Here is a 55157-nt window from a genome sequence, read left to right as displayed (position 1 = left end):
GGCGCCGCCGCTAGACGTTGCGGCGGTACTGGCCCCCGACCTCGAAGAACGCCTCCGTGATCTGCCCCAGCGAGCACACCCGCGCGGCGTCCATCAACACTCCGAACAGGTTGCCGCCGCGGGTGGCCGCTTCGCGCAACGCCTTCAGCGCCTGCTGGGCCTCCTCGTGGTGGCGGTGCTGGAAGTCCGCCAGCCGCTCCAGCTGGGACTGCTTCTCCGCCTCCGTCGCCCGGGCCAGCTCGACCTCGACGTCGTCCTCGCCCGCGCGCGGGTTGCGGAACGTGTTGACGCCGATGATCGGCAGCGAGCCGTCGTGCTTCTTGCGCTCGTACAGGATCGACTCGTCCTGGATCTTGCCGCGCTGGTAGCCCGTCTCCATCGCGCCCAGCACGCCGCCGCGCTCGGAAATGCGGTCGAACTCGGCCAGCACGGCCTCCTCGACCAGGTCCGTCAGCTCGTCGATGACGAACGAGCCCTGCAGCGGGTTCTCGTTCTTCGACAGGCCCCACTCCTTGTTGATGATCATCTGGATGGCCATCGCGCGGCGTACCGACGACTCCGACGGCGTCGTGATCGCCTCGTCGAACGCGTTGGTGTGCAAGGAGTTCGCGTTGTCGTACAGCGCGCAGAGCGCCTGCAGCGTCGTCCGGATGTCGTTGAAGCTCATCTCCTGCGCGTGCAACGACCGGCCGGACGTCTGCACGTGGTACTTCAGCTTCTGCGACCGCTCGTTCGCGCCGTAGCGTTCGCGCATGGCCACGGCCCAGATCCGCCGCGCCACCCGGCCGAGCACCGAGTACTCCGCGTCCATGCCGTTGGAGAAGAAGAACGACAGGTTCGGCGCGAAGTCGTCGATGTCCATGCCGCGCGCGAGGTACGACTCGACGTAGGTGAAGCCGTTGGACAGCGTGAACGCCAGCTGCGAGATCGGGTTCGCCCCGGCCTCGGCGATGTGGTAACCCGAAATGGACACCGAGTAGAAGTTGCGGACCCCGTGCTCGATGAACCACTCCTGGATGTCGGCCATCATCCGGAGGCTGAACTCGGTGGAGAAGATGCAGGTGTTCTGGCCCTGGTCCTCCTTGAGGATGTCGGCCTGCACCGTGCCGCGGACGTTGCGCAGCACCCACTCGCGCAGCTCGGCGGCTTCGGCGTCGGACGGCTCGCGGCCGTGCTCCTCGCGGAACGCCGTCAGCTTCTGGTCGATCGCCGTGTTGAGGAAGAACGCGAGGATCGTCGGCGCCGGGCCGTTGATGGTCATCGACACCGACGTGTTGGGCGCGGTCAGGTCGAAGCCGTCGTAGAGGACCTTCATGTCGTCGAGCGTCGCGATGGACACGCCCGAAGTGCCGACCTTGCCGTAGATGTCGGGGCGTGTGTCGGGGTCGTGGCCGTAGAGCGTCACGGAGTCGAACGCCGTCGAGAGCCGCTTCGCCTCGGAGTCGGCCGAGAGCAGCTTGAACCGCCGGTTGGTGCGGAACGGGTCGCCCTCGCCGGCGAACATCCGCGCCGGGTCCTCCCCCTCGCGCTTGAACGGGAAGACGCCCGCGGTGTAGGGGAAGTAGCCCGGCAGGTTCTCCCGGCGCAGGAACGAAAGCAGCTCGCCGGACTCGGCGTACCGCGGCAGGGCGACGCGCGGGATGCGGTTGCCGGACAGCGTGTCGCGCCACAGCTGCGTGCGCAGCTCCTTGTCGCGAACCTTCACGACGAGCTCGTCCTGACGGTACTCCTCGGCCAGCGAGCGGAACCGTTCGAGGAGCTTGGCCGACTCGCCGTCCACATCGGACTCGGCGGCCGCGAGCAGTCCGTCCAGCGCGTCGGTCGACGCGTCCACCTTGGACAGCTCGTCCCGCGCGACAGCGAGCGCGTCCCGCTTGCGGATCGCGGCGACCTGCTGCCGCGTCTTGGCGTGGTAGCCGCGCACGGTTTCCGAGATCTCGGCCAGGTACCGGGCGCGGTTGCCCGGGATGATCGTCGAAGCGTCGGTCGAAACCTTGCCCTCGACGTGCGGCAGCGTGCCCGCGGACACACCGAGCCCCCGCTCGGCCAGCATCCCGCGCAAGTGCTGGTACAGCGCGGTGACGCCGTCGTCGTTGAACTTCGCCGCGCTCGTGCCGTACACCGGCATGTCCTCCGGCGCGGACGAGAAGGCCTCGCGGTTGCGCACCAGCTGGCGCGCGACGTCGCGGCGGGCGTCCTCCGCGCCGCGCCGCTCGAACTTGTTGATCGCGACGACGTCGGCGAAGTCGAGCATGTCGATCTTCTCCAGCTGTGACGCGGCGCCGAACTCCGGCGTCATCACGTACAGCGACTCGTCGACGAAGTCGACGATGCCGGCGTCGCCCTGGCCGATGCCGGGCGTCTCGACGATCACCAGGTCGAACCCGGCGGCCTTGCAGGCCAGGATCGACTCGCTCAGCCCGGCCGGGATCTCCCCCGACGTCGTGCGCGTGGCCAGCGACCGGAAGTACACCGGGGAGCCGTCGAGGCAGTTCATCCGGATGCGGTCGCCGAGCAGCGCGCCGCCGCCCTTGCGCCGCGACGGGTCGACGGCCAGCACCGCGATCCGCAGCTTGTCCTCCTGGTCGAGGCGGAAGCGGCGGATCAGCTCGTCGGTCAGCGACGACTTGCCCGAGCCGCCGGTGCCGGTGATGCCGAGCACCGGCACCGCACGCTTGCCCGCGGCGTCGGTGATGCCGTTCAGCAGGTCACCGGGCAGCTTCGCGGCCTGCAGCTGGGTGATGACGCGCGAGAGCGAGGCGACGTCCCCGGAGAGCACCTTGTCCAGCGAGGGGGCCTCGGCCGCGAGGTCGACGTCGCAGGCCTTGATCATGAAGTTGATCATGCCCGGCAGGCCCATCTCGTAGCCGTCCTCGGGCGAGAAGATGCGGGCGACGCCGCGCGAGTGCAGCAGCTCGATCTCCTCGCGCACGATCACCCCGCCCCCGCCGCCGAAGACCTTGATGTGCCCGGCGCCGCGCTCGCGCAGCAGCTCGACCAGGTAGGAGAAGTACTCGACGTGCCCGCCCTGGTAGGCAGAGATGGCGACGCCCTGGACGTCCTCGGCGATGGCCGCGGTGGCGACCTCGTCGACCGACCGGTTGTGGCCGAGGTGCACGACCTCCGCGCCCTGCGACTGGAGGATCCGCCGCATGATGTTGATCGACGCGTCATGGCCGTCGAAGAGGCTCGACGCGGTGACGAACCGGACGGGGTGCACAGGGCGGTACAGCTCGCTGCTCATCCCTCCAAAATACTTTGCCTTCCTACTATTGGAAACCCGAGGACCAGTGACGCGGCTCTCAGGACAGTCCAGGAGAACCTTGACAAGCCGCAGCTCGCGCCTATATTTAACGACCATGTTAATTAACAAGCGAGTGAAATGACGGACACGCTGAGCCGGACGTTCTCGGCCCTCGCCGACCCCACCCGGCGCGCCATCCTCGCCCGCCTGGCGGCGGGCGAAGCGACGGTGAACGAGCTCGCCGAACCGCTCCCGATGAGCCTGCCCGCGGTGTCCCGGCACCTGAAGGTGCTGGAACAGGCCGGGCTGATCACCCGCGGCCGCACCCGCCAGTGGCGGCCCTGCCGGCTGGAGGCGAAACCCCTCGAAGACGTCGCCGGCTGGGTCGCGGCCTACCGCCGGTTCTGGGACGACGGCTTCGACCGCCTCGAGGAGCACCTCAGGAGGCTGACCGACGATGCCTGACCTCACCATCACGCGCGTCTTCGACGCCCCGCGCGAGCTGGTCTTCGCCGCGTGGACCGCGCCCGACCAGCTGGCGAGCTGGCTGGGCCCGCACGGCTACACCGGCGCGGCCGTCACCCTCGCCACCCGGCCCGGCGGCGCCTGGCGGGCCTGCATCCGCTCCCCGGAGGGCGACGAGCACTGGATGCACGGGGTCTACCGCGAGGTCAGCGCCCCCGAACGGCTCGTGTTCACCTTCGCCTGGGACACCGAAGGCGACCTGCGCACCGAGACCGTCGTGACGATCGACTTCGCCGACCTCGGCGGCAAGACCGAGATGACCTTCGTCCAGACCGGCTTCCCGACCGCCGCCGAACGCGACGGCCACCACGAGGGCTGGACCTCCAGCTTCGACGACCTGACCGGCTTCATCCGAGGAAAGGACGCCCGATGACCGCCACACTGCCCGAGATCGTCTCGCCGGAGGAATGGCAGGCCGCGCGCGACGCGCTGCTCGTCAAGGAGAAGGCGCACATGAAGGCGGCCGACCACCTCGCCGCCGAACGCCGCCGGCTGCCGATGGTCCGGTTCGACGCGAAGTACCGGTTCGAGAGCGCCGGCGGGGAGAAGAGCCTCCTCGACCTGTTCGAAGGCCGCCGCCAGCTGATCGTCTACCACTTCATGCTGCACCCGGGCGACAAGGCGGGCTGCCCCGGCTGCTCGCTGGTCGTCGACAACCTGCCGCACCTGGCGCACCTGCACGCCCGGGACGTCACGCTCACCGTCATCGCGCCCGCGACGCTCGAGGAGATCGAACGCTACCGGATGCGGATGGGCTGGGACGTGCCGTGGGTGTCCGCGCACGGCAGCACCTTCACCGAGGACTGCGGTGTCGGCAAGGGCTTCGGCGTGAGTGTCTTCCTCCGCGACGGCGACGACGTCCACCGGACGTACTTCACGTCCGGCCGCGGCGGCGAAATGTTCCTCGCGTCGCACCGCTACCTCGACATCACGCCGCTGGGCCGGCAGGAGGCCTGGGAGGAGGAGAGCCGCGGCGACGACGCACCCAGTGCGTGGTGGCGCCGTCACGACGAGTACTGAAATTTTCTCCGGCGACCGTGTCCGGTCGGCGGCCACGGCTCCGACCTCCCGGTGAAACCACCTCAGGAGGAGACCGAAATGCGCGAGATCGTCTACATGGTCCACACTTCGCTCGACGGCTGCGTCGAGGGTCCGAACGGCGAGTTCGACTGGCCGGTCATGGGCCCGGAGCTGTCGGCTTATTCGGAGGAGCTGACCGCCCGGTCCGGCGAGTTCGCCTACGGGCGGAAGGTCTGGGACATGATGTCCGCGTACTGGCCGACCGCCGAGTCGATCTCGGACCACCCGCACGACCTCGCGTTCGCGCCCGTCTGGCGCGAGACGCCGAAGGTCGTGTTCTCGCGGACGCTGGAGAAGGCGGACTGGAACACCCGCGTCGTCGGCGGCGACCTGGGCGAAGCGGTGGCGTCCCTGAAGGCCGAGCCCGGCAAGGACCTGCTGCTCATGGGCGGCGCGGAACTCGCCGCCGAGCTGACCGTGCGCGGCCTGATCGACGAGTACCAGGTGTTCGTGCACCCGGTCGTCCTCGGCGGTGACAAGCGGCCGTTCGCCGAGGGCACCGCACGGCTCGGCCTGGAGCTGGTGGAGTCGCGCACGTTCGACGGGCAGGCCGTGCTGCTGCGCTTCCGCCGCGCGTGAGCGGCGCCTCCGGGCCCGGGCTCGTCCCGGGCCTGGGGCCCCGCCGGTGTCAGCGCGCGTTGGCCGCCCGCAGCGCGATCCACTGCCGCATGGCGTACTCGACCAGCGTGATCAGCGTCTGCTTCGTCGACTCGCGGTCCCGCGCGTCACAACGGACGATCGGGATGTTCGGGTCGATCGACAGCGCCTCGCGGACGTCGTTGATGTCGTGCTCCAGCACGCCGTCGAACGTGTTGATCCCGACGATGTACGGCAGGCCGCGGTCCTCGAAGAAGTCGATCGGGGCGAACGAGTCCGCCAGCCGCCGCGTGTCGGCCAGCACCACCGCGCCGATGGCGCCGCGGACCAGGTCGTCCCACATGAACCAGAACCGCTGCTGCCCGGGCGTGCCGAACAGGTAGAGGATCAGGTCCGCGTCCAGCGACACCCGGCCGAAGTCCATCGCCACCGTGGTCGTCGACTTGCCCGGCGTGTGGTCGAGGTTGTCCACCCCGACGCTGGCGTCGGTCATCATCGCCTCGGTGGTCAGCGGCACGATCTCCGACACCGACCCGACGAACGTCGTCTTCCCCGCACCGAACCCGCCCGCCACCACGATCTTGGCGGAAGTCATGGTGGGGGGCGCGGTGTCCCGCGGTGCCTTAAAGCCGACGGAGTCCACTCAAAACCCTTTCCATCAACACCAGATGTGCCTCGGCGCCGTCATTGCCCGTAACCGTCTTGTGCACCGTGACCAGCCCAGCGTCGGCCGCGTCGCTGATCAGCACCCGGGCCACGCCCAGAGGCACCCGCAGGGCCGCCACGATCTCGGCGACCGAACGCGGGGTCCGGCACTCTTCCATGATCGAGACGCACTCGATCTGCTCCGCGGCCACCTCGGGGAAGCCACCGGTGGCAGCGTAGTCCTTCGCGGAGATCAGTGTCTCCAGCTCCAGGGCGTAATTGGCCCGGGTGCGCCCGCCGGTCAGCGCGTACGGCCGGACGATCGCCGTCAGGTCCTCCGGCGCGGCCGGCTGCTCGAACACCGCGGGCATCACGAACTCGCCGCTGGGCGGGCCCGGGTCGAACAAACCCCCTGGCCGGGGACCGTCGGAGTCGGTACTGCCGGGTGGAGAGACTAAAGAGGTCACACGATCTCCTTGGTCGGCCGACGGCGCGGGCGCCGGCGGTTCCGCGGCCGGGTACGGACCGGCGGCCGGGGGTTGCGGGGACTCCTTGCTCTTCTTGCGCTTCCGGCGGGCACGGCCGGAATCCAGGGTGAACCCGTTGAGGACGTCGGCGAACGTGCCGTCGTCCCGTTGGCCGAAGGCGCCATCGTGCGCCGCCTCCGGTGGCTCACCGAAAGATCCGGACCCCGTGCTCATCGCGCCATCATCCCACCGGTTCACCGATCAGCGACCCACCCGATCCCTGCAGCTGGGCGCGCAGCTCGGGGGTGAGGATCTGACCGACCCGGTCGACGAGCATCGTCATCTCGTAGGCGACCTGGCCGATGTCGCAGTTGGGGGCGGCGAGCACGGCCAGGCAGGAGCCGTCGCTGATCGACATCAGCACCATGATGCCCAGCTCCATCTCGACGACGGTCTCGTTGACCGCGCCGGCCTCGAAGCAGCGGGCGGCGCCCTGGGTGAGGCTGACCAGGCCCGAAGCGACCGCGGCGAGCTGGTCGGCCCGGTCGAGCGGCAGCCGGTTCGACGCGGTCAGCAGCAAGCCGTCCGCCGAGACGACCACGGCGTGCGCCACACCCGGCACCCGCTCCGCGAAGTCGTTCACCAGCCAGCCGAACTGGTTCTGCGTCGGCTGAGCGTTACCCGGCGAGGTCATTCACCCTCCAGTGTCTCGTGGTTGTTCTCGGCCGCCTGTGCGGTGCGGTGGCGTCCGCGCTCGATACCCTGCTGGAAGCTCCGCAGGCGGCCCCGCACGTCGTGTGCGTCCCGTTGTGGTCGGGGGGCCGTGGCCCCGGTGGACGGTCCGGCACTGCCGGGGAGCAGCTGCTCCCCACGACGGCGCCGGGGCAATCCTGCCGAAGTGAATGTCGCGGGTGTCGACTGGGACACCGCTTGCACCGCGCGCCAGCCCTCGTCGGTGCCGAAGTTCCACTCCGCGGTGGCCTCGACCACGGACTCTTCGCGACGCGGCGCGGGCGTGTCCGGGACGGCGGGACGGCGGGACGGCAACGACGACGGCGGAGCGGCGGGACGGCCGTCCGCGATGGGCAGCCGGCCCGACCAGGTCTGCCGGTCCGGATCCGGCTCCGCTGCCGGGTGCTGTCCGTTCGGCTGGGGCAGGACTCCGGTCTGACCACGCCGTGGCAGGACACCGGACTCGGCCGGCGCGCGCTGGGGCAGCGCACCAGGCTTCACCTCGTCGTGAGCGGGCTCGGGCAGGACACCGAACTGTGCACCGGCCTGATCACGCTGCGGAAGGACACCGGACTCGGCCCCGGCCACGGCCGGGGCCTGCTGCCCGGACGCTTCCGGCGTGGCCTGGTCCGCGCCCGATGCCTGCGTGCCCGGCTCCGGCGCGGTACCAGTCTGCTGCGAGGCCTCGGGAGCAGCCGCCTCCTGCGCTGCTGAGGCCTGCTGCGCGGCCGCCGGGCCCGACGCACCCTGTGCGACCCCCGTCCCCTGCGCCGCCGAGGCCTGCTGCGCCACTGCCGGACCCGACGCAGCCTGACCAGCACCCTGCGCCGTCGTGGCTTGCGGCGACGCTGCCGTCTCGGTGGCGGCCTGACCGGCGTCCGGTGCCTGCGTGCCCGGCTCCGGCACCGCACCGGCCTGCTGCGGCGCGAACGCGGTCTGGCTGGTGCCCAGCCCGGGCACACCGGACTGCGGTGTCGCCGGCTGCCCGGTCCTCGACGGCTGCGGCTTGGCCGGACGGCGCATCTGGCGGCGGCCACGGTGCACGCCCTGCTGGAAGCTGCTGAGCCGGCTGCGGACCTCCGCCGGGTCGCGGACCGGCAGCTCGGGTCCCGCCGGAGCCGGTTCGGGAGTCGCCGGGACCGGGATCGCGCTGCCCGGCATGAGCTGCTCGCCCCGGCGGCGGCGCGGGAGCCCGGCCTCGGTGAACGCCGTCGGCGCGGCCTGCGAGAGCGCCTGGACCGTGCGCCAGTTCTCGTCGCTCGCGAAGTCCCAGCTGCGCCGCTCCTGCGGCTCGGCTTCCTCCGAAGCCGCTTCCTCCGCGGCCGCGGGCTTCTCCTCGGCGGCCGGCTTGTCCTCGCGGAACCACGCCGAGAGCATCTCGTCGAAGATCGGCGTCGTCTCCGAGCGGTCCGGGGCCGGGGCGGGCGGAGCCGACGCCGGGTGCGCCGCGGTCGTCGCCTGCTGCCACCAGTCGCTGAGCGTGGTCTCGTTGGCCGAGAACAGGTCCTTGCCCGCAGGCAGGTCACCACCGGCCCGCGGCGGCTGCTCCGGCTGCCGCTGGGGCAGCGGCAGCGCCGCCGGCACCTGCGGCACGGCGGGACGCTGCGGCGGGACGTCGCCGTCCTTCGGGATCGGGGCGAACAGCGCCGTCCCGGAGATCTCCAGGTCCGACGGCGGGCGCACGCCGGACAGCCCGGCGAGGTCGTTCGCCGACGGCCAGCGCTCCTCCCCCATCGCCGGCTGCGGGGGCACCACCGGCCGCGGGCGGGTGCTGCCGTTGACCTGCCGGCGCGGCAGCGGGTTGCCCGCCGCGGGACTGGTCGGGTGCTGCTGCACCGCGCCGATCGGGCCGGTCACCGGGCCGTCGGTCACCGGCATCACCAGCTCCGCCGGGACGACGACGGTGGCGCGGACGCCGACGATGTCCTTGCCGCCGTGCAGCGACACCCCGATCCGGTGCCTGCTGGCCAGCCTGCCGACGACGAACAGGCCCATCCGCCGGGAGGTGACCAGGTCGACCGATCCGGCCTCGGTCAGCCGGGTGTTCGCCTCGATGACCTCGCACTCGTTCATCCCGATGCCCTTGTCCAGGATGTCGATGTGCAGCGAGCCGTCCTCGCCCAGCCGCGACGCCACGGTCACCGAGGTCTCCGGCGCGGAGAACGCGGTGGCGTTGTCGAGCAGTTCGGCGACCAGGCGCATCAGGTCGCTCGCGGCGTACCCGACGATCCGGGCCGGCGGCGGCGGCTGAACCTGGACCCGCTGGTACTGCTCGATCTCCGACACCGCGGCGCGGAGCATGTCGGTGGTGCCGACCGGCTTCCCGGACCGGCGGCCCGGTTCGGCGCCGGAGAGCACCATCAGGTTCTCGTTGTTGCGCCGCATCCGGGTGGCGAGGTGGTCGAGCTGGAACAGCGTCGCCAGCTGGTCGGCGTCCTCCTCGTCCCGCTCGAGCTGCTCGATCAGCTGCAGCTGCCGCTGCACGAGGCTCTGGCTGCGCCGCGAGAGGTTGACGAAGACGCTGCCGTAGCCGGTGCGCATCGCCGCCTGCTCGGTCGCCAGCCGCAGCGCCTGGTGGTGCACCTTGTCGAAGGCCCGCGCCACCTCGCCGACCTCGTCGTCGGTCTGCACCGGGACCGGCCGGACGTCGGTGCCCTGCGCGCGGCCCTCCTGGATGTTGCGGACCGCCTCCGGCAGCGCCGTCTCGGCGACGTCGAGGGCACTGCGGCGCAGGACCTTCAGCGAGCGCAGCAGCTGGCGGGTGATGAGGAAGACGACCGCCACGGCGAGGACCATCGTGGCGAACAACAGCACCGCGAGCAGGCCGGCGCCGCTGCTGGACTCGTCGACCAGCTGCGCCGACCGCTGCGACGCCGACGCGCCGAGCCGGTCGGCCACCTGGCCGATCTGCGTGCGCATCGCCGCGGAGGCGGCGTTCCAGTCCGCCGCGGACAGCGCGCGGAACGCGTTGTCCGTCGCGCCGCCCGGCGCGTTGAGCACCGTTTCGACCATCCGGGCCCGGCTCTGGGCCTGGGTGCCTTCGGCGATCGCCGCGAAGTCGCGCTGCAGCGTGTCGCCCGCCGCGGACCGGAAGTCCACGAGCCGGTCGGCGAGCCGCAGCTCGGCGGCCCGCAGCGTGGCGAGCTCGCTCGGCGTCAGCCCGGCGCGGCCGATGCCGTAGGCGACCAGCGCCTGGCTGAGCGACACCTGTTCGCCCGCGACGAGGAGTTCGTGCAGCCCGGCGGGGGTGCCGCCGAGGGTGCCGTCGCCGGCGCCCGCGGTGGCCGCGGTGTCGAGGCTGATGAGGGAGCCGGTGAGGGCGGCGTACGCCGTGACGGCCTGGCTGGGGCCGAGCTGGCCGCCGTCGACCTGGCGGCGCAGGAAGGCGAGGTTGCCGACCTGGGCGGTGGCCGCACCCGCGGCTCCGGCCACACCGGGCTCGGCTTCGGCCGCGCGCGCCTGCTCCGCGGTGAACGGGCCGACCGCGGCGTCCGTGGCCTTGCGGGCCGCGGCCAGCTCGGGGGTGCCGCCGACGGTGCCGGCGGTCAGCATCGCCGCGGTGACCGTGCGCTCCTGCTGGAGTGCGCCGGTGAGCGCGCGCACCCCGCCGCCGAGCGCGACGAGCCGGTCGAGCCGCTGGTATTCGTCCGAGCGGCCGACCTGCGCGGCGATCGTGGTGATGCCGAGCACCAGCGCGAGCGCGATGGGCACGACCGTGACGGCCGAAAGCTTGACGGGCAGGCTCCAGTCGCGCCATTGCACGAGCGCGCGCCACACGGCCTTCCCCTTCGACCGCCGGGGTGCTCGGCCGAGCAGCTCCCCGACGGGCACCTGACCTTCTCCTGCAACGGTCACGTGAGTGACTCCCTGTCCGGCGTCATGGATCCGCGTCGGCGGCGTGGCGTCCCGGCTCGCGGCGGGCCGTCGGACGGCCGTGCCGTCCCCACCCTGCCGCTTCCCGGGCGCCCGCGCTCGTCCCCGGCTGCCCCGCCGTCCACGCGCCCGTTGCCGGGCGGGCACCACCTCGCCGTCCCCTGCCCGGGACTCTGCACGTGCATGTCGCAAGTTGCGTTGTGCACGGGGGTCGAGATCAACTTTATCGGTGCCAATCGATCGCTGTGGTCAGCTGGGCCAAAGAATCGTACCCCCGGAGCACGGCCGGTCAATTGTGTTCCCCACCCGGGCGCTGACCTGCGAAAAGTGCTTTCGCGACCGGACACGGGCCATGCCATTCCGCCTCACCGTGCCCGAAGAGGGAATTCCGGTTACCGGACACGTGGGCCAGGAGCATCCGGTCGTCACCCGATTAGTCCATCAAGGGTAGCAGCATCGCTCGGACGATCTACCCTCCGTACCTCCAACGAGTGGGTCAAGTCCCAAGGTGTGCCCGATGTTGTGGCGTTGCGCCACCCCCCGACCCGACCCGGTGATTTCTTTCGAAACCCCGTGCCGACCAGTGGATCTTCGCCCATTTACCGGCGCGGCGCAACCCTCATGGACGCTACCCGGCGGCGAATTCGTACACCCTCCGTGACCAGTCGGCGGGACCAAACGGCGCAACTAACCCGTCCGCCGCAGTGAACACCACACCCGACAACGTCCCGTCACAATTCTTTTACTCATTCCGGGGTTCCGCGCGCGGCCTTGTCGCCGGGTACGCATTCGACGGCGCCGACAGGAAAACGAATACCACCTTTCGGACTCCGCGGCACGGTGAAGACCGCCTTCGGTACCCGCCGGACGGCGTAGTTACGATGTTCGCTCGCAGTCCGCAAGGGCGGCCCGGGGCCCTGTCCGCAGGCGCCGGGCACCGCCGCCACGGAGGCACCTGCCGGAGGCACCATGTACGACGTCGCGCGACCCGCGACGGGCAACGCCCTGGAGGAGACCGGCCAGCTGCCGGCCCTGTTCACCGGGGACCGCCCGTCCGGCGTCCAGCCCCACCAAGCCGACCACCGGCCCGACCGCCGGCCCTCCGCCCGCACGGGCCCGGACTACCCCGCGATCCAGGCCAGTCCCGAGTTCACCGCGCTGCGCCGCCGGTTCCGGTGGTTCGTCTTCCCGATGAGCTTCGCCTTCTTCGCCTGGTACATGACGTACGTGCTGCTGGCCGCCTACGCGCACGACTTCATGAGCCGCAAGGTGTGGGGCCAAGTCAACGTTGCCATCCTGCTGGGGCTCGGCCAGTTCGTCAGCACCGCGCTGGTCACGTGGCTCTACCTGCGCTACGCGCGCCGCCGTCTCGACCCGCGGGTCGCGGAGCTGCGGATCCGCGCCGGCCTGCCGGAAGACAAGCGCCGATGACCGCGTCCGTGAGCGACCCGGTCATCAACACCGTGGTGTTCGGCCTGTTCGTGGCGATCACGCTGTACATCGTCTACCGGGCCGGCGCGCGGAACTCCTCGACGTCGGACTACTACGCCGCGGGAAGCGCCTTCACCGGCCGCCAGAACGGGATCGCCCTCTCCGGGGACTTCCTCTCGGCGGCGTCGTTCCTCGGCATCGCCGGCGCGATCGCCGTCCACGGCTACGACGGCTTCCTCTACTCGATCGGCTTCCTGGTCGCGTGGCTGGTCGACCTGCTGCTGATCGCCGAACTGCTGCGCAACACCGGCCGGTTCACGATGGGCGACGTCATCAGCTTCCGGATGAACCAGCGGCCGGTCCGGGCCGCGGCGGCGACGTCGACCCTGGTGATCTCGCTGTTCTACATGCTGGCGCAGATGGCGGGCGCGGGCGGCCTGGTTGCCCTGCTGCTCGACATCCACACCCGGCTCGGCCAGGCGCTGGTGATCGGCGTGGTCGGCCTGATCATGGTGCTGTACGTGCTGGTCGGCGGGATGAAGGGCACCACGTGGGTGCAGATCGTCAAGGCCAGCGTGCTGATGCTGGCCGTGGTGCTGATCGCGGTGTTCCTGATCGGCAAGTACGGCTTCAGCTTCTCGAACCTGCTCTCGGCCGCGACGGAGAAGAGCCCGCTGGGCGAGCACCTGCTGGAACCGGGCGGCTCGTACGGCAAGGACGACACCACCAAGCTCGACTTCGTGTCGCTCGCGCTGGCCCTGGTGCTGGGCCTGTCCTCGCTGCCCCACCTGCTGATGCGCTTCTACACCGTGCCGAACTCCCTGGAAGCGCGGCGCTCGGTGGTCTGGGCGACGGTGTGCATGCTCATCTTCTACCTGTGCACGCTGGTGATCGGCTTCGGCGCGGCCGCGCTGGTCGGCTCGGACGAGATCAAGAGCGCGCCGGGCGGGGAGAACTCGGCGGCGCCGCTGCTGGCCCTGCACATCGGCGGGACGCTGCTGCTGGGCGTCATCGCCGCGGTGGCGTTCGCGACGATCCTCGCGGTGGTGGCCGGCCTGACGATCACCGCGTCGGCCTCGTTCGCCCACGACGTGTACGCGAACATCTTCAAGCGCGGCAAGGCGGAACCGGAGGACGAGGTCAAGGTGGCCCGGCTGACCGCGATCGTGGTCGGCGCGCTGGCGATCGTCGGCGGGGTGCTGGCGAACGGGCAGAACGTCGCGTTCCTGGTGGCGCTGGCGTTCGCGGTGGCCGCGTCGGCGAACCTGTCGACGCTGCTGTACTCGTTGTTCTGGAAGCGCTTCAACACGACGGGCACGCTGTGGGGCATGTACGGCGGCCTGATCGCGTGCCTGGTGCTGGTGCTCTTCTCGCCGGTCGTCTCGGGTGCCCCGGACGCGATCTTCAAGGGCATCGACTTCGCCTGGTTCCCGCTGAAGAACCCGGGCCTGGCGTCGATCCCGTTCTCGTTCCTGTGCGGGTTCGTCGGCACCTTGGTCGGCAAGCCGAAGGCGGACGCCGAGAAGCAGGCGGAGATGGAGGTCCGGTCGATGACCGGGATCGGCGGCTGAGTCAGGCGCGGAGCCCGTCGAAGATCACGTCCAGCACCCGCTTCCCGTCTTCGGGCGAGCAGTTGCGGACCGCCATGCCCGCGCCGTGGCCGAGCCGGAGGACGTCGACGCCCGCGACGTCCTTGCGGACCAGGCCCGCCTCCTGCGCCGTCTCGACCAGCAAGCCCGTCGCCTCGCGAAGCCGTTTCTGGCAGTAGAGGAAGGTCTCGGAGCCGGAGTCGATCGACTCCTTGAGGATCGTCGCCAGCTTGTGCCGCTCGACCACCCAGGTCACCTGGGCGAGCAGCCAGGCTTCGAGCGCCTCCCACGGGCCGAGCTCGTCGTGCAGGACGAACGCGCGGTCGGCGAGCACCGTGATCTCGTCGCGGTAGACGGCTTCGAACAGCTTCTCGCGCGTCGGGAAGTGCCGGTAGAGCGTGCCCGCGCCGACGCCGGCCTTCTTGGCGACGTCGTCCAGCGGCACGTCGGCGCCCACCGTCGTGAAGAGGTCCTTCGCCGTCGCGACGATGCGTTCGTAGTTGCGGCGCGCGTCCGCCCGCATCGGCCGCTCCGTGGTCCCGCCCGGCATCCCGGCCTCCTCGCCACTTAACCGGAGAGATTCTCCGAATTCACTTGCGCATCCGGAGACACTCTCCATATTATCGGATCACAGGCAAGCGGAGAACATCTCCGCTTCTTCTCTTACTCCATGGGGGAGTATCCCTTGTCACAGCAGACGCTCGACCGTGCGCCCGCCCCGGCGGCGCGCAAGCGCGGCGGGCTGGTCCTCGCGATCATCCTGACCTGCCAGCTCATGCTCATCCTCGACGCGACCGTGGTCAACGTCGCCCTGCCCCGCATCCAGGCCGACCTCGGCTTCACGCCGACCGGCCTGTCCTGGGTGATGACCGCCTACAGCCTCGTCTTCGGCGGCCTCCTGCTGCTCGGCGGCCGCGCGGGCGACCTGTTCGGCCGGCGCCGCATGTTCGTCGCGGGCACCGCCGTGTTCACTCTCGCGTCGCTGGCCGGCGGCCTCGCCGACTCGGCCGCGCTGCTCATCGCCGCCCGGGCCCTGCAGGGCGTCGGCGCCGCCATGGCGGGGCCGAGCACCCTGGCGCTGATCACCACGACGTTCACCGAGACCAAGGCGCGCGTCCGGGCGCTGGCGCTGTTCTCCGCCATGTCCAGCGGCGGGTTCGCGATCGGCCTCATCGTCGGCGGCCTGCTCACCGAGTGGATCTCGTGGCGCGCGGGGCTGTTCATCAACGTCCCGTTCGGCCTGGCGATCGTCCTGCTCGCGCCGCGGTTCGTCGCCGAACCGGAGCGGCGGCGCGCGCACCTCGACCTACCCGGCGCGATCACGGGCACCCTCGGCGTCGGCTCGCTGGTGTTCGCCTTCACCCACGCCGCGTCCGACGGCTGGGGCAACCCGGTGACGCTCGGCTCGCTCGCCGCCGGGCTGGTGGTGCTGGCCGGGTTCGTCGCCATCGAGGCCCGCAGCGAGATGCCGCTGGTCCCGCTGCGGCTGTTCGCCGACCGCAACCGCAGCGCGGCCTACGTCAACTTCTTCCTCGGCCCGATGGCGATGATGTCGATGTTCTTCTTCCTCACCCAGTTCATGCAGGACATCCGGCACTACGCCGCGCTGGCCACCGGGTTCGCGTTCCTGCCGATGGCGGTACTGATCTTCACGATGAGCCGGCTCGTGCCGCGGCTGCTCCCCCGCTACGGGCCGAAGACGCTGGCCGTGACCGGGTCCCTGGTGATGGTCACCGGCCTCGTCTGGCTCGCGCTGCTCAGCACGGACAGCGCGTACTTCCCCGCACTGTTCGGTCCGCTGCTGCTGATGGGGCTGGGCGTCGGACTGGCGTTCGCGCCGCTCAACGTGATCGTGATGGCCACCGTGCCGACCGAGGACGCGGGCGCCGCGGGCGGCGTGCTGCAGACCATGCAGCAGGTCGGCAGCACGCTCGGGCTGGGCGTCCTGATCACGGTGTTCGGCTCGGTGACCCGCTCGTCGGCCTCGACCGGCGCGCAGCTCACGGTCGACGGGATGACCGCCGCGTTCACGACGTCCGCGGTGTTCGCGGCGTGCACGGTCCTGGTGGCGCTGACGTTCCGCCGCGTTACAGCTTCTGCCCGGCCTTGACCTTGTGCGTCACCCGGCGCTCGACGAGGAACGAGACGAACGGGACGCAGCCGGCCAGCAGCACGAGCACGGTGCCCTTGATCGACCAGCGGGCCTTGATCGCCAGGTCGATGGTGAGCACCAGGTAGATCATGTACAGCACGCCGTGGATCGGCGAGTAGACCGCCGACGGCGTCGGGTTGCCGAAGGCGTAGCGAAGCACCATCACGAAGCACAGGCCGAGCAGGCCGACGCCGGTGACGTAGGCGGCGGTGCGGAACCGGACCAGGGGGCCGGAAAGCGGCACCGCGGTCTGCGCGGCACCTTCGGTGCTGGTGGTCATCGGGTCGTCGTCCTCACTCTGCGGCCTGCTGGTCGCGGGCGTTCAGCTCGCGCAGGTAACGGTTGTACGCGGCCAGCTCCTCGTCCTCGTCCTGTTCCGGCTTCGGCACATCGGGGCGGGGACGGGGGGCGGGCACCTCGGGCTGCTTCTCGTTCCCCGGGCCGTCGGCTTCGGCTTTCTGCCGGAGCTTGCGGATCCGCCAGAACATGAAGGCGGGGAACAGCCCGAACAGCGGCCACTGCAGGACGTAGCCGAGGTTCTGGAAGGTGCCGTTCGCCGAGGTGAAGCGGTCCCACTGCCACCAGGCGAGCCCGCAGCAGACGAGCAGGCTCACCAGGCACGTCGCGACGATCGCGATCCGGCGGGCCCACGGGGATCCAGCCGGCGGAGGGGATGCTGGCACGGCTTTGACGCTAGCACTGGACGGCTGAGCGAACCCCCGGCCCCCGCCCTCCCTGGGCAGGGTTCCGGCAAAGTCGATCGCTGCCGCGGGGCTCCGTGGTCGAAGTGGCGCTGTGAGCCGCCGGCCGGGTGTCGCGAATGACTCATTCGGGACGTGCCAGGTCCCCAATGACTCATTCGCGACCTTCGACAGCGCGGCAAACCTCGGCGACCAGCGTCGCAGCAGTCAAGGAGGGCGGGCCGGGGACTCGGGCGGACCTGCGCGCCCGGAGTCCGGGCGCGACTTCGCCGACCCCCGCCACTCCCAGGGGGGGGCGTCCCCGAGTCCAGTCTACCGGCGGCCAACGACAATCCGAGCCTCAGCAGCCCCAGGGGCGCCGAGTTGTCCACATTCAGCCTTGCCTGTGGACGACCGACCTTCGTCCATGACATCCCGCAGGCCGGCCACCGCGCAAAGTCCTCAACCCTGCTTGCGGACCGACTGGGCCGCCTTGGCATAGCCGTCCGCAAGGCCGAACACCTTCTGCGCGTACTCCGTCGAGTTGTTGTACGACAGGATCCCCGCCCACCAGCCCGACGGGCTCGCCATGTCCCGGCCGCCCGCGCACAGGTAGCGGGCCGCCGCCAGGGCGGCGTCGTCGATCTGCTGGGGGTCGCCGAGGCCGTCGCCGTTGCCGTCGGAGGCCCACTTGCGCCACGTGCCCGGGATGAACTGCATCGGGCCGACCGCGCGGTCGACGCCCGCGTCGCCGTCGTAGCGGCCGCCGTCCGTGTCGCCGATCGCCTGGACGCCCGACGAGCCGTCGAGCGGGACGCCGATGATCGGCTTCGACGGGCGGCCGTCCGCGCCGAGCACCGCGCCGGCGTACTGGCCGTGGTTGGACTCGATCCGGCCGATGCCGGCCAGGGTCGCCCACGAGATCCGGCAGTTCGGCTGGTTCGCGCGCATCGCCAGCTCGGCGTTGCCGTAGGCCGACAGCGCCCGCGCCGGGACGCCGGTGACCGCCGCGACCTGGCTCGCCCACTGCGCGAGCGTCGCCGGGCCGGTCTCGCGCGAACGGGCCTGCTGGGGGGTGGTCTGCTGGTCGGCGCCACCGGCCACCGCGCCACCGGCCGGGGCGACCGACCCCGGGCGGACGTCGGCCGCCTTGACCTGCAGAGCGGGGATTTCGGTGGTGGTCGGGCTCGCCTCGGGCGTCGCGGCACGGGTGACGAGCCAGACGCCGCCGCCGGCGACCGCCAGCACGGCGAGGACGACGACCAGCCGGGTGAGGACGGCCACACCCGCGGAGCGCGGCGACGGTGCCGGGGCTGCGGGGGCGGCTTCGTCGACGGCGTCGATCCGGTCGTCCTCGGTCTTTCCGGTACTCCTGCGCACGAAACTCCCGGTTCTCCGGCGTGATGTCGACGACTGCTCAACGAGCCCGCGCAGGTTAGCGTTACGCGGGCCGTCAAGATCCTCTCACCACGCCGGTTCACCCGGCCGTGTGGAACTCAGGCGGACTTCTGCTGGCGCGCGAGCCGCGCCACGCACCAGGCCGGGGCGCTGCCGCGGCGCAGGTGCTGCAGGACGGTCATCGGCCCGAGCCGGCGGCTCAGGTCGGACGGCGCGAGCCCGGCCGCCCGGTAGTCGAGGGCCCGCTGGTCGAGCGGGCTGATGCCGGCGTCCCACCACTCCTCGGCCTCGGCGACCCCGCCGACCATCTGCCACCAGCCCGCGGCGGCCGTGAGCAGCTCTTCGGGCACCTCCGGCAGCCGGCTGCGCATCGCGTCGAGGTAACCGGGGTCGGCCGATTCGACCGGGACGAACCGCGACGGTCCGGACCGGGCGCGCTGGCCGGGGATGCCCGGGGCGGCTGGGGGAGCGTCGGCCAGCCACGCGGACGCGATGCGGTCGACTTCCTGCTCCTCCGGGGTCCGCTCGCGCTCGGCGGCCCACTGCCGGATCAACGCGTCCACTCCGGGATCTCCGGTCATCCCTGCCTCCTTGGTAGGTCCCCGACGGACAGGCCCTGACGCCTGTCCCACGCGGTGGTGCCGCACGCACCAACCTGCACCTTGCTGAGTGGAAACTGCCTGCGTATCGGGGTTCTCCGAGGGGGTGGCGAACCACCCGATCACGCAATGTGAGCACCGTAGGGCCGGGGTGGTCTTCTTCGCCAGACCCCGGGTGCCACGAATTCGCCGACCTGCGCGTTTTGAGGCGCAATCCACCCGGATGGTCGAGCGTGGAGTCCGAAATCCGAGATTGGTGACGCTGGGTGATTTACCGTCCGCTAACACGCACGGTAGCCACCGGCGCCGCCCGAAGCGGGGCCGGTGCGCGGGTGCGGCAGGTCAGGAGAAGAGCGCCCGGAAGAACGTGACGATCGCTTCGGCGCCGTCCTTGAGCCAGCCGAGGACGCGGTGCACGAAGTCGGCGGACTGGTGGGGCTGGGTGATGAGGAAGAAGAGCACGAGCGCGACCACACCGACGATGAGGATCTTCTTCACGCCGCCCGACATGTGCTTCCTCCCCGGCTCGCCGTCCCCGTCCTGGGAGTGGCCACCCCAATACTCTAGGGAAGGCGTGCCCGGAAGACACCTCGATCAACCCAGGGAGCGGCGATGACCGGCAGCGTGCTCGTCCAGCGCGACGGCGTGGTGACCACGATCACCATCGACCGGCCGTCCGCGCGCAACGCCGTCGACGGGCCCACCGCGGCCGAGCTGGCCGCCGCCTTCCGCGCCTTCGACGCCGACCCGGACGCCGCGGTGGCGGTGCTGACCGGGGCCGGCGGCACGTTCTGCGCGGGCGCGGACCTCAAGGCGATCGGCACTGACCGGGTGAACCGGACTCACCCGGACGGGGACGGCCCGATGGGACCCACCCGGATGAGGCTCGGCAAGCCGGTGATCGCGGCGGTGCACGGGCACGCCGTCGCGGGCGGGCTGGAGCTGGCGCTGTGGTGCGACCTGCGCGTCGCGGACGCCACGGCGGTGTTCGGCGTGTTCTGCCGCCGCTGGGGCGTCCCGCTGATCGACGGCGGCACGGTGCGGCTGCCGCGCCTGATCGGCCAGTCCCGGGCGATGGACCTGATCCTCACCGGGCGCCCGGTCGAGGCCGCCGAGGCCCTGGACATCGGCCTGGCGAACCGCCTGGTCCCGGCCGGTCAAGCCGTCTCGGCGGCCCAGGAGCTGGCCCGCCGGCTGGCGTCATTCCCGCAGGCCTGCCTGCGCGGCGACCGCCGTTCGGCACTCCGGCAGTGGGGAGAGTCCGAAGAGGACGCCCTCACCGCGGAGTTCGCCGCGGCGATGGGCACGGGCGTCCTGGCCGCGGAAGCGGTCGACGGCGCGGCCCGCTTCGCGGGCGGCGAAGGCCGGCACGGCAGTTTCGCGTGATTGAAGGGTCATCACGCGTGATTCGAGGGTCATCACCCGTGATTGCGGGGTCGACACGGCGAAATCCCCGGACCCGGTCGTGTCGCCCCTCCAATCACGCGTATCGACCTTTCAATCACGTGTGTCGACCGCTCAGTCACGGGTGAGGCCTCTTTCGGCGCGGGTGCCGTGGTTCCGGTCGAGCGGCCGATAGGGTCTCCGGATGGACGACGAGGTCTCCGGAGTCGTGCTCCGGCCCGTGGCCGAGGCCGATCTCGAGCTGCTCGAACGGCTGACCAACGATCCCGCCGCGACGGGCGAGCACCAGTGGTTCGGCTGGCACGACCCCGGTTACCTGCGCCGACGGTGGCACGAGACCGGGATGCTCACCACCGAGAACGGCATGCTGGTGCCGACGCTCGGCGGCCGCGTCCTCGGGCTGGTCTCCTGGCACCGCAGCCGCACCGGGCCGACGTCCTTCTGCTGGAACATGGGCCTGGTCCTGGTCCCGGAAGCCCGCGGCCACGGCTACGGCACCGAGGCCCAGCGGCTGCTCGTCGAATACCTCTTCGCGCACACGCAGCTGAACCGCGTCGAAGCGACGACCGAGATCGGCAACCGCGCCGAACAGCGCTCGCTCGAGAAGGCCGGGTTCACGCGCGAAGGCGTCCTACGCGGCTACGGCTTCCGGGACGGCGAGTGGCGCGACAGCGTCGTCTACTCGGTCGTGCGCTCCGACCTCGCGAAGAGCTAGGCGATCACCCCGGCTTCGCGCAGCGCACCGAGGTCCGTGACGCCCAGTTCGGCGAGCACCGCCTCGGTGTCGGATCCCTTGGCGTGCGGGGCTTCCGGCGTCTCCGGCGGCGTCCGGTCGAACCGCGGCGCCGGGGCGGGCTGGACCATGCCGCCGATCTCGACGAACGTGCCGCGCGCGGCGTTGTGCGGGTGGGACGGCGCTTCCGTCGGCGAGAGCACCGGCGTCAGGCACGCGTCGGTGTCTTCGGCGCGGGCGACGAGCTCGTCGCGGGTGTGCTGGGCGATGGCTCGGGCGACGATCTCGCGCAGCTTCGGCCACTGCGTCCGGTCGACGTGCGGCGGCAGTTCGTCGGCGTTCAGCTCCAGCACGCGGACGAGGTCGCCCCAGAACCGCATCTCGATCGCGCCGACGGCGACGTACTTGCCGTCCGCGGTTTCGTAGGTGTCGTAGAACGGCGCGCCGCCGTCGAGCATGTTTTCGCCGCGCTCCTCCGACCAGAGGCCGGCCGCCTTGATGCCGTGCAGGCTCGTGGTGAGCAGCGCGGCGCCGTCGACCATCGACGCGTCGACCACCTGGCCGCGGCCCGAGGTGTTCCGTTCGTACAGCGCGGCCAGGATGCCCATCGCCAGCAGCAGCCCGCCACCGCCGAAGTCGCCGACGAGGTTGAGCGGCGGCACCGGCCGCTCCCCCGCGCGGCCGATCGGCTCGAGGGCGCCGGCGATGCCGATGTAGTTGATGTCGTGCCCGGCGGCCTGGGACAGGGGGCCGTCCTGGCCCCAGCCGGTCATCCGGCCGTAGACGAGCCGCGGGTTGCGGGCGTGCACGACGTCGGGGCCGAGCCCGATCCGCTCGGCGACGCCCGGGCGGAAACCCTCGATGAGCACGTCGGCCGTGTCGCACAGCTTCAGCACCAGCTCGACGCCCTCGGGGGTCTTGGTGTTGATGCCGACCGACCGGCGGCCGCGCGCGAGCGGGTCGGTCCCGATGCCGAGGATGTCCTCCCCCGGCTGGGCGCGGTCGACGCGGACGACGTCGGCGCCGAGGTCGGCGAGGATCATCGTGGCGAACGGCCCCGGCGCGAGGCCGGCGAGTTCCACCACCTTCAGGCCGCTGAGCGGACCTGCTTTCATGAGCAACCCTTTCAGAGCGAGCGGGAGATGATTTCCTTCATGATCTCGCTGGTGCCGCCGAAGATCCGGGAGATCCGGACGTCGGCCCAGGCACGCGCGATCGGGTACTCGGTCATGTAGCCGTAGCCGCCGAAGAGCTGCAAGCAGTCGTCGATGACCTTGTTGACGCGCTCGGTGGTCCACAGCTTCGCCATCGCCGCGCCCTGGACGTCGAGTTCGCCGCGCAGGTGCCGTTCGACGCACTGGTCGAGGAACGCCCGCGCCACCGCGGCCTCGGTCGCGGCTTCGGCGAGGGTGAACTTGGTGTTCTGGAAGGAGAAGATCGGCCGGCCGAACGCCGTGCGCTCCTTGGTGTACTCGAGCGTGAGGTCGACCGCCGCCTCCAGGCCGGCCACCGCGGTGACGGCGATGATCAGCCGTTCCTGCGGCAGCTGCTGCATCAGCTGGACGAAACCCTGGCCTTCGGCGTCGCCGAGCAGGTTGGCGGCCGGCACGCGGACGTCGTCGAAGAACAGCTCGGAGGTGTCCTGGCCCTTCATCCCGACCTTGTCGAGCACGCGGCCGCGGCGGAAGCCGGGTGTGTCGGTCTCGACCACGAGCAGCGAGACGCCCTGGGCGCCGGCGTCCGGGTCGGTCTTGCAGGCGACGATCACGAGGTCGGCGTGGAAGCCGTTGGTGATGAAGGTCTTCGCGCCGTTGAGGACGTAGTGGCCGCCGTCGCGCACCGCGCGTGTCTTGATCCCCTGCAGGTCGGAGCCGGTGCCGGGCTCGGTCATCGCGATCGCGCCGACCATCTCGCCGGTGGCCAGCTTCGGCAGCCACTCCCGCTTCTTCTCCTCCGAGGCGTAGGCGAGCAGGTAGTGCGCGACGATTCCATTGTGGACGGTGACGCCCCACGCGCTGTCGCCGGCGCGGGACTGCTCTTCGTAGAGCACGGCCTCGTGCGCGAACGTGCCGCCGCCCCCGCCGTACTCCTCGGGGATGGACAGGCAGAGCAGGCCGACGTCGCCGGCCTTGGTCCACAGCTCGCGGTCGGCCTTCTTCTGCGCGGCCCAGCGTTCCTGGTGCGGGACGACCTCCTTCTGCAGGAAGGACCGCGACAACTCGCGGAGGTCTTCGAGCTCGGTCGTGCTCCACGAGCTCTTCGGGAGTTGCAACGGCACGGGACCCTCCTGCTGGAAAACATGACGACCGGCATGTAAGTTCTGGTCGGAATGTACATCCGTTCCGGCCGGTCGGTAAAGCAGGGAGGCCGCGGTGACCGAGACGGCGCACCGGACCCAGGCGCAGCGGCGCGAACAGACCCGCACGGCGCTGCTGGACGCGACCATCGACTCGCTGGTCGAGGTCGGCTACGCGCGCACCTCGGTCCAGGAGATCTGCGCCCGGGCGGGCGTGTCGAAGGGCGCGGTGCAGCACCACTTCACCGCGAAGGCCGAGCTGATGGCGGCCGCGGTCGAGCACCTGACGACGAAGCTGCGCCGCCGGCTCGCGGCCTCGCTGGACGCCCTGCCCGGCGGCGGCACCGGCGTCGCCGCGGCGATCGACCTGCTGTGGGCCGGCTACTCCGGCACGCTCTCGACCGCCGTCACCGAGCTGTGGGTCGCCGCCCGCACCGACCCCGAGCTGCGCGCGGCCATCCGCCCGGTCGACCGCGCGCTCGGCCGCGCCACGCTCGAACACGTCACCCAGGTCGCCGGCGAGCTCCCGCCCGAACGCGCCGAAATGCTCTTCTGGCTCACCGTGAACCTGACTCGAGGGCTCGCCCTGGACGCCGAACTCGGCGGCGACCCGAACCGGCGCCGCCAGCTGCTGGAGGAGTGGAAGCGCATCGCCGTTCTGCTCTACCAGGACGCCACCACTGCGCCGAGCTGACCAGCGCGGCACCACAACGCTGTTTTGCCCCTTATCCCGCGGGCGGATTCGTGGTCCAATCCCCCGGAAAGAGGGGAGCTCCGATGACCGCCACGCCGTATCCCTACTCTTACGGCCCTCCCCCGGCGCAGCCGCCCCAGCCGGCACCCGCCGACCCGGGCGCGCTGTTCCGGCTGCTCGCCGGGATCCTCGGCGTCCTCGCCGCGGCCCTCGTGGTGGCCGGGTCGTTCCTGCCGCAGACGTCGTTCGAGCAGGTCTTCAACGGCAAGACCGAGAGCAAGCAGACGATCAGCGCGTGGTCGCGGTCGTTCGACGTCGAACCCGGCGACGAGGCGAAGAAGTTCTACGAGAACACCCACGTCGCCCGCTACGGGATCCCGCTGACCACCGGCGCCGTGGTGCTGCTGGCCGGGGCCGGGCTGGCGTTCGCCGGCGCGCGGCGCTCGGCGGGGCCCGGGCTGCGCTCGGGCGCGCGGACGGCACTGGTCGCCGGCGGCGCCGGGGTCGCCGCGGCGGTGTGGATGCTCGGCATGGACGTCTCGGCGACGTTGAGCTACGAGTCCGACCAGAGCGGGCTCCAGTCGCACTACGCGACCGGGACCGGGTTCTGGGTGCTGCTCGGCGGCGGGGTCGTCGCCCTGGTGGCGCTGATCTTCGCGGTGCTGGCCGGGCGCCGGGCCCCCGCCGCGGCGCCGGCCGGGCCGTACCAGCAGCAGTCGCGGCCCTACCCCGTGCCGCCCCAGCAGTACGCGGGAGCGCAGCCGTACCCCGGCGCGCAGCCTTACCAACCGTCGCAGCCTTTCGCCGCGGAGGCGGGTCCGTCGTACCCGGGCGGGACGCCGTCGCAGCCCTTCCCCGCGCAGGCCGCCGGTCCGCAGTATCCGGGCGGGACGCCGCCCTTCGCCGGGCCGCCGTCGCAGCCGTTCCCGGCCCAGCCGCACCCGGCCCAGTCCGGCGAGGCAGCGCCGCCGTCGCAGCCGTTCCCCGCGCAGCCCGGCGGGGTGTCGTCGCGGCTCGACGACCCCTACGGCGGCGTCACGCAGGCGCAGTCGCACCCGGCGCAGCAGCCGCCCACGTCGCCGACCGAGCCGAACTACCAGCTGCCGCCCCTGAACCCACCCAAGACGTGAATCTTATTCACATCAGGCTGGACATCTGACGTACCGACGGTATGGTGAACTCGTCGGTAACCCCTGCGCGACGTCGCGCGGACTCCGCCGGAACGGAGACGTCATGACCAGCACGACCCCCGCGAAGCCGAGCGAAGACACCCCGTTGCCGCCGACGGTCGGTGGTGTCGCCGGGGCGCCGGACTCGGCGCGGGCGGCCCGGCTCGTCGCCCGCGTGGCGGGCGGTGCCGACTCGGCACCGATCCGCATGCGCGCGCCCTTCACCAGGCAACCGATCGCGACCCTGCCGCAGGCCACCGACGCCGACGTCCGCGCGGTGTTCGCCGGCGCGCGGGCCGCCCAGCGGAGGTGGGCCGACCGCTCCCCCGCCGAGCGCGCCCGGGTGCTCACCCGCCTGCACGACCTCGTGCTCGCCCGGCAGGAGGAGGTGCTCGACCTGGTCCAGGTCGAAGCGGGCAAGGCCCGGCTCGACGCGTTCGACGAGGTCAGCGCGACCGCGCTCGTCGCGGCCTACTACGGCAAGCACGCCGCGAAGATCCTCGCCCCGCGGCGCGTCGTCGGCGTCATCCCCGGCCTGACCCGCGCGGGCGAGGTCCGGCACCCGAAGGGCGTCGTCGGGATCATCTCGCCGTGGAACTACCCCCTCGCCCTCACCGCGATGGACGTCCTCCCGGCGCTGGCCGCCGGCAACGCCGTGGTGCAGAAGCCGGACAACCAGACCGCGCTCTCGGCGCTGTGGCTGCACGAGCTCGCCGAGGAGGCCGGGCTGCCGGCCGGGACCTGGCAGATCGTGCTCGGCCGCGGGTCGAAGATCGGCACCGCGCTGATCGAGGAGTCGGACTACCTCTGCTTCACCGGTTCCACGCCGACCGGCAAGGAACTGGCCGGGCAGGTGGCGAAGCGGCTGACGTCGTACTCGCTGGAGCTCGGCGGCAAGAACCCGATGATCGTGCTGCCCGACGCCGACGTCGCGAAGGCCGCGACGGGCGCGGTGACGGCGTGCTTCTCCTCGGCCGGGCAGCTGTGCGTGTCGGTCGAGCGGATCTACGTCCACGAGGACATCCGCGAGGAGTTCACCCGGGCGTTCGTGGCCCGGACCGCGGCTTTGCGCCTCGGTGGCGCCCTGGACTACCAGGCGCAGATGGGGTCGCTGACGTCGGAAGAGCAGCTCGCGGCGGTGTCGGCGCATGTCGAGGACGCCCGCGCGAAGGGCGCTTCGGTGCTCACCGGCGGCCGCGCCCGGCCCGACCTCGGCCCGCTGTTCTACGAGCCGACGGTGCTTTCCGGCGTCACCCCCGAGATGCTGCCGTTCGCCGAGGAGACGTTCGGGCCGGTCGTGTCGATCTACGGCTACACCGACGTCACCGACGCCATCGACCGGGCCAACGACACGCCGTTCGGCCTCAACGCCAGCGTCTGGTCCCGCAACGGCCGCGCGGGCTGGGAGGTCGCGGCCCGGCTCAAGGCCGGCACGGTCAACGTCAACGAGGGCTACGCGGCGACGTTCGGCAGCGTCGGCGTCCCGATGGGCGGGATGAAGGACTCCGGCGTCGGCCGCCGCAACGGCGCCGAGGGCCTGCTGAAGTACACGGAGTCCCAGTCGATCGCCCTGCAGCGCGGCCTGGCCCTGCGGCCACCGCGCGCGGTCCCGGGTTCGCTGTGGTCCCGCGCCATGACGTTCGGCCTCAAGGCCCTCCGCCGCCTCCCCCGCTGACGTGATCGAAGGGTCAGCACGCGTGATTGAAGGGTCATCTCACGTGATTTGAGGGTCGACACGGCGAAACCGGCAAGCCCGGCCGTGTCGACCCTTCAATCACGCGTGTCGACCTTCCAATCACGCGAGTCGACCCTCTGATCACGCGGTGGGGGCCGTGAGGAGGCCGCGGTCGTAGGCGATCGCCACCGCTTCCGCGCGGCGGCTCGCGCCGAGTTTCGCCATCACGCGGGAAAGGTGGACGCTTACCGTTTTCTCGCTGATGTAGAGCTCCTCGCCGACCTGGCGGTTCGTGCGGCCCAGGGCGACGCGCTCGAGGACGTCGCGCTCGCGGTCGGTCAGCGGGTCGGTGACCGCGCGGGCCGGGGCCTGCGGTTCGGCGCCCGCCAGCTCGACGCGGGCGCGGTGCGCCAGGTCGCGGACGGCGTCGCGCAGCGGGATCGCGCCCAGGCGGACCGCCACCGCGTGGGCCGCTTCGAGGGCGGGGCGAGCGTCGGCGTCCGCGGCCAGCAACGCTTCGGCCTCGTGCCAGCGGCAGATCGCCTGCTCGTACACCGCGCCGTAGCCGAACGCCTCCGCCGCGGCCGCCCACTTCGCCGCGTCACCCCGGCCCGGCAGGCAGGACGCCGCCGCTTCCAGGCGGGCCAGCCACGCCCGGCCCTCCGGCCCGAGCGTCCCCGATCGCGGCTGCCCGACGACCGAGCACATCCGGCCGTGCGCCAGCATCCGCTCGCCCGCCGCCACCGCGGCGCCGGCCGCGGCCTGGTCGCCGCGGATCCGGGCGTCGGCGGCCAGCGCGGCCGCGGCGGACACGCCGAGCGCGGCGGCCCGGATGCCGGCCAGCAGGCCGGGCTCGATGCGCTCCAGCCAGCCGATCAGGTCTTCGGCCTCACGCACGGCCTCGGCGTAGTCCCCCCGCCAATACGCCAGCTCGATGCAAGCGCCCCCAGCCGACAGCGGAATCTGCATGTCCGCCGACCAGTGCTGCCGCAGCCCGCCGAGCAGCTTCGCGGCTTCGTCGAACCGACCGCGGGCGACGACGAACAGCGCCCAGATGGCGAGGATCCGCGCGGCGACCGCGCCGGACACCCCGCGCCCGGCCTGGCCGGCGCTCTCGTCGGGCCAGTCGCCCATCAGGTAGCGCAGCATCAGCTGCCGCGCCCGCAGCTCCAGCCCGTAGACGCTCCAGCTCAGCCCGGCTTCTTCCGCCCGCGCGACGCCCCGCGCGGCGTTCTCCAGCGCTTCGGCGAACTCGCCCTGGTCGTCGTAGCTCAAGGAGAGGAAGTAGGTCGCGCGGATCTCGGTGTTGCACGCGCCCACGGAGCGCGCCTTGCGCTCGGCCTGGCGCAGCCGCTCCCGGGCCTCGACGGAGTCGCCCCGCGAGTCGGCCAGCGTGCCCAGGGTGACCAGCGCCGACGCCTCCGCGCCCGCCGCGTTCACGGCCCGCCCGTCGGCGACCGCGGTGAGCGCGCTTTCGAGCGCCGCCTCGGGTTGTTCGAGGATCCGGAGGAACCCGGCACGGCTGGCCAGCACCCAGGCGCGGGTTCCGCTCGGCTCGGTGTCCTTGACCAGGTCCCAGGCGCGGTCGATGGCGGCGACGGCCTCGTCGAGAGTGCCTTCCAGGGCGAGCAGCGCGTCCGCCAGCCGACGCCACACCTTCGCGGCCCGGTCGGTCGGGATCTCCGGAGTCAGCGCCTGGGTGGCCGACCTGGCGAACGCGGCGGCCCGCTCGGGCTCGCCGGACGTCCCCGCGAAGTACGACGCTTCGTACAGCAGCTGCAGCTCGTCGACCCCTTCGGGCCGGTCCGCCGGCGCGACGGCGTCCCAGATGGACAGTGCCTGTTCGACGTGCTGCAGCGCCGACCCGGGCGCGCCCAGCTTCTCGGCTTCGTTCATCGCGCGCAGCAACGCCGGCAACGCGGTGACCAGGTCGCTGCTCTGCAACGAGTGGTAGGCCAGCTTCGCGTCGTGCCCGCGGCCCTGCGGCCGCGCCTTGATGCGGGCGGCATAGGCCGCGTGCGTCCGCGACCGCTCCCCCGGCAGCAAGTCGCCGTACACCGCTTCCTGAAGCAACGCGTGCCGGAAGATGTAGGAGCCGTCCGAGAGCACCACCAGCACGTGGTGCTGGACGGCCTCGCGCAGCGCCTCGTCGAGTTCGAGCTCCCCCAGCTCGCAGACCGCGGCGAGCGCGGCGTGCATCACCGGCTCGGTGGCCACCGAGAGCACGCGGACCACGCGGCGGACGTCCGGCGAAAGCCGCTCGAGCCGGGACAGCAGCACCTCGGCCAGCCCGGCGGGCAGGTCGTTGCCCTCGGTCTTCGTGGCGAGCAGCTCCTCGGCGAAGAACGGGTTGCCCTGGGAGCGGGCGACGATGTCGGCCACGACGTCGGCGGACAGCGGCTCGTCGGCCAGCGCTTCGACGAACTTGCGGGCGTCGACGGCGCCGAAGGGCTGCAGGTCGACGCGCTCGACCGTGGCGAGCCGGACCAGCTCGGAGAGGAGCCCGCGCAGCGGGTGACGCCGGTGGACGTCCTCCTCGCGGTAGCTGCCCACGACCAGCAGCCGCTGCGCCCGCAACCTGCTGAGCAGGAAGGACAGCAGGTTGCGGGTCGAGGCGTCGGCCCAGTGGAGATCCTCGAGCAGGATCACCACCGGGCCCGCCTGCGCGACCTCGGTCAGCACCCCCAGTACCGCGTCGAACAACTGCAGCTGACCGAGATCCTGCTCCAGCCGGGGACGCACCATGGTCTCCCGGTCGTTGGAGGTCATCGGCGGGTGCTCGGCCGCCAGGGGCTCCTCGAAGCCCTGCCCCTGCGGCAGCAGCCGCAGGAGCGCGGGCCGGGCGCGCACCGCGGCGGCGACCACCGGGTCCGCCGAGCTGCCCAGCGGGGCGAGCGCTTCGGCGAACGGAAGATAAGGAAGACCGCCCTCGCGGACGTCGATGCAGCGGCCGGTGAGCACCAGCCCGCCGCACGCCTCGGCGTGCTCGCCGAGCGCGGTCAGCAGCCGGGTCTTGCCGACCCCGGCGTCCCCCGAGAGCAGCACCGCGCCGGCTTCGCCACGTTCTGCCCTGGCGAAGGCGGCGCGGAGCCGCCGCATCTCGTGGGTACGGGCGACGAGCGGGATTCCGGAGCCGAGTCGGGGCACGAGGAGCATTCTGACTCACACCACCGACAGTTTCCGACCGCTTATCGCCTTCGACACCATCTCTGTGCCCTTACCGGGCGGTTTCGGCGGTCGCCCGCGTGGCCTCCCGGCGCTGCTGTGCCGGTACCTCGACGTCCGTCCTCGCGGCCCTGAAGTGGCGGGCGGCGCGGCGGGCGCGGGCGGCCCAGGCGCTGCGCCCGGCCTTCCGCAGTTCCTCGGCCCGGTAGGCGGCCTCGGCTCGGACCGCGTCGAGCAGCAGATCGCTGTGCATCGTGTTCCCCTGTCCCTGAGTTCTCCGGTTCGGTAGCACTCAGGTTCGTCCTGAGGGGGCACCTCAGGCATCGGGTGATCACGCAGGCCTCCCGCGAAAAGACCCCTTACTCCCGGCCGAGCCCAGCTCGGCGAGGGTAAGGGGTCTTTTCCAAGCGACTCAGTCGCGCGCCGGGCCGCCGGTCCGCACCGCGGCCAGCAGCCCCCGCCAGCCCGACGAAGGCAGGCGGAACGCACCCCCTTCGGGGTCCTTCGAGTCGCGCACGGCGGCACCGCCGGCGACGAACGCCACCTCGACGCAGTCGTTGCCGCCGCCGCTGTAGCTGCTCTTGCGCCACCGCGCCCCGGAGAGTTCGGCTTCCATGGTCCCCACTCCTTACTGTGTCCTCGGTTCCAGTTGGTGCACCGGAGCCGGTACGGCCGCCTGTTCGGCGAACCGGCCGGCGGCCTCGGCGATCAGCGCCACCGAGTCGTCCGGTTTCAGTGCGGCCGCGCGCAGATGGTCGAACATCAGCCCGTAGCGCCGGACGTCTGTGGGTTCTTCCAGGTAGAGGCCGCTGGACGTGCTGTCGTCGACGTAGACGACGTCCGGGTCGGCCTGCTCCGGGAAGCCCATGATCAGGAAGGGCCCCTCCATGCCGGGGTGCGCGCCGGCCCCGAACGGCACGACCTGGATGGTCACGTTCGGCTTCTCGGCGACCGCAACCATGCGGTAGAGCTGCTCGGCCATCACCTCGGGGCTGTCGACGACCCGGTGCAGCACGGCTTCGTCCATCACCGCCCAGTACTCCGGCGGCGGTGTCTCGGACAGCAGTTCCTGGCGCGCCATCCGGGCGGCGACGCGGCGCCGGATCTCGGCGTCTTCGGCGTCCGGCCGCAGCGCGCGGATCACCGCGCGGGCGTACCGCTCGGTCTGCAGCAGCCCGGGCACCAGCAGGGCCTGGAACGCGCACAGTGAGCTCGCGTCGGCTTCCAGCCCGACGAAGGTGCCGGTGAACACCTCGTTGTAGGCGTGCCACCAACCGCGTTTGCGGGCTTCCCGGGCCAACTGGACGAGCGCCTCCTGCTCGTCACCGGTGATGCCGTAGAGGGCCAGCATGTCCCGGGCGTCGCGCGGGGTCACCCCGACGTGGCCGGTCTCGATGCGGCTGATCTTCGAGGCGGAGCACTCGAGCTTCTCGCCCACCTCGTCGATGGTGAGGTCCGCGGCTTCGCGGAGCCGGCGCAGCTCGCCGGCCAGCCTCCGGCGGCGGACCGTGGGGCTTTGTCCCCTTGCCATCGCGGCACCTCCGGATGTCGGACGGCGTCGTAGCCGTTCGCGTGGACCATTGACGCGGCACCGATTCCCGGCACCGGGTCTGCAATTTGCAGAATGCTTCTGTATCCTCGCAGCCTGCACTGCGAAGCACGGCGTGACCTAAGCGGACACTCGCGTCCCCTGTGGTCACGACCGGCCTCTGAGCAGGGTAGACGATGATCGCCGGAAGTGCCGCGCGGCGATTCGGCGAAGGGGTCCGGGGCCGTCCCCCGATCGGTCCCGGCCCCCGACGCCCGGGCGGGATGCCCTTTTCCCGTCATGAATATGCGGGGTATTCGTCGCTCGAAAGGGTGATTTCCCGGCGAACTTCACCAGACGCGCTTCACAAGACGCGCAACAGTCCTTCTTGGACGACCGTCGCGATGAGCGTGCCGTCCGCGGCGAAGAACCGGCCGGTGGCCAGGCCGCGGGCCCCGGACGCGGTGGGCGACGCGCTGTCGTAGAGGAACCACTCGTCGGCGCGGAACGGCCGGTGGAACCACAGCGCGTGGTCGAGGCTCGCACCGAGCACCTTGTCGGTGTCCCAGTAGACGCCGTGGCGGGCGAGCACCGAGTCCAGCAGGGTCATGTCCGAGGCGTAGGTGAGCACGCAGACGTGCAGCAGCCGGTCCGCGGGCAGCTTGCCGTCGGCCCGCATCCACACCTGGTTGCGCGAGGGCCGCTCGCCGGTCTCGCGGGTGATCCACGGGGGCTCGTTGACGTACCGGACGTCGATCGGCCGCGGCCGGGCGTGCGCGCCGATCGCGTAGCCCTCGGCGCGCTCCATCAGCGTCGGCAACGTCTCCGGCGCCGGGATGCCCTCCGGCATGGCCTCGGAGTGCTCGATGCCCGGTTCGTCCTTCTGGAACGACGCCGAGAGCGAGAAGATCGCCTTGCCGTGCTGGATGGCGACCACCCGGCGGGTGGTGAACGACCGGCCGTCCCGGATCCGGTCGACCTCGTAGACGATCGGCACGCTGGGGTCGCCGCCGCGGATGAAGTACGCGTGCAGCGAGTGGACCCGGCGCTCCTCGGGGACCGTGCGCCCGGCGGCGACGAGCGCCTGGCCGGCGACCTGCCCGCCGAACACCCGCACCGGCGAGTGGGCGGGCGAAACGCCGCGGAAGATGTTCTCTTCGATCTTCTCGAGGTCGAGCAGCGCGATCAGGCGGTCCAGCACGGGCTGGCCGCCACCCGGGATCTCCAGTTCGGTGGCGGCCGTCCTGGCCAATTCAGTCATGCCAGGACCCTACGTCCATACTGAGCGGTCGGTCTCTCAAGCGTGGTCGTCTTCACCGAGCCGGTGCACGCGGATGAGGTTGGTCGACCCGATGGTCCCCGGCGGCGAACCCGCCACGATGACGACCAGGTCGCCCTTCTGGTACTTGCCCATCTCCAGCATGGCGTGGTCGACCTGCTGGATCATCTGGTCGGTGGAGTTGACCTTCGGCACGATGTGGGTGTTGGTGCCCCAGGTCATCGACAGCTGGTCGCGCACGCACTCTTCGGGGGTGAACGCCAGCAGCGGCAGCCGCGTGTGCAGCCGCGCGAGGCGGCGCACGGTGTCACCGGACTGCGTGAAGGCGACCAGGGCCTTGGCGTTGAGGCGCTCGCCGATGTCGCGGGCGGCGTAGGAGATGACGCCGCGCTTGGTGCGCGGGACGTGCGAGAGCGGCGGCACGATCGGCGAGTCGGTCTCGACCGCCTCGATGATCCGGCCCATCGTCTGCACGGTCTCGATCGGGTACCGGCCGACGCTGGTCTCGCCGGACAGCATCACCGCGTCCGTGCCGTCGAGGACCGCGTTCGCGACGTCGGAGGCCTCGGCGCGGGTCGGCCGGGAGTTGTTGATCATCGACTCGAGCATCTGGGTCGCGACGATGACCGGCTTGGCGTTCTCGCGGCAGATCTGGATGGCGCGCTTCTGCACCAGCGGAACCTGCTCCAGCGGTAGCTCGACGCCGAGGTCGCCGCGGGCGACCATCACCGCGTCGAAGGCCAGCACGATGGCCTCGAGGTTGTAGACGGCCTCGGGCTTCTCGATCTTGGCGACGACCGGCAGCCTGCCCTTGCCGACGCGGTCCATCACCTGGTGGACCAGGTCGATGTCGGCCGGCGAGCGGACGAAGGACAGGGCGATGAAGTCGACGCCCAGCTCGAGCGCGAACTCGAGGTCCTCGATGTCCTTCTCGGACAGCGCCGGCACGGAGACGTCCATGCCGGGCAGCGAGACGCCCTTGTTGTTGCTGACGGGACCGCCCTCGGTCACCTCGCAGACCACGTCCGGGCCCTCGACGCCCTTGACCACCAGGCCGACCTTGCCGTCGTCGACGAGCAGCCGGTCACCGGGCTTGGCGTCCTTGGCGAGGCCCTTGTAGGTGGTCGAGACGCGGTCGTGGGTGCCGGCGACGTCCTCGACGGTGATCCGGACCACGTCGCCGTTGTGCCACTCGACCGGCCCGCCGGCGAACGTGCCCAGGCGGATCTTCGGGCCCTGCAGGTCGGCGAGGATGCCGACCGCGCGGCCGCTCTCCGCGGCCGCGGCCCGGATGAGGTCGTAGACCTCCTTGTGGTCGCTGTGGCTGCCGTGGCTGAAGTTCATTCTGGCCACGTCCATGCCCGCGTCGACGAGGGCCCGCATCTTCTCCGGCGTTGCGGTGGCGGGACCCAGGGTACAAACGATCTTCGCGCGTCGGCTCACGTCCGCACAGCGTAGTCCCTCTTCGCGCGTTCGTCTGTACCGATACCGAATGTTCAAGAAAGTGTTCAGAAACTTCCCTGGTCGAGGGTGTTATCGGCGCGGCCGCTCGCTCGGCCCGACCCGGTCGCGGGCCCACTCGTTGAACTCGCGCAGCTGCCGCCAGGCCTTGCGGACCCGGTCGAGGGCGGCCCGCTCGTGCAGGGCGTCGTCGGGCTCCCAGCCGCGCACGGCGTACACCGAGCGGTGGCGCAGCAGGTCCAGGCGCGGGTGGCCGGCGTCGAACCCGCGGGGCTTCGACTTCAGCCGGTCGCCCTTGATCTCCCAGCCGGCGCGTTCGAGCTTCGCGAGGATCTTCCGCAGGGCCTCGCCGTGCAGCTCGGTGTCGACGGCCTGCCGGAACCGGGCGAGCTGGTCGGACTCCAGGTGGAAGCAGCCGCCGCCGACGCGCAGGCCGGCCGGGCCGACCTCGACGTAGTACGCGCCGCCGCCCCGGCCCTGCTCGATCACCGCGCCGCAGTGTGTCTTGTACGGCGTCTTGTCCTTGGCGAAGCGGACGTCGCGGTAGGGGCGGAACACCTTGGGCTCGCCGAAGCCGTCGGAGAACTCGGGGGCCAGCTCGGCCAGCAGGGCCTCCATGGGCGCCCGGACGTCGGTCCGGTAGGTCTCGACGTGGTCGTCCCAGTAGGGCTTGGAGTTGTCCTCGACCAGGCCGTCGTAGAAGTCGATGGCGTACTCGCCGAATCCGCTGAACTTCACGCCCGCGACCCTAATCGCGCGGAGCGGCCGGTTTTGTCGGTCCCCCGGCGTAGCGTGCCCGCCATGACGCACGAGGAGTACTTCGCGGCGCTCGCCGAACCACGCCGGGGCGAGCTGCGGACGCTGCACGCGCTCATCCGGGAGTCGGCGCCGGATCTCGAGCCGACGATGGAGTTCGGCACGCCCGGCTACGGCCGGTACCACTACCGGTACGCCTCGGGCCGGGAAGGCGACGCCGCGACCGTGTCGATGGCGAGCCGAAAGAACTCCATCTCGCTCTATGTCTCCTGCATGGCGGGCGACCGCTACCTGCCGGAGCTGTTCGCCGACCGGCTGCCGAAGGCCTCGGTCGGGAAGAGCTGCGTCCGGTTCGAGCGGCTGTCCGATGTGGACCTGACGGTGCTCGGCGAACTGCTGCGCGCGGCGGCGCGGCACCCACCCGCCGGAGCGGTCTGAAAGCCGGCGCGGAGGGCAGTATTCCTTGACAGGAATATGCCCGGCGGAGCAGATTCCAGGGGTGATGCGGACCTTCGACGTGCTGGCCGAACCCCGGCGCCGGACCATCCTCGACCTGCTGCGGGACGGCGAGCGTTCGGTGGGCGAGCTGGTCGGCGAGCTGAACCTGAGCCAGCCGGCGGTGTCGAAGCACCTGCGCGTGCTGCGCGAGGCGGGGCTCGTCACGGTGCGGGTGGCGGCGCAGCGCCGGTGCTACGCACTCCGGCCCGAGCCGCTGGCGGAGGTCGACGCCTGGCTGGCGCCCTACCGCCGCTTCTGGTCGGACCGCCTCGACGCGCTGGAACACCGCCTGGACGAGACCTGAGACGGCCGGTCCTCAGCCGAACGTGATGCCGCGGTCGGCCGCGCGGCGCTCGCCCCACTCGTAGAGCGCCTGCAGGGCCGGGCGGAGCTCCTCCCCCACCTCCGTCAGGTGGTACTCGACGTGCGGGACCCGGCCGTCGAACTCCTCGCGGCGGACGATGCCGTCCGCCGCCAGCTCGCGCAGCTGCTGGGTCAGCATCTTCTCGCTCACGCCCGGCATCCGGCGCCGCAGCTCGCCGTAGCGGTGGGCGCCTTCCTTGAGGTGCGCCAGGATCACCGGTTTCCACTTGCCGCCGATCAGGTCGACGGCCAGCTCGGCCGCGCAGTGGTAGCGCTTCATCCGTTCTCCCCTACGCACCGGAAAGTACGTGGTTGCCCGGCCGGGCCGCCGCTGGTTGCCTGGACCGGTGATCGTCGAATACCTCCGCTACACCGTGCCAGAAACCGCGCGGGCGGACTTCGAAAAAGCCGCCGCCGGGCACTGGTTCGAGCGCGGCGACGGCCGCTACCTGGTGCGCGCCGAAGCCCCCTTCGCCGGCATCGAGGGCTTCACGCCCGACGGCGAACCCGAGCGGTACGAGACCACCACCCCCACGCTCTACGAGTGGGCGGGCGGCCGCGAAGCCCTCGTCAAGCTGCTGACGATCTTCTACGGCCACGTCCTCGAAGACCCGCTGCTCGAACCGGTGTTCCGGCACATGGACGCCCACCACGCCGAGCACGTAGCCGTCTGGCTCGGCGAGGTCTTCGGCGGGCCGGCCGACTACTCCGCCGGTCACGGCGGGCACGCCCACATGATCGGCCGCCACCTCGGCCGCGGGATCACCGAACAGCAGCGCCGCCGGTGGGTGAGCCTGCTGCTCGACGCCGCCGACGAGGCCGGCCTGCCCGGCGACCCCGAGTTCCGGGCCGCGTTCGCCGGCTACGTCGAGTGGGGCAGCCGGCTCGCCGTCCTCTTCTCGGCGCCCGGTGCCGAGCCCGACCTGCACGAACCCGTGCCGCACTGGGACTGGACGATGCCACCCTGGCAGCCGCCGTCGCCCTAGCCGCATAGTGAGGGCAGTCGGAAGGAGGCTGCCCTTGATCCGGGTCGACGGCCGGACCCTGCGGTGCGCGGACGTGGTGACCGCGGCGCGCACCGGGGGTCCGCTGGGCATCGACGTCTCGATCGCCGCCCTGCGCGCGGCCGAGCACGCGTGGAAGCTCGCGGACGAACTGAGCACCCGGCGGGTGGTCTACGGCCGGACCACCGGCGTCGGGGCCAACAAGGACGACGCCGTCGCGCACTCGACCGAACACGGGCTGCGGCTCCTGCGCAGCCACGCTGGCGGCAGCGGGGACCCGATGCCGGACGGCCAGGTGCGGGCGATGATGCTGATCCGGCTCAACCAGCTGCTGGCCGGCCGGTCGGGGATCAGCCCCGAGCTGATCGGCGCGCTGGCCGAAGCCGTCCGGACCGGCGCGTTGCCGCTGGTGCACCGGCTCGGCGCGATCGGCACCGGCGACCTGGCACCGCTGGCCGAGACCGCGCTGGCGCTCACCGGCGAACGGCCGTGGGTGACCGGGCACGTGCCGCCGGTGCCGGTGCAGGCGGGGGACGCACTGGCGTTCATGAGCAGCAACGCCGCCACGCTCGCCGAAGCGACCCTTTCCGCGATGCGGCTGGACACGCTGACCCGGGCGAGCCACGCCGTCGCGGCACTCACGTACGTGGCCCTCGACGGCAACCCCGAGGCGTACGCGACGCCGGTGCACGAAGCCCGTCCGCACGCCGGGCAGGTCGCGTGCGCGGCGGAGATGCGGCGGCTGCTGGGCATGCACCAGACGCCGAAGCCGGGACGGCGGATCCAGGACCCGTTCGGCCTGCGGGCGTTCCCGCAGGTGCAGGGCCCGGCGCTGGACGCGATCCACTACCTGCGGGACGTCCTCGCCGTGGAGATCAACGCGAGCACCGAGAACCCGATGATCTCGACGGTCCACGGCGACGCCTACCACCACGCGCACTTCCACACGGCGTACGTCTCGACGGCGCTGGACCAGGCCTGGGCGACCGTGCACCAGGTGGCCGAGCTGTCGGTGGCGCGGCTGGGCGACCTCGTGGAACCGGAGTTCACCGGGCTGCGGCCGTTCCTCGCGGCCGGCCCGGCGGGCAGCTCGGGCGTGATGATCCTGGAGTACGTCGCCCACGACGCCCTGACGGAGCTGCGTCAGGCGGCCCTCCCGGCGACGCTCGGCACGGCGGTGGTGTCCCGCGGCATCGAGGACCACGCGAGCTTCTCGACGCAGGCGGCCCGCGCGGCGACGGCGGCGTGCGCGGCCTACCAGCAGGTGCTGGGCTGCGAGCTCGTGGCCGCGGTCCGGGCGCTGCGGATGCGGGAGGCCGACCTGGTGGACCTCCCGGTGCGCGACGCCTTCGAAGCGGCGTCGGAAGTGCTGGATCCCGGTCTCGACGACCGGCCGCTCACCGACGACATCGCCGCCGCCGTCGGCGTCTTGGACTCCCTCGCCCGCATCTAGCGTGAACTCGAATCGCCCGTTCCGCCAACAACGGGGCAGATGGCCTCACGACAGGCAGGCGGTTCATGACTTCAGCAGGTGAAGCCGGGGACGACGCGGACGTCATCGCCGCGTCGCTCCGGCACCCCGAGCGGTTCGCGGCGGTCTTCGACCGCCACGCCGCGCACATTCATCGCTACCTCGCCCGGCGGCTCGGCGGCCAGCTCGCCGAGGACCTGACGGGCGAGACGTTCCTGATCGCGTTCGGCGGCCGTGGCCGCTACGACCCGGCGTTCCCGAGCGCGCGGCCGTGGCTCTACGGGATCGCGACCAACCTCGTCGGCCAGCGCCGTCGCGAAGAAGCGCGCGAGTACCGGCTGCGAGCCAGTCTCGAGCCGCCCGCCGAGCAGGTCTCCCACGCGGACCGGGTCGCCGAGCGGGTGACGGCGCAGGCGATGCACGGACGGCTGGCCGGGGCCCTGGCCGGCCTCTCTTGCGGCGACCGTGACGTGCTGCTGCTGATCGCCTGGGAAGGGCTGGCCTACGAGGAGGTCGCGACGGCGCTGGGGATCCCGGTCGGCACCGTCCGGTCGCGCCTGAACCGGGCCCGCAGGAAGGTCCGCGCGGAACTGGGGCACACGCCCGCCGAGGAGGTCTCGAACCATGGATGACATGCAGCTGCTCCGCGACTTCGCCGGACCGGCCGGCCTGCCGGCGCCGGACGAGCTGGCCCGGAAGCGGGCCGAGCTGATCGCGGCGACGACCGCGCGACGGCCGGGGCGGCGTTGGGTGTGGGGCTCGGCCGCCGCCGGGCTCGCCGCGGCCGTCGCCGCCGTCGTCGTGCTCGCCCCGGCGGACACGCCCGGTTCGCCGGGCCCGGCGGCCGCGCCGGTGACCGACCCGGTGCGGATCCTGCTCGCCGCGGCGGCGAAGGCCCGTGCCCTGCCGGACGTCGAACCGCGGCCGGACCAGTTCGTCTACACCAGGACGCGGGTCGCGGACGGCCGGGAGAACGAGTGGTGGGCGTCGGCGGACGGCACCCACGACGGGCTGGCGTTCCTGTACGGCCACGAAACCGAACTGGCGGGCTGCCGGGACGGGAAGCGCGTGCAAAAGGACCACGGGCGCACGGTGACCAGCCGCTGCGAACCGCGTCCGGCCGCCCGGCCGGACCTGCCCACCGACGCCGACGCCATGCTCGCCTACCTGCACAAGAGCACGTACGGCGAAGGGGACACCCTGCACGACCTCGGCAACGAGGTCGTCGCGCTGGCCGGTGGCTACCTGCGCCCGGCGGCGCGCGCCGCGCTCTACGAGGCCGTGGCGAAGGTGCCCGGTCTCGTCGTCCGCACCGACGCGAAGGACGCCACCGGCCGTCCGGCCCTCGGGATCACCTGGAACAGCACGACCGAGCACGGGATCGGCAACCAGGACGAGTTCCTGTTCGACCCGGTCACCTTCACCTACCTCGGCTCCGGGATGACCGGCGCGGTGGTCAGCCAGGGCATCGTCGACGCGGTGCGGCAGCGGCCCTGAAAAGCCGTGAAGGCCTCCTTCCCGGCTCTTAAAGCCGGGAAGGAGGCCTTCACGGACTTTGGCTCAGCCGAAGAAGACTTCGGCTTCCTGGTAGCGCTCGACCGGGACCGTCTTCAGCTCGGCCGTCGCCTCGGACAGCTTCACGCGGACGATGTCCGTGCCCTTGAGGGCGACCATGACGCCGAAGTCGCCGTCCGCGACCGCGTCGACCGCGTGCAGGCCGAAGCGGGTGGCCAGGACGCGGTCGTAGGCCGTCGGGGTGCCGCCGCGTTGGACGTGGCCCAGCACGACCGCGCGGGACTCCTTGCCGGTGCGGTGGGCGATCTCGTCGGCCAGCCAGGTGCCGATGCCGCCGAGGCGGACGTGCCCGAAGGCGTCCTTCTCGCCGGTCAGCAGCTTCTCCTCGCCGCCCTCGGGCAGCGCGCCCTCGGCGACGACGATGATCGGCGCGAACTCCTTCTCGAAGCGGCGCTCGACCCAGGAGACGACCTGGTCGACGTTGAAGTGCTTCTCCGGCACCAGGATGACGCTCGCGCCGCCGGCCAGGCCGGAGTGCAGCGCGATCCAGCCGGCGTGGCGGCCCATGACCTCGACGACGAGCGCGCGGTGGTGCGACTCGGCCGTGGTGTGCAGCCGGTCGATCGCCTCGGTCGCGATGGAGACCGCGGTGTCGAAGCCGAAGGTGTAGTCGGTGGCGCCCAGGTCGTTGTCGATCGTCTTGGGGACACCGACGACGCCGACGCCGTCGTCGGTCAGCCGCTTCGCGACGCCGAGGGTGTCCTCGCCGCCGATCGCGATCAGCGCGTCGACGCCCTGGTCGGCGAGGACCTGCTTGATCTTGTCGACGCCGCCGTCGACCTTGTACGGGTTGGTGCGCGAGGACCGCAGGATGGTGCCGCCGCGGGTGAGGATGTCCTCGACGTCGTTCAGGCCCAGCGGGCGGCTGTCGCCGGTGAGCGGGCCGTTCCAGCCGTTGCGGAAGCCCACGAAGTCCCAGCCGTGCACCTCGATGCCCTTGCGCACCACCGCGCGGATCACCGCGTTGAGCCCCGGGCAGTCGCCGCCGCCGGTCAGCACACCGACACGCATGAGAAGCCTCCGTCTGTTCTCGGGAGATGACAGTCACATTTCGTCGTCCGCCAGCGTAGCGGCTCACGTCTTGATCGGTGCAGGCCGTACCACCTGCCGGATCGGTCTCTGTGACGCCTGTGCTACGTTGATGCGCATGCAGCGCTATTTCTGGTTTACGAAGCCGGCCCCGGGTGGGCACGGCGGCGTGAACCTGCGCTGATCTCCCACCCCGAGCCGGATCTCCGAACCGGCTCGGCGAGTCCCCGCGGGTCGGTGTCCACCAGGAAGGAACACCCCCGCCATGACGCTCTCCGTCGGCCCCGCCACCATCGGTGACCTCGACGCCGCGCGCACCACGTCGATCAGTCCGCTCATTTCGCCCGCGCTGCTGCGCGAAGACCATCCGGTCGACGCCGCCGTCGCCAAGGTCGTGCGGCAGGGCCGCGCCGATGCCGTTGACATCCTCGAAGGCCGCGACGACCGCCTGCTGGTCGTCGTCGGCCCGTGTTCGGTGCACGACCCCGAAGCCGCGCTCGACTACGCCCGCCGGCTGGCCGCCAAGGCCGAGGAACTGCGCGAAGACCTGCACATCGTGATGCGCGTGTACTTCGAAAAGCCGCGCACGACGCTGGGCTGGAAGGGCCTGATCAACGACCCGGACCTCGACGGCACGTTCGCCGTCAACAAGGGCCTGCGGATGGCGCGCAAGCTGCTGCTCGACGTGTCCGGGCTGGGCCTGCCGGTCGGGTGCGAGTTCCTCGACCCGATCACGCCGCAGTTCATCTCCGACATCGTGACGTGGGGCTCGATCGGCGCGCGGACGGCGGCGAGCCAGGTCCACCGGCAGCTGTGCAGCGCGCTGTCGATGCCGGTGGGCATCAAGAACTCGACGGAGGGCGACGTCCAGGTGGCGGTGGACGCGACCCGCGCGGCGGCGGCGAGCCACGTGTTCCCGGGCATCAACACCGATGGCCTGGCGGCGCTGCTGACGACGTCGGGCAACCCGGACTGCCACGTGATCCTGCGCGGCCACAACGGCGGCCCGAACTACGACGCCGCCACGGTGGCGGACACGCTGGCCCGGCTGGCGAAGGCCGGACTGCCGGAGCGGGTGATCATCGACGCGTCGCACGGCAACAGCGGCAAGGACCACGTGCGGCAGGCCTCGGTGGTGCGCGAGCTGGCCGCGCGGCTGGCGTCGGGCGAGCGCGGGATCACCGGGCTGATGATGGAGAGCTTCCTGGCCGGCGGGCGGCAGGAGCTTTCCCTGGGCCACGCCTCGGAGCTGACCTACGGGCAGTCGATCACGGACGCGTGCCTGGCCTGGGACGACACCGCACCGCTGCTGGACGAGCTGGCCTCGGCCGTGCGGGCGCGCCGCTGAGAGGTCCCCGGCCTGGGGGTCCCCCGGATTTCACGTTACCGGGGGACCCCGACAATTCCGGGCGTTCGTCCACAGGGCGTGATCGAGGGTTCGGAGTTTGCAGGTTCGCGTCAGCGGTCTTTCCGGTGGCTGCCCAGGAAAACGCCGGCGATGACGACTGCGCCGCCGAGCAGCTGGACCGGGGTCGGGGTCTCGCCCGCCAGGAGCACGGCCCAGCCGAGGCCGGCCACCGGGACGATGTTGAGCAGGTTGACCGCGACACCCGGTTCGAGGCGGCGGAGGCCGTGGTTGTACAGCAGGAAGGCCGCGACCGAGCAGAACGCCGCGAGGAAGCCGATCCGCAGCAGGCCCGCCGCGGTGGGGACGCTCCAGCGGTCCGCCTCCGTGAGCGACAACAGCACGAAGCCGCCCGCGCCCGCCAGCGTCTGGTAATAGGTGACCACGATCGGCGTGGCGCCGGATCCGTCTCGCCGGGCGAGGAGGTTGTAGACCGCCCAGACGACGCCGCCCGCGATGAGGATCAGGTCGCCCCACACCCGGTGCTCGCTCCCGCCGCCCGGCTGCCCGCCCACCACCAGCCACACCCCGGCGACGGCCACGACCGCGCCGGTCAGCGCGATCGGCGAGAACGCGGCGCGGCCGGCGAGCGCCAGGGTGATGACCGGGTACGCCGCGACGATCAGCGTCGCGTCGGACGCCGTGGCCCAGCCGACCCCGGCGTTCTCCAAGGCGAAGTACGCGGTGATCCCGAGCAGGCCGGCGAAGCCGATGAACAGCCGCTGCCTCGGCGACGGCAGCGGCCACCGGCCGGCGCGCACCACCACGCCGAGGACGACCGCGGCGAGGACGAACCGGAACGCGCCCAGGGTCATCGGCGGGACTTCCGCCAGCACCACCTTCGTGACCGCGAAGGAGCTGCTCCAGATCAGTGCGGCGGCCAGGACGGCGACTACGGCCGACCGTCGGCCGGTGTTCACGGACTCGGTGATCATGGTCGTACGCTAAGCACTACACAGGCGACGACGGGCTCCTGCCGCATCCGATTCGGTAGAGTCGGCGAAATCTCGAATCGCGCTCGATTTCACGGAGGCCGAGGACCCGGTGGACGAACTTGACACGGCGCTGCTGACGTTGCTGCAGGAGGACGCCAAGCAGACCAACAAGGAGCTCGCCCGCCGGCTGCACATCGCCCAGTCGACGTGCCTCGAGCGGGTGCGGGACCTGAGCAGGCGCGGGATCGTGCGCGGTCACCACGTCGACGTCGACCTGAAGAAGATCGGCCGGCCGGTGCAGGCGATGGTCGCCGTGCGGCTGCGGCCGCCGGACCGGGCGGTGATCGAGTCCTTCCGCGCGTTCGTGACGGGCCTGCCCGAGGTGCTGTCGGTGTTCGTGATGTCCGGCAGCGACGACTTCCTGCTGCACATCGCGGTCGCCGACAACGACGAGCTCAGCGGGTTCGTGCTCGACAAGCTGACCCAGCGCAAGGAGATCGTCGACGTCCGCACGTCGGTGATCTTCGACCACTTCCGCCGGACGGTGGTGACGCCGGGTTTCAGCGACGGTGGAAGTACTCCTCGATGACTTCCCAGCGGGCCAGGTTGTGCTTCGCGTCGGCCAGCGCGTCGTGCTGGTCGGTGGGAGCCGCCGGGAGCTTCGGCTTGCCCGCGTCCTCCCAGCGCTGCCGCAGGTCGCGCGTGAAGCGCGGCAGCTGCCGGGGCAGGGCCGGCATCGGGCCCCACAGCTGGGCGAGTGCGACGTGGTCGTACGCGGCGAACCAGGCCCACAGCTCGATGCCGCCGGGCGGCTTGCCGAAGAACTCCAGCAGGTCGGCGCGGATCTTCTCGCGACTGCGCCAGGCCCGGTCCGCCGGCGACGGCAGCTTGTCCAGGACGTGGTCGCGCACCCACGGTCCCGCCTTCGCAGGGTCGAACTCGGTCGAAACCGCGTAGAACTCGCGACCCCGCTCGTCCACCACCCCGATCGACACCAGATCGATCGTCACGCCGTCTTCGATGAACTCGGTGTCGTAGAAAAACCGCACCGGTGAACAGTAGTAGGTCAGCCGACCTTGGAGTCCGGCACCCGGGCGGCGTCACGCGCGGCGGGCTGTGCGGGCACCTCCGGCTTCACCCCCGCCGCTTCGGCCGCGAGGAGTTCCTTCGCCTTCGCCGCGTAGATGTCGACGTACTCCTGGCCGGACAGCTCCATCAGCGCGTACATGATCTCGTCGGTGATCGACCGCTCGATGAAGCGGTCGCCCGCGAGGCCCTCGTACCGCGAGAAGTCGAGGGGCTTGCCGAACCGGACCTCGAGGCGGCGCGGCCACCACATCTTGGAGCCGATCGGGTTGACCTTGTCCGTGCCGATCATCGCCACCGGGATCACCACGCCGCCGGACTCCAGGGCGATCCGGGCGACGCCGGTCTTGCCCTTGTACAGCCGCCCGTCCGGGGACCGGGTGCCCTCCGGGTAGATGCCGAGCAGGTGGCCCGCCTTCACCAGCCGGATCGCCGTGTCGAGCGCGGCCTGCGCGGCGTTGCCGCCCGACCGGTCGATCGGGAACTGGCCGACGCCGGTGAAGAACCACTTCTTGAGCGTGCCCTTGAAGCCGGGCTCGGTGAAGTACTCGGACTTGGCCGGGAAGGTCACCTTGCGCTTGACCCGCAGCGGCATGAAGAACGAGTCCGCGACCGCCAGGTGGTTGCCGGCCAGGATCGCGCCGCCGGTCTCGGGGATGTTCTCCGCGCCGACGACCTTGGTCGGCCAGAGCGCCTTGAGCAGCGGTCCGAGGAACACCCACTTCATGAGCCAGTACAGCACCGGTGCCTCAGTCCTCCATCGCAGCCGCAGCCCCTGTTCACCCGCGTCGGACAGCCTACGAAGCCGGGTGGCCGCCGCACAACGCGGACCACCCGGTTACCACTTCGGCAGCGATCGATCTCACAGCGAATTCCGGGTCCGGGCGGACCCCCACAACGCTCGCCGGGCGTGAGAGCATGGAGGGACTGCACCGCTCACACGGAAGGCGATCGCATGGGCGTGCTCGCCGGCGCGGAACCGTTCGGCCACACCGGTTCGGCCGAAACGGGCTTCCTGCTGTGCCACGGGTTCACCGGTACCCCGGCGAGCATGCGGGCCTGGGGTGACCACCTGGCCGGGGCCGGGTTCACGGTGCGCTGCCCGCTGCTGCCCGGCCACGGCACCCGCTGGCAGGACCTCAACCGCACGACGTGGGAGGACTGGTACGGCGCGGTCCGGGAGGCGCTGCTCGCGCTGCTGGCGACGTGCAAGACCGTGTTCGTCGGCGGCATGTCGATGGGCGGCACCCTCACGCTGCGCCTCGCCGAGGAGTTCGGCGACCGGATCGCCGGGATCGTGCTGGTCAACCCGTCCGTGACGCGGCTGAAGTGGGACACGCGGCTGCTGCCGGTGCTGGGCCGGATCGTCCCGTCGGTGCCGGCGATCGCGAACGACATCAAGAAGCCGGGCGAGACCGAGCTGGCCTACCCGCGGACCCCGGTGCGCGCGGCGGCGAGCCTGGCGCGGCTGTGGGCGGTCGTGCGCGCCGACCTGGCCAAGGTGACCCAGCCGGTGCTGCTGCTGCACTCGTCGGTCGACCACGTCGTCGAGCCGGTGAACTCGCAGCTGGTGCTGAAAGGCGTGTCGAGCACCGACGTCACCGAGGTCGTGCTGGAGGACAGCTACCACGTGGCGACGCAGGACAACGACGCCGAGGTGATCTTCACGCGTAGCGTCGAGTTCGCGAAGGCGCACGCCGCACAGCCGGAGGAGACCGCATGAGCCGCGGGAAGGACGGGCCGGAGGACGTCGACGCGACGTTCGCCGAGATCGTCGCCGACCTGCGGGCCGGCGGGTTCGGGCTGCCCGAAGAGGACACCGCGGACACCGACGCCGGAGCCGCCACCGCGCCCGGGCTGGGCGCGGGAACCGAGTCGCGGAAGACGCCGGAGCGGCCCGCCGAGCCGCCGGCCGTGGACACCCCGCCGGAGCCCGGCTGGCGGTCCGGGGGCACGTCGTGGGACGCGACGATGTTCTCCGACGACCCCGCGGACGACGACGAGCACTACATCCCGCCGGAGCCGCCGCCGTTGCCGCGGCCGAAGATGGGCGCGTTCCTCATCCTGCTGCTGTTCCTGTCCGGGCTGTTCCTGCTGATCCTGCCCGGCGCGATCGGGGTCGGCCCGACGGTGGCGACACCGCTGGGCATCCTCGCGCTCGCGACGTCGATCGCGCTGCTGCTGCTCCGCGTCCGGCAGGGGCCGCCGCCCGGCGCGGACCCCAGCAACGGCGCCCAGGTCTGACTCCCGCGGCGATGCACATCGAGTTCAGCCCTTCGCGGCGATCGACCGTCGGCGCGGAGTGGGAGCTCGGCCTGGTGGACCGGCGCAGCGGCGAGCTGTCCTCGGTCGCCGAGCAGATCCTCGAGGCGGTCCGGCCGGACGGCGCGGCCGAGCACCCGAAGATCAAGCAGGAGCTGCTGCTCAACACGATCGAGATCATCACCGGCGTCTGCGACACCATCGCCGAGATCAAGGCCGACCTGAACGACTCGCTCGACGTCGTGCACGGCGTCGCCGACCCGCTCGGCGTCGAGATGTTCTCGGCGGGGACGCACCCCTTCTCGAACTGGTACCAGCAGAAGGTCACCGACAAGGAGCGCTACGCCAAGCTCATCGACCGGACCCAGTGGTGGGGACGGCAGATGCTGATCTACGGCGTGCACATCCACGTCGGGGTCGACCACCGCGAGAAGGTGCTGCCGGTCCTCGACGCGCTGCTCAACTACGCGCCGCACCTGCAGGCGCTGTCGGCGTCGTCGCCGTACTGGGGTGCCGAGGACACCGGGTACGCGTCGAACCGGGCGCTGATGTTCCAGCAGCTGCCGACGGCCGGGCTGCCGTTCCAGTTCCGGAAGTGGGCGGAGCTGGAGAGCTACGTCGAGGACATGTTCACCACCGGCGTGATCGACCACTTCTCCGAGATCCGCTGGGACATCCGGCCGTCGCCGAAGCTGGGCACGATCGAGATGCGCGTCTGCGACGGGCTGCCGACGCTGGAGGAGGTCGGCGCGATCGCGGCGCTGACGCAGTGCCTGGTGGACGACTTCGTCGAGCGCCTCGAGGACGGCGAAATCCTGCCGACGCTGCCGCCGTGGCACGTCCAGGAGAACAAGTGGCGCGCGGCCCGCTACGGCACGGACGCGATCGTCATCCTGGACGCGGCCGGGCGCGAGCGGCTGGTCACCGACGACGTGGTGGACCTGCTGGACCGGCTGGAGCCGGTGGCGCGGCGCCTGGACTGCGTGGCGGAGCTGCGCGACGTCGAGACGATCCTGCGGTACGGGCCGAGCTACCGGCGGCAGCGGGCGGTGCGCGAACGGCACAAGGGCAGCCTGAAAGCCGTCATGGCGTCGCTGGTCGCCGAGATGCGGGACGGGATCGCGAAGGACTAAAGCGCGTCGAGCCGGGTGCGCAGCGTGCCGGGGCCGAGGATCGCCGCGCCGTGGGCTTCCACCCGTCTTTTCAGCTCACGATCAGCCGTCGCCACCAGGACTTTCGCCTGCTGCCGCGCGACGACCTCGACGATCTTGGAATCGCCGTCGGTGTCGGCCGCGACCACTTCGACGCCCGGGGTTCCGGTGACGTTCCTGGCCTTGCCTTCGACGACCAGGATGATCCGCGGCCACCAGGTCACGGCCGGGTCGTCCGGGTCGGGCACGCCGGCCTCGGCGAGTTTGGCGAGCTGGTCGCGGAGGCGCTCGGCGGCGCCGTGCCGGTCACGCCACCAGCCGTCCGGCCGCGAGCCGACGACGTTGGCCCCGTCCACGACGAGGACCAGCTCCTGCCCCACGCGGTCGCGCAGGTCCGGCCAGGCGGCGGCGAAGTCGCGGTGCAGCCGGTACCCGGGCACGTCGTCGGGGTCCACCCAGCGCACCTCCGCACTTTCGGTGTCGGCGGCCCGCGCCTCGGTGCCGTCGGCTCCGTCGGCGAGGGCGAGCACGGTCGTGTAGCTCCAGTCCCCATGGTCCACCACGGACGCGGCGACCGCGCGGAAGGCCCTGGCGGGGACGGCGGCCTCTTCGAGCGCTTCCCGGGCGGCGGCGGTTACGGCGGTCTCGCCGGCTTCGATGGCGCCGCCGGGCAGGGCCCAGGTACGGCCGTGGTGCACCCACCAGGCGCGCCGTTGGAGCAGGACCCCGCGGGCGGGATCGGCGAGCAGCAGGCCGGCGGCGCCGTAGCGGCCCCAGTGCAGCCGGCCGCAGGAGCAGCGGACGAACACGCTCGCGGACGGCTGGGGCACCCGCCCAGCGTGGCACAAGCTTGCGCACTCGACGACCGCCGGAGAGCCGCCCCAGGGCGTTCCGAGCAGCCCCCGTTTTCCACGCTACCGGGGGCCACTGACAATTCCGCTCGCGCCGGAATGCCTTGAACGACTCGTTCAGGACGTCGGACGTCCTGAACGAGTCGTTCAAGGCATCTTGCTGGGTCAGACCGGCGCTTTCGCCGCTTCCACGGCCAGGGCGGCCGCGCCGACGATGGCCGTGTCGTCGCCCAGGTGGGCTGTGCGGATGCGGGCGAGGGGGCGGTGGCGGGCTCCCGTGATCGCTCCCGCGTAGTGCTCGCGGGCCTCGTCCAGGAACAGGGGCGCCGACTCCGACACGCCTCCCCCGATGACGATGATCTCCGGGTCGAACACGTCCGCCACCAGGGCCAGACCCTCGCCGAGCCACTTCGCCAGCTCCGCCATCGCCAGCTGGGCGATCGGGTCGCCGTCGCGGGCCGCTCCGGCCACCCGGCGGCCCGTCACCGAGCCCGGGTCGCCCGCGACCTGCGGGGCCAGTACCGTCGACCGGCCCGGGTGCCGGGCCAGCAGCTCCACCGCCGTCGCCGCCAGGGCCGTTCCGCTGCAGTAGCGCTCCCAGCAGCCGTACTTGCCGCACGGGCAGGGGCGGCCACCACGGACCACCGTCAGGTGGCCCAGCTCCGGTGCCACGCCGTACGCGCCCCGGTAGAGCTTGCCGTCCAGCAGGAGGCCCGCGCCGATGCCCGTGCCCAGCGCCACCAGCGCCGCCACCTGGGCGCCGCGGGCCGCGCCGAAGCGGTGCTCGCCCACTATCGCCGAATTGACGTCGTGCTCCAGCAGCACCGGCAGGCCGACGCGCTTTTCGATCCGGTCGGCCACCGGGGCGCCGCGCCACGCCAGGTGCGGCGCGAACATCACCGACCGGCGGTCGCGCGCCACGAACCCGGCCACGGCCAGGCCGACGCCGGCCACGTCGTGCCGGTTGCGCAGGTCCTCGACCACGCCGGCGATGGCGTCCTCGAGGGCGCCTTCCTCGGTCGGCGTCGCGACGCGGGCCGTGTCGAGCAGGGAGCCGCGTTCGTCCACCACGCCGGCCCGGATGCTCGTCCCGCCGACGTCCACCCCTATCGTCCGCACTCAGCTCTCCCACTCGTCGCGCTTGCGGACGGTGATGTGCTGGACCCTGGTCGACACCGTGGCGTCCGCGGCGGGCCGTGCCGCCGGCCTGAACCCGGGCATGTGCACGCCCTCCTCCGGCTCCCACCGGTCCGCGAGCACCGCGCGCAGCAGGGCCACCAGCTGCGCGAGCTGCTCGGCCACCCTGGCCACCAGCTCGGGACGCTCGCCCCGCACCACCGCGACGATCGCACAGAGCGGACACCAGCCGCACGCCGAACCGTCCGGTTTCGCCTCCTCAGGTGTCCCGTGCCCGGCCGCGAGGACCCCTTCGAGCCACGGCGCCGCCTTCTCCACGACCATTTCGGCGAGCAGGCGGATCTCCTCCGCCAGGCGCGGCCCGTGTTCCTCTTCGCTCACCCGCGTCCCCGGTTCCCGGCCAGGCTCACGACCAGGCCGTCGGCGTCGGATTCCGCGCCGGTGATCCGGCACGGCCGCAGCGACTCCGGCAGGGCGATGAGCCTGCGGAAGCCGTCCACGGTGATCGCCAGGTCGTCGTCGACGCGGGCGAGATCGACCTCGGCGTCCCGCGCGAGCGGGATCGCGACGCGCAGGGTGTACCCGTCGGGGGCGCGCCGCACGCGCAGCAGCGGGGTGACGGGCGTCCCGTCGCCGTCCAGGGGGTCGCCGCCGCGGTACAGCTCGGCGGCGATCTCCAGCAGCGCGGGCAGCCCGACCGGTTCGGCGGCGCGGTGCTCGACCCGGGCGACCGGCGCGATCCCGGTGGCGGCGAGTTCGGCGAGCACGGCGTCCTGCTGCGCGCGGCGGGTGCGCAGCCACGCCGCGGCGCCGCCGCGCCAGAACCCGGGCGCGGGCATCAGCCGGTTCGCGATCAGGCCGTCGACGGCGATGCCGCGCAGGGCCAGCGAGCTGAGCGTGCGCCGCGCCTCGGCGACGACCACCCGTTCCGGCGTCAGCACCAGGCGGACCGTCGTCACCGACGGGTCGGTGAGCAGCGTGCGCAGGCCGTCGAGGTGGACGCCGAGCCGGCGCACCGGCTCGGTGACGCGGCGCCCGAACAGGCGCGGCAGGTAGCCGGACACGGCTTCGGGCAGGGCGAGCAGCCGCAGCGTCTCGGCCGTCGGCCCGCAGTCGACGACGATGGTGTCCCACCGGCCGTCCTCGGCCAGCCGGCGGACCTCGGTCAGGGCGAGCAGTTCGTCGACGCCGGGCAAGACGGTCAGTTCCTCGGCGTCGAGGGTGTCCAAGCCGGCGCCGGCCAGCGCGGCCTGCAGCTCCGCGCGCAGCCGGTGCCAGCTGGTGTCCACCAGCGTCCGCGCGTCGACCTGCACCCCGGCCAGCAGAGTGTCCACTTCGGACGGTTCGGCACCCAGGGGGTGCCCGTAGGCGTCGGCGAGCGAGTGCGCCGGGTCGGTGGACACGACGAGCGTCTTCCTGCCGCGGGCGGCGAGGGCGGCGCCGGTGGCCGCGGCCAGCGTGGTCTTCCCGACACCCCCCTTGCCGGTGAACAGCAGGATCCGCACGCGGCTACCCCTCGGCCCGCTTCTTCAGCTCCTTGAGCGCGGTGTCCATGACCATCTTCTCGGCCTTGCGGCGCAGCAGGCCGATCATCGGCAGCGCCAGCTCGACCGACAGCGTGTACGTCACGCGGGTGCGGCCGCCGCCGAGGTCCGCCAGCGCGTAGCGGCCGTTCTGCGCCTTCTGCATCTGGCCCTTGACCAGGTGCCAGCTGACGCCGAGGCCGTCGTCGTCCCAGTCGTATTCGAGGGTGTAGACGTCCTTGATCGGGCCCGCGTCGAGGGTCAGCTTGACCTGCTTGGCCCGCCCGCCGTCGTCGGTGTCGAGGACCTCGGTCTGCCGGACGGCCTTGGCCCATTCCGGATACGCGGGGAAGTCGGCGATCACGGCCATCACCCGGCTGGGCTCGGCGTCGACCTCGATGGACTGTGTGGACTGCTCGGCCATGGGTCGAAGCGTAGCCGCCGCGGTTGGTCACCAGCGCAGCACGTACGGCTGCCCGGTCTCCTTGAAGTGACCCACGTTACGGCACTCGGTCAGGCCGACCCGGGCGCGGGCCGCCAGGGGCTGGTGCACGTGCCCGAACACCGACCAGCGCGGCCGCTGGGCCCGGATCAGCTCCAGCAGCGCCGCCGAGCCGATCTCGCTGCGGCGCGCCACGACGTCGTAGGTCAGCTCCGGCAGGGCGGGCGGGCCGTGCGTGCAGAGGACGTCGACGTCGGTCAACGCGGCGACACTCGCGTCGTAGTCCTCGCGAACCCGCAGGTAGGGGCGCCACGCCGCGCCTTTGCGCGGCCGCGGGACGACCCCGTCGGGCAGCAGCGCGCCGCCGACGAACCCGAACCGCAGGCCGCCGATCTCGGCGACCTCGCCGTCCAGGACCGTGATGCCCGCACCGGCGAACTCCGGCCACAGCGCCGGGGTGTCGACGTTGCCGGGGGTGGCGTAGGTGGGCGCGGTCATCGCCGCGAACAGCGTCGCGTACTGGGCGCGGATGGCCTCGTCGACCGCGCCGCCCGGGTCGTCGAGGGTCGCCCAGAGCGTCCGCGAGTAGGCAACGGTTTCGTCACGGGTGCCCTCGCGGCGCAGGCGGGCGAACTCGCCGACCTTCTCCGCGCCGAACAGGGCGCCCATGATGCCCTTCTCGTAGTCGTGGTAGTCGACGAAGTCGATCAGGTCCCCGAGCACGACCAGGGCGTCGGCCCCCTCCCCCGCGCGCTTCAGCGCGTCGGCGTTGCCGTGCACGTCCGAAACGACGTGTACCCGCACCCCAGGTCCCCCTAGCCCTCGCCGCGTGGAGGAACGCCGGGCTCGCGCCCGTCCTCCAGGATCTCCTTGAGCCCGAGGGCGATCGCCTTCGCCGCGCGGGCCCGCCGGTCGAACTCCCGGCGCAGGTCGCGCGGCGCCAGCGCCCGGGGCGTCCCCGCCGCGTCCGCGGGCGTCGCCCGCAGGAAGTAGTGCAGCAGGGTGCCGTCGAGCACCGGCTCGAGCCAGACCTCCATCGTACCGACGAGGGCGCCCCGCACCGTCCAGCGCAGGCCCTTGTCGCCGCGGTCGGTGTAGACCTCGAGGACCAGGTCGGGCCAGTAGCGCGTCCACGATGCGGGATCGGCGAAGGCGGCGGCCACGGTCGACGGCGGAACCACGAGGAACGTCTCGTCGACGATGTCGAGTGAGGGTGGCGCGTTCACGTGCGAAGAATGTCACGGCCTCGCCATGCACGGGCGATCAGCATGGTCTTAAGGTGCTCACCACGCTAAGTTGACTGGCGGGTAACAGCGGTGTCACCTGCCGCACGCGTTGAACACGGAGGTCCACGTGCGCGAATACAGCGCTCCCGCCGGCAAGCCGGTGGCCGACGACGAAAACATGTCCGACGTCGTCTGGGCGAACGCCGAGCGGTTCTCCGACGTGGTGAGCTTCCGCCGCCAGGTCGAGGGCAGCTGGCTGGACGTGACCGCCAAGGAGTTCGCGGCCGAGGTGCTGGCCGTGGCCAAGGGGATGGCGAAGGCCGGGATCGGCCGCGGCGACCGCGTCGCGATCATGTCGAAGACCCGCTACGAGTGGACCCTGATCGACTTCGCGATCTGGGCGGCCGGCGCGGTGACCGTCCCGATCTACGACACCTCCTCCCCCGAGCAGGTGTACTGGATCCTCTCCGACTCGGCCGCCAAGGCCGTCTTCGTCGAGACGAGCGGGCACGCCGGCGCGGTGGAGCAGGTCCGGGACCGGCTCACCGACCTGCAGAACACCTGGCAGATCGAGGGTGACAACCCGGCGGTCGAGATGCTCGCCGCCCTCGGCGCTTCGCTGTCGGACGACGAGCTGCACGACCGGCGGCGCGAGGTCACCGCGAACGAGCTCGCCACGATCGTCTACACCTCGGGCACCACCGGCCGCCCCAAGGGCGTCGAGCTGACCCACCGCAACCTGCTGGCCGAGATCCGCGCCGACATCGAGGCGTTCCCGCAGCTCATGGAGCAGGGCAACTCGCTGCTGTGCTTCCTGCCGCTCGCGCACGTGCTGGCCCGCGCGATCGCCGTCACCGCGCTGACCGCGCGCGTCACCCTCGGGCACACCCCGGACGTGAAGAACCTGGTCGCCGACCTCGGCACGTTCCGGCCGACGTTCGTCGTCGCCGTGCCGCGCGTGTTCGAGAAGGTCTACAACTCGGCGAAGCAGAAGGCCCACAGCGAGGGCAAGGGCAAGATCTTCGACGCCGCCGAGGCCACCGCGGTCGCCTACAGCGAGGCGCAGGACAACGGCGGTGCCGGGCTGGGCTTGAAGCTCAAGCACCTGGCGTTCGACAAGCTGGTCTACGGCAAGCTGCGCGCGGCCCTCGGCGGCCGCTGCGTCGCGGCGGTCTCGGGCGGCGCGCCTTTGGGTGCGCGGCTGGCGCACTTCTTCCGCGGCATCGGCGTCCCGGTGTTCGAGGGCTACGGCCTGACCGAGACGTCCGCGGCGGCGAACGTCAACACGCAGACGGCGTTCCGGGTGGGCACGGTCGGCAAGCCGGTCAACGGCACGTCGGTCCGCATCGCCGACGACGGTGAAGTGCTGCTCAAGGGCGACGTCGTGTTCCGCGCGTACTACAACAACCCGCAGGCGACGGCGGAGGCGCTGACGGACGGCTGGTTCCACACCGGCGACCTCGGCGAGCTGGACGCGGACGGGTTCCTGAAGATCACCGGCCGCAAGAAGGAGATCATCGTGACGGCGGGCGGCAAGAACGTCGCCCCGTCCGGCCTCGAGGACACGATCAAGGCGTCGCCGCTGGTCAGCCAGGCGATGGTGGTCGGCGACCAGCGGCCGTTCATCGCGGCGCTGGTGACGGTGGACGAGGAGTACTTCCCGTCCTGGAAGTCCCAGCACGGCAAGCCTTCTTCGGCCACGGTCGCGGACCTGGCTTCGGACCCGGACCTGCTCGCGGAGATCCAGGCGGCGGTCGACGAGGCGAACAAGTCCGTGTCGAAGGCCGAGGCGATCAAGAAGTTCACCGTGCTGGCGAACGACTTCACCGAGGCCGGCGGGGAGATCACGCCGAGCCTGAAGCTGAAGCGGAACGTGGTGTCGAAGAACTACGCCAACGACATCGAAGGCCTGTACAAGAAGTAGCCGGATGGTCCGTGAAGGCCTCCTTCCCGGCTCTTAGAGCCGGGAAGGAGGCCTTCACGGACTTACGGGGTGCCGCTGGGCCGCGATGAAGTCGCGGTACCAC

57 protein-coding genes (1 of these 57 running past the window's edge) are annotated in these 55157 nt (G+C 71.7%); 25 read left to right on the top strand and 32 right to left on the bottom strand.

The features are described from left to right. Positions 1 to 14, top strand: the end of a protein-coding gene (locus AB0G28_RS30335) for a CPCC family cysteine-rich protein (protein ID WP_361096503.1). 364 nt of this gene lie to the left of the window's left edge; only the last 14 of its 378 coding nucleotides appear in the window; its start codon lies off the left edge, out of view; its stop codon occupies positions 12 to 14. Here AB0G28_RS30335 and icmF read toward each other — a convergent pair. After that, complete coding sequence (gene icmF, locus AB0G28_RS30330; protein ID WP_361096500.1) at positions 11 to 3244, bottom strand: fused isobutyryl-CoA mutase/GTPase IcmF; 3234 nt, start codon at positions 3242 to 3244, stop codon at positions 11 to 13. The genes AB0G28_RS30335 and icmF overlap by 4 nt on opposite strands. Positions 3245 to 3382: 138 nt before the next feature. Between icmF and AB0G28_RS30325 the strand changes: the two genes are divergently transcribed. The 4 genes from AB0G28_RS30325 (at position 3383) to AB0G28_RS30310 (ending at position 5428) form a co-directional block, all read left to right on the top strand. Further along, positions 3383 to 3709 carry a metalloregulator ArsR/SmtB family transcription factor gene (locus AB0G28_RS30325; protein ID WP_361096496.1) on the top strand — a complete coding sequence of 109 codons (327 nt, stop codon included), beginning with the start codon at positions 3383 to 3385 and terminating at the stop codon, positions 3707 to 3709. After that, complete coding sequence (locus AB0G28_RS30320; protein WP_361096493.1) at positions 3702 to 4142, top strand: SRPBCC domain-containing protein; 441 nt, start codon at positions 3702 to 3704, stop codon at positions 4140 to 4142. The genes AB0G28_RS30325 and AB0G28_RS30320 overlap by 8 nt, the downstream gene beginning before the upstream one ends. Further along, the gene (locus AB0G28_RS30315) at positions 4139 to 4789 is read left to right on the top strand and encodes a DUF899 domain-containing protein (protein ID WP_361096490.1); all 651 of its coding nucleotides are present in this window, start codon (positions 4139 to 4141) and stop codon (positions 4787 to 4789) included. The genes AB0G28_RS30320 and AB0G28_RS30315 overlap by 4 nt, the downstream gene beginning before the upstream one ends. Positions 4790 to 4867: 78 nt before the next feature. Then, positions 4868 to 5428 carry a dihydrofolate reductase family protein gene (locus AB0G28_RS30310; protein ID WP_361096487.1) on the top strand — a complete coding sequence of 187 codons (561 nt, stop codon included), beginning with the start codon at positions 4868 to 4870 and terminating at the stop codon, positions 5426 to 5428. 49 nt (positions 5429 to 5477) lie between these two features. Here the strand turns inward: AB0G28_RS30310 and AB0G28_RS30305 are convergent, their stop codons facing one another. The 4 genes from AB0G28_RS30305 to AB0G28_RS30290 are packed head-to-tail and all read right to left on the bottom strand — an operon-like array spanning position 5478 to position 11121. Continuing rightward, positions 5478 to 6041, bottom strand: a complete 564-nt coding sequence (locus tag AB0G28_RS30305) for an ATP/GTP-binding protein (protein ID WP_004561255.1) — start codon at positions 6039 to 6041, stop codon at positions 5478 to 5480. 28 nt (positions 6042 to 6069) lie between these two features. Then, complete coding sequence (locus tag AB0G28_RS30300) at positions 6070 to 6792, bottom strand: DUF742 domain-containing protein (RefSeq protein WP_361096484.1); 723 nt, start codon at positions 6790 to 6792, stop codon at positions 6070 to 6072. Between the two features lie 7 nt (positions 6793 to 6799). After that, on the bottom strand, positions 6800 to 7252 hold the full coding sequence (locus AB0G28_RS30295; protein ID WP_093953023.1) for a roadblock/LC7 domain-containing protein: 453 nt from the start codon (positions 7250 to 7252) through the stop codon (positions 6800 to 6802). Beyond that, positions 7249 to 11121, bottom strand: a complete 3873-nt coding sequence (locus AB0G28_RS30290; protein WP_361096609.1) for a nitrate- and nitrite sensing domain-containing protein — start codon at positions 11119 to 11121, stop codon at positions 7249 to 7251. Before AB0G28_RS30290 ends, AB0G28_RS30295 begins: the two co-directional genes overlap by 4 nt. 1011 nt (positions 11122 to 12132) lie before the next feature. Here AB0G28_RS30290 and AB0G28_RS30285 point away from each other — a divergent pair. Continuing rightward, a complete protein-coding gene (locus tag AB0G28_RS30285; RefSeq protein ID WP_361096480.1) occupies positions 12133 to 12594 on the top strand; it encodes a DUF485 domain-containing protein in 462 nt (153 codons plus the stop codon). Then, entirely contained in the window at positions 12591 to 14165 is a 1575-nt protein-coding gene (locus AB0G28_RS30280) for a cation acetate symporter (RefSeq protein WP_361096477.1), read from the top strand. Before AB0G28_RS30285 ends, AB0G28_RS30280 begins: the two co-directional genes overlap by 4 nt. Before the next feature lies 1 nt (position 14166). On the opposite strand, the gene AB0G28_RS30275 is transcribed toward AB0G28_RS30280, so the two are convergent. Beyond that, entirely contained in the window at positions 14167 to 14733 is a 567-nt protein-coding gene (locus tag AB0G28_RS30275; protein ID WP_361096474.1) for a TetR/AcrR family transcriptional regulator, read from the bottom strand. Between the two features lie 135 nt (positions 14734 to 14868). On the opposite strand from AB0G28_RS30275, the gene AB0G28_RS30270 reads away from it, so the two are divergent. Continuing rightward, positions 14869 to 16293, top strand: a complete 1425-nt coding sequence (locus AB0G28_RS30270; protein WP_361096471.1) for an MFS transporter — start codon at positions 14869 to 14871, stop codon at positions 16291 to 16293. On the opposite strand, the gene AB0G28_RS30265 is transcribed toward AB0G28_RS30270, so the two are convergent. From AB0G28_RS30265 to AB0G28_RS30245, 5 genes are all read right to left on the bottom strand, one after another. Beyond that, entirely contained in the window at positions 16271 to 16615 is a 345-nt protein-coding gene (locus AB0G28_RS30265) for a DUF3817 domain-containing protein (protein ID WP_361096468.1), read from the bottom strand. The two genes, AB0G28_RS30270 and AB0G28_RS30265, sit on opposite strands and share 23 nt — an antisense overlap. Before the next feature lie 13 nt (positions 16616 to 16628). Next, entirely contained in the window at positions 16629 to 16973 is a 345-nt protein-coding gene (locus AB0G28_RS30260; protein ID WP_361096606.1) for a hypothetical protein, read from the bottom strand. 504 nt (positions 16974 to 17477) lie between these two features. Then, on the bottom strand, positions 17478 to 18395 hold the full coding sequence (locus tag AB0G28_RS30255) for a lytic murein transglycosylase (RefSeq protein WP_361096465.1): 918 nt from the start codon (positions 18393 to 18395) through the stop codon (positions 17478 to 17480). 116 nt (positions 18396 to 18511) lie between these two features. Continuing rightward, on the bottom strand, positions 18512 to 18994 hold the full coding sequence (locus AB0G28_RS30250) for a helix-turn-helix transcriptional regulator (protein ID WP_361096462.1): 483 nt from the start codon (positions 18992 to 18994) through the stop codon (positions 18512 to 18514). Positions 18995 to 19354: 360 nt separating this feature from the next. Beyond that, positions 19355 to 19522, bottom strand: a complete 168-nt coding sequence (locus AB0G28_RS30245; protein WP_167441725.1) for a hypothetical protein — start codon at positions 19520 to 19522, stop codon at positions 19355 to 19357. Positions 19523 to 19624: 102 nt separating this feature from the next. Between AB0G28_RS30245 and AB0G28_RS30240 the strand changes: the two genes are divergently transcribed. Then, positions 19625 to 20398 (top strand): crotonase/enoyl-CoA hydratase family protein, encoded by a 774-nt coding sequence (locus AB0G28_RS30240; protein WP_361096459.1) that lies wholly within the window; start codon positions 19625 to 19627, stop codon positions 20396 to 20398. A 202-nt stretch (positions 20399 to 20600) separates the two neighbouring features. Next, positions 20601 to 21131 (top strand): GNAT family protein, encoded by a 531-nt coding sequence (locus AB0G28_RS30235; RefSeq protein ID WP_361096456.1) that lies wholly within the window; start codon positions 20601 to 20603, stop codon positions 21129 to 21131. Here AB0G28_RS30235 and AB0G28_RS30230 read toward each other — a convergent pair. Beyond that, on the bottom strand, positions 21128 to 22264 hold the full coding sequence (locus AB0G28_RS30230; protein ID WP_361096453.1) for a CaiB/BaiF CoA-transferase family protein: 1137 nt from the start codon (positions 22262 to 22264) through the stop codon (positions 21128 to 21130). The two genes, AB0G28_RS30235 and AB0G28_RS30230, sit on opposite strands and share 4 nt — an antisense overlap. Before the next feature lie 11 nt (positions 22265 to 22275). Continuing rightward, positions 22276 to 23427 carry an acyl-CoA dehydrogenase family protein gene (locus AB0G28_RS30225; RefSeq protein ID WP_361096450.1) on the bottom strand — a complete coding sequence of 384 codons (1152 nt, stop codon included), beginning with the start codon at positions 23425 to 23427 and terminating at the stop codon, positions 22276 to 22278. A 94-nt stretch (positions 23428 to 23521) separates the two neighbouring features. Here AB0G28_RS30225 and AB0G28_RS30220 point away from each other — a divergent pair, with 94 nt between their 5' ends. The 3 genes from AB0G28_RS30220 to AB0G28_RS30210 all read left to right on the top strand — a co-directional run bounded on the left by AB0G28_RS30220 (position 23522) and on the right by AB0G28_RS30210 (position 26983). Further along, the gene (locus tag AB0G28_RS30220) at positions 23522 to 24139 is read left to right on the top strand and encodes a TetR/AcrR family transcriptional regulator (RefSeq protein WP_361096447.1); all 618 of its coding nucleotides are present in this window, start codon (positions 23522 to 23524) and stop codon (positions 24137 to 24139) included. A gap of 83 nt (positions 24140 to 24222) precedes the next feature. Continuing rightward, positions 24223 to 25269 carry a hypothetical protein gene (locus AB0G28_RS30215; protein ID WP_361096444.1) on the top strand — a complete coding sequence of 349 codons (1047 nt, stop codon included), beginning with the start codon at positions 24223 to 24225 and terminating at the stop codon, positions 25267 to 25269. Between the two features lie 103 nt (positions 25270 to 25372). After that, positions 25373 to 26983: a succinic semialdehyde dehydrogenase gene (locus AB0G28_RS30210; RefSeq protein ID WP_361096441.1), complete on the top strand. Its 1611-nt coding sequence runs from the start codon at positions 25373 to 25375 to the stop codon at positions 26981 to 26983. Between the two features lie 141 nt (positions 26984 to 27124). Here AB0G28_RS30210 and AB0G28_RS30205 read toward each other — a convergent pair whose 3' ends face one another. From AB0G28_RS30205 to AB0G28_RS30175, 7 genes are all read right to left on the bottom strand, one after another. Further along, positions 27125 to 30139: an AAA family ATPase gene (locus tag AB0G28_RS30205; protein ID WP_361096438.1), complete on the bottom strand. Its 3015-nt coding sequence runs from the start codon at positions 30137 to 30139 to the stop codon at positions 27125 to 27127. 61 nt (positions 30140 to 30200) lie between these two features. Further along, positions 30201 to 30401, bottom strand: coding sequence for a hypothetical protein (locus tag AB0G28_RS30200; RefSeq protein WP_093953007.1), 201 nt, complete (start codon positions 30399 to 30401; stop codon positions 30201 to 30203). A gap of 159 nt (positions 30402 to 30560) precedes the next feature. Continuing rightward, positions 30561 to 30764: a DUF397 domain-containing protein gene (locus AB0G28_RS30195; RefSeq protein WP_361096434.1), complete on the bottom strand. Its 204-nt coding sequence runs from the start codon at positions 30762 to 30764 to the stop codon at positions 30561 to 30563. Positions 30765 to 30776: 12 nt separating this feature from the next. Next, entirely contained in the window at positions 30777 to 31679 is a 903-nt protein-coding gene (locus AB0G28_RS30190; RefSeq protein WP_361096431.1) for a helix-turn-helix transcriptional regulator, read from the bottom strand. A 361-nt stretch (positions 31680 to 32040) separates the two neighbouring features. Further along, positions 32041 to 32937 (bottom strand): acyl-CoA thioesterase II, encoded by an 897-nt coding sequence (locus AB0G28_RS30185; RefSeq protein WP_361096428.1) that lies wholly within the window; start codon positions 32935 to 32937, stop codon positions 32041 to 32043. A 36-nt stretch (positions 32938 to 32973) separates the two neighbouring features. Beyond that, positions 32974 to 34398, bottom strand: coding sequence for a pyruvate kinase (gene pyk, locus AB0G28_RS30180; RefSeq protein WP_361096425.1), 1425 nt, complete (start codon positions 34396 to 34398; stop codon positions 32974 to 32976). Positions 34399 to 34488: 90 nt separating this feature from the next. Further along, positions 34489 to 35154 (bottom strand): DUF2461 domain-containing protein, encoded by a 666-nt coding sequence (locus AB0G28_RS30175; protein ID WP_361096422.1) that lies wholly within the window; start codon positions 35152 to 35154, stop codon positions 34489 to 34491. 63 nt (positions 35155 to 35217) lie between these two features. Here AB0G28_RS30175 and AB0G28_RS30170 point away from each other — a divergent pair, with 63 nt between their 5' ends. Continuing rightward, the gene (locus AB0G28_RS30170) at positions 35218 to 35610 is read left to right on the top strand and encodes a DUF1801 domain-containing protein (RefSeq protein ID WP_361096419.1); all 393 of its coding nucleotides are present in this window, start codon (positions 35218 to 35220) and stop codon (positions 35608 to 35610) included. A gap of 64 nt (positions 35611 to 35674) precedes the next feature. Further along, positions 35675 to 35974, top strand: coding sequence for a metalloregulator ArsR/SmtB family transcription factor (locus AB0G28_RS30165; protein WP_361096603.1), 300 nt, complete (start codon positions 35675 to 35677; stop codon positions 35972 to 35974). Positions 35975 to 35986: 12 nt separating this feature from the next. Here the strand turns inward: AB0G28_RS30165 and AB0G28_RS30160 are convergent, their stop codons facing one another. Next, positions 35987 to 36313 carry a helix-turn-helix domain-containing protein gene (locus AB0G28_RS30160; protein WP_361096415.1) on the bottom strand — a complete coding sequence of 109 codons (327 nt, stop codon included), beginning with the start codon at positions 36311 to 36313 and terminating at the stop codon, positions 35987 to 35989. Between the two features lie 67 nt (positions 36314 to 36380). Here AB0G28_RS30160 and AB0G28_RS30155 point away from each other — a divergent pair, with 67 nt between their 5' ends. From AB0G28_RS30155 to AB0G28_RS30140, 4 genes are all read left to right on the top strand, one after another. Further along, a complete protein-coding gene (locus AB0G28_RS30155; RefSeq protein ID WP_361096412.1) occupies positions 36381 to 37019 on the top strand; it encodes a group II truncated hemoglobin in 639 nt (212 codons plus the stop codon). A 34-nt stretch (positions 37020 to 37053) separates the two neighbouring features. Continuing rightward, positions 37054 to 38490, top strand: a complete 1437-nt coding sequence (locus AB0G28_RS30150) for an aromatic amino acid ammonia-lyase (protein WP_361096409.1) — start codon at positions 37054 to 37056, stop codon at positions 38488 to 38490. A gap of 65 nt (positions 38491 to 38555) precedes the next feature. Further along, complete coding sequence (locus AB0G28_RS30145; protein WP_361096406.1) at positions 38556 to 39140, top strand: RNA polymerase sigma factor; 585 nt, start codon at positions 38556 to 38558, stop codon at positions 39138 to 39140. Continuing rightward, the gene (locus AB0G28_RS30140; protein ID WP_361096403.1) at positions 39133 to 40005 is read left to right on the top strand and encodes a CU044_5270 family protein; all 873 of its coding nucleotides are present in this window, start codon (positions 39133 to 39135) and stop codon (positions 40003 to 40005) included. Before AB0G28_RS30145 ends, AB0G28_RS30140 begins: the two co-directional genes overlap by 8 nt. Before the next feature lie 63 nt (positions 40006 to 40068). Here AB0G28_RS30140 and AB0G28_RS30135 read toward each other — a convergent pair whose 3' ends face one another. Further along, on the bottom strand, positions 40069 to 41094 hold the full coding sequence (locus AB0G28_RS30135; protein ID WP_361096400.1) for a 6-phosphofructokinase: 1026 nt from the start codon (positions 41092 to 41094) through the stop codon (positions 40069 to 40071). A 283-nt stretch (positions 41095 to 41377) separates the two neighbouring features. Between AB0G28_RS30135 and AB0G28_RS30130 the strand changes: the two genes are divergently transcribed. Next, positions 41378 to 42460 (top strand): 3-deoxy-7-phosphoheptulonate synthase, encoded by a 1083-nt coding sequence (locus AB0G28_RS30130; RefSeq protein WP_361096397.1) that lies wholly within the window; start codon positions 41378 to 41380, stop codon positions 42458 to 42460. 110 nt (positions 42461 to 42570) lie between these two features. Here AB0G28_RS30130 and AB0G28_RS30125 read toward each other — a convergent pair whose 3' ends face one another. Then, entirely contained in the window at positions 42571 to 43452 is an 882-nt protein-coding gene (locus AB0G28_RS30125; RefSeq protein ID WP_361096394.1) for a DMT family transporter, read from the bottom strand. A gap of 109 nt (positions 43453 to 43561) precedes the next feature. On the opposite strand from AB0G28_RS30125, the gene AB0G28_RS30120 reads away from it, so the two are divergent. Next, the gene (locus AB0G28_RS30120; RefSeq protein WP_361096391.1) at positions 43562 to 44041 is read left to right on the top strand and encodes an Lrp/AsnC family transcriptional regulator; all 480 of its coding nucleotides are present in this window, start codon (positions 43562 to 43564) and stop codon (positions 44039 to 44041) included. Here AB0G28_RS30120 and AB0G28_RS30115 read toward each other — a convergent pair. Then, positions 44013 to 44501, bottom strand: a complete 489-nt coding sequence (locus AB0G28_RS30115) for a polyadenylate-specific 3'-exoribonuclease AS (RefSeq protein WP_361096388.1) — start codon at positions 44499 to 44501, stop codon at positions 44013 to 44015. The genes AB0G28_RS30120 and AB0G28_RS30115 overlap by 29 nt on opposite strands. Positions 44502 to 44518: 17 nt before the next feature. Then, complete coding sequence (locus tag AB0G28_RS30110) at positions 44519 to 45280, bottom strand: lysophospholipid acyltransferase family protein (RefSeq protein ID WP_361096385.1); 762 nt, start codon at positions 45278 to 45280, stop codon at positions 44519 to 44521. Between the two features lie 213 nt (positions 45281 to 45493). Between AB0G28_RS30110 and AB0G28_RS30105 the strand changes: the two genes are divergently transcribed. From AB0G28_RS30105 to AB0G28_RS30095, 3 genes are read left to right on the top strand one after another with little or no spacing between them, the layout of a single operon-like run. Further along, positions 45494 to 46261, top strand: a complete 768-nt coding sequence (locus tag AB0G28_RS30105; RefSeq protein ID WP_361096382.1) for an alpha/beta fold hydrolase — start codon at positions 45494 to 45496, stop codon at positions 46259 to 46261. Next, the gene (locus AB0G28_RS30100) at positions 46258 to 46782 is read left to right on the top strand and encodes a hypothetical protein (protein ID WP_361096379.1); all 525 of its coding nucleotides are present in this window, start codon (positions 46258 to 46260) and stop codon (positions 46780 to 46782) included. The genes AB0G28_RS30105 and AB0G28_RS30100 overlap by 4 nt, the downstream gene beginning before the upstream one ends. An 11-nt stretch (positions 46783 to 46793) precedes the next feature. Then, positions 46794 to 47933, top strand: a complete 1140-nt coding sequence (locus AB0G28_RS30095; RefSeq protein WP_361096376.1) for a glutamate--cysteine ligase — start codon at positions 46794 to 46796, stop codon at positions 47931 to 47933. Here the strand turns inward: AB0G28_RS30095 and AB0G28_RS30090 are convergent. The 7 genes from AB0G28_RS30090 to AB0G28_RS30060 form a co-directional block, all read right to left on the bottom strand. Beyond that, the gene (locus tag AB0G28_RS30090; RefSeq protein WP_361096373.1) at positions 47930 to 48781 is read right to left on the bottom strand and encodes an NUDIX hydrolase; all 852 of its coding nucleotides are present in this window, start codon (positions 48779 to 48781) and stop codon (positions 47930 to 47932) included. The genes AB0G28_RS30095 and AB0G28_RS30090 overlap by 4 nt on opposite strands. Positions 48782 to 48967: 186 nt before the next feature. Then, positions 48968 to 49906 carry an ROK family protein gene (locus AB0G28_RS30085; RefSeq protein ID WP_361096600.1) on the bottom strand — a complete coding sequence of 313 codons (939 nt, stop codon included), beginning with the start codon at positions 49904 to 49906 and terminating at the stop codon, positions 48968 to 48970. A 15-nt stretch (positions 49907 to 49921) separates the two neighbouring features. Next, positions 49922 to 50320 carry a hypothetical protein gene (locus AB0G28_RS30080; protein ID WP_361096370.1) on the bottom strand — a complete coding sequence of 133 codons (399 nt, stop codon included), beginning with the start codon at positions 50318 to 50320 and terminating at the stop codon, positions 49922 to 49924. Continuing rightward, on the bottom strand, positions 50317 to 51444 hold the full coding sequence (locus tag AB0G28_RS30075; protein WP_361096367.1) for an ArsA family ATPase: 1128 nt from the start codon (positions 51442 to 51444) through the stop codon (positions 50317 to 50319). The genes AB0G28_RS30080 and AB0G28_RS30075 overlap by 4 nt, the downstream gene beginning before the upstream one ends. A 4-nt stretch (positions 51445 to 51448) precedes the next feature. After that, the gene (locus tag AB0G28_RS30070; protein WP_020644935.1) at positions 51449 to 51886 is read right to left on the bottom strand and encodes an SRPBCC family protein; all 438 of its coding nucleotides are present in this window, start codon (positions 51884 to 51886) and stop codon (positions 51449 to 51451) included. A 27-nt stretch (positions 51887 to 51913) separates the two neighbouring features. Next, entirely contained in the window at positions 51914 to 52708 is a 795-nt protein-coding gene (locus AB0G28_RS30065; protein WP_361096364.1) for a metallophosphoesterase, read from the bottom strand. 11 nt (positions 52709 to 52719) lie between these two features. After that, the gene (locus AB0G28_RS30060) at positions 52720 to 53130 is read right to left on the bottom strand and encodes a polyketide cyclase / dehydrase and lipid transport (RefSeq protein WP_361096361.1); all 411 of its coding nucleotides are present in this window, start codon (positions 53128 to 53130) and stop codon (positions 52720 to 52722) included. Between the two features lie 127 nt (positions 53131 to 53257). On the opposite strand from AB0G28_RS30060, the gene AB0G28_RS30055 reads away from it, so the two are divergent. Continuing rightward, positions 53258 to 55054, top strand: coding sequence for a long-chain fatty acid--CoA ligase (locus AB0G28_RS30055; RefSeq protein ID WP_361096358.1), 1797 nt, complete (start codon positions 53258 to 53260; stop codon positions 55052 to 55054). Positions 55055 to 55157: the final 103 nt, after the last annotated feature.

It is taken from the genome of Amycolatopsis sp. NPDC021455, assembly GCF_040640995.1.
Taxonomy (GTDB): domain Bacteria; phylum Actinomycetota; class Actinomycetes; order Mycobacteriales; family Pseudonocardiaceae; genus Amycolatopsis.
The sequence above is the reverse complement of the archived record's forward strand: the minus strand, read 5'-3'. Positions and strand labels throughout refer to the sequence as shown.

Excerpts from the sequence above, each read along its gene's own strand:
- AB0G28_RS30315 (WP_361096490.1), top strand. The coding sequence starts at position 4,139 with ATGACCGCCACACTGCCCGAGATCGTCTCGCCGGAGGAATGGCAGGCC.
- AB0G28_RS30295 (WP_093953023.1), bottom strand. The coding sequence starts at position 7,252 with ATGACCTCGCCGGGTAACGCTCAGCCGACGCAGAACCAGTTCGGCTGG.
- AB0G28_RS30300 (WP_361096484.1), bottom strand. The coding sequence starts at position 6,792 with ATGAGCACGGGGTCCGGATCTTTCGGTGAGCCACCGGAGGCGGCGCAC.
- icmF (WP_361096500.1), bottom strand. The coding sequence starts at position 3,244 with ATGAGCAGCGAGCTGTACCGCCCTGTGCACCCCGTCCGGTTCGTCACC.
- AB0G28_RS30275 (WP_361096474.1), bottom strand. The coding sequence starts at position 14,733 with ATGCCGGGCGGGACCACGGAGCGGCCGATGCGGGCGGACGCGCGCCGC.
- AB0G28_RS30240 (WP_361096459.1), top strand. The coding sequence starts at position 19,625 with ATGACCGGCAGCGTGCTCGTCCAGCGCGACGGCGTGGTGACCACGATC.
- AB0G28_RS30185 (WP_361096428.1), bottom strand. The coding sequence starts at position 32,937 with ATGACTGAATTGGCCAGGACGGCCGCCACCGAACTGGAGATCCCGGGT.
- AB0G28_RS30245 (WP_167441725.1), bottom strand. The coding sequence starts at position 19,522 with ATGTCGGGCGGCGTGAAGAAGATCCTCATCGTCGGTGTGGTCGCGCTC.
- AB0G28_RS30070 (WP_020644935.1), bottom strand. The coding sequence starts at position 51,886 with ATGGCCGAGCAGTCCACACAGTCCATCGAGGTCGACGCCGAGCCCAGC.
- AB0G28_RS30320 (WP_361096493.1), top strand. The coding sequence starts at position 3,702 with ATGCCTGACCTCACCATCACGCGCGTCTTCGACGCCCCGCGCGAGCTG.
- AB0G28_RS30285 (WP_361096480.1), top strand. The coding sequence starts at position 12,133 with ATGTACGACGTCGCGCGACCCGCGACGGGCAACGCCCTGGAGGAGACC.
- AB0G28_RS30165 (WP_361096603.1), top strand. The coding sequence starts at position 35,675 with ATGCGGACCTTCGACGTGCTGGCCGAACCCCGGCGCCGGACCATCCTC.
- AB0G28_RS30215 (WP_361096444.1), top strand. The coding sequence starts at position 24,223 with ATGACCGCCACGCCGTATCCCTACTCTTACGGCCCTCCCCCGGCGCAG.
- AB0G28_RS30265 (WP_361096468.1), bottom strand. The coding sequence starts at position 16,615 with ATGACCACCAGCACCGAAGGTGCCGCGCAGACCGCGGTGCCGCTTTCC.
- AB0G28_RS30160 (WP_361096415.1), bottom strand. The coding sequence starts at position 36,313 with ATGAAGCGCTACCACTGCGCGGCCGAGCTGGCCGTCGACCTGATCGGC.
- AB0G28_RS30125 (WP_361096394.1), bottom strand. The coding sequence starts at position 43,452 with ATGATCACCGAGTCCGTGAACACCGGCCGACGGTCGGCCGTAGTCGCC.
- AB0G28_RS30100 (WP_361096379.1), top strand. The coding sequence starts at position 46,258 with ATGAGCCGCGGGAAGGACGGGCCGGAGGACGTCGACGCGACGTTCGCC.
- AB0G28_RS30140 (WP_361096403.1), top strand. The coding sequence starts at position 39,133 with ATGGATGACATGCAGCTGCTCCGCGACTTCGCCGGACCGGCCGGCCTG.
- AB0G28_RS30145 (WP_361096406.1), top strand. The coding sequence starts at position 38,556 with ATGACTTCAGCAGGTGAAGCCGGGGACGACGCGGACGTCATCGCCGCG.
- AB0G28_RS30135 (WP_361096400.1), bottom strand. The coding sequence starts at position 41,094 with ATGCGTGTCGGTGTGCTGACCGGCGGCGGCGACTGCCCGGGGCTCAAC.
- AB0G28_RS30325 (WP_361096496.1), top strand. The coding sequence starts at position 3,383 with ATGACGGACACGCTGAGCCGGACGTTCTCGGCCCTCGCCGACCCCACC.
- AB0G28_RS30230 (WP_361096453.1), bottom strand. The coding sequence starts at position 22,264 with ATGAAAGCAGGTCCGCTCAGCGGCCTGAAGGTGGTGGAACTCGCCGGC.
- AB0G28_RS30305 (WP_004561255.1), bottom strand. The coding sequence starts at position 6,041 with ATGACTTCCGCCAAGATCGTGGTGGCGGGCGGGTTCGGTGCGGGGAAG.
- AB0G28_RS30250 (WP_361096462.1), bottom strand. The coding sequence starts at position 18,994 with ATGACCGGAGATCCCGGAGTGGACGCGTTGATCCGGCAGTGGGCCGCC.
- AB0G28_RS30195 (WP_361096434.1), bottom strand. The coding sequence starts at position 30,764 with ATGGAAGCCGAACTCTCCGGGGCGCGGTGGCGCAAGAGCAGCTACAGC.
- AB0G28_RS30190 (WP_361096431.1), bottom strand. The coding sequence starts at position 31,679 with ATGGCAAGGGGACAAAGCCCCACGGTCCGCCGCCGGAGGCTGGCCGGC.
- AB0G28_RS30205 (WP_361096438.1), bottom strand. The coding sequence starts at position 30,139 with ATGCTCCTCGTGCCCCGACTCGGCTCCGGAATCCCGCTCGTCGCCCGT.
- AB0G28_RS30170 (WP_361096419.1), top strand. The coding sequence starts at position 35,218 with ATGACGCACGAGGAGTACTTCGCGGCGCTCGCCGAACCACGCCGGGGC.
- AB0G28_RS30210 (WP_361096441.1), top strand. The coding sequence starts at position 25,373 with ATGACCAGCACGACCCCCGCGAAGCCGAGCGAAGACACCCCGTTGCCG.
- AB0G28_RS30280 (WP_361096477.1), top strand. The coding sequence starts at position 12,591 with ATGACCGCGTCCGTGAGCGACCCGGTCATCAACACCGTGGTGTTCGGC.
- AB0G28_RS30105 (WP_361096382.1), top strand. The coding sequence starts at position 45,494 with ATGGGCGTGCTCGCCGGCGCGGAACCGTTCGGCCACACCGGTTCGGCC.
- AB0G28_RS30235 (WP_361096456.1), top strand. The coding sequence starts at position 20,601 with ATGGACGACGAGGTCTCCGGAGTCGTGCTCCGGCCCGTGGCCGAGGCC.
- AB0G28_RS30200 (WP_093953007.1), bottom strand. The coding sequence starts at position 30,401 with ATGCACAGCGATCTGCTGCTCGACGCGGTCCGAGCCGAGGCCGCCTAC.
- AB0G28_RS30130 (WP_361096397.1), top strand. The coding sequence starts at position 41,378 with ATGACGCTCTCCGTCGGCCCCGCCACCATCGGTGACCTCGACGCCGCG.
- AB0G28_RS30310 (WP_361096487.1), top strand. The coding sequence starts at position 4,868 with ATGCGCGAGATCGTCTACATGGTCCACACTTCGCTCGACGGCTGCGTC.
- AB0G28_RS30095 (WP_361096376.1), top strand. The coding sequence starts at position 46,794 with ATGCACATCGAGTTCAGCCCTTCGCGGCGATCGACCGTCGGCGCGGAG.